The following is a 57671-nucleotide window of genomic DNA, read 5'->3' as shown; positions in this document are numbered from 1 at the left end:
CACGACGCCATGGTCGGCGGCACCTTCGGCGCGGCGGGCAGTACGGTCGTCATCGAAGAATGCATGACGGGCGAAGAGATGTCGATCCTGGCGTTCGTGGACGGCGAAACGGTCCGCGCGATGCCGGCGGCGCAGGACCACAAGCCGGTCTTCGACGGCGACCTCGGCCCCAATACCGGCGGCATGGGCACGTATTCGCCGCTGCCGCATATCGACCCCGCGATCGTCGAACGCGCGATCGAAGAGATCGTCAAGCCGACCGCCCGCGCGATGGTCAGCGAAGGACGCCCTTTTACCGGCGTTCTGTTCGCCGGATTGATGATCGAAGCCGACGGCACGCCGCGCACGATCGAGTTCAACGCGCGCTTCGGCGACCCGGAGACCCAGGTCGTCCTGCCGCGCCTGGAGAGCGATCTGCTGGAGATCTTCCTCGCCGCCGTAAACGGCACGCTTGCGGACGCAGAGATCCGCTGGAGCGATGAAGCGGCGGTCTGCGTCGTGCTGGCTTCCGAAGGTTATCCGGCTTCGTATCCGAAAGGCCGGGTCATCACCGGCATCACGGAAGCCGAAGCCGGCGGCGATGCTTTCGTATTCCACGCCGGAACGGCGCGCAGCGATGCCGGCGAGCTCGTGACCGCCGGCGGCCGCGTACTCGGCGTCGTCGGCCGCGGAGCCGGTATCGCCGAAGCGCGCGGCGCGGCTTATGCGGCAGCGGAGCGGATCGCGTTCGACGGCGCGCATATGCGCCGCGATATCGCGGCGAAGGCGCTGACGCCGCGGGGGTAGGGCAGGCGAAGGCTTCGCTGCCTTTGCGCGGCAGCTTGCCCGCCTTGAACGGCAGCCTGCCCGCTTCGTCCGGCAGCGTAACGAATCGTAGACACCTTATTCGGCGGTTTTTTCGGACTGGCCCGATCTAACGAATCGTAGGAATGCTATCTCGCGATTTTGCACCTGTTTAAGCCGGAAATCGGCAAATAGCGTTTTAACGATTCGTTAGAGTCGCCAAACGAGCGAAATCGGCCGAATAGCGATACGAGGATTCGTTAGAACGCCGGGCCGGACAGCGGGCCGGTTCAGCCGTCCGGCTGCCGAAGTACAGCATGCGCTTCTCCTTTGCCTAGCTGCCGAAGCGCCGCAGACGCTCCGGCTTCAGCAGGCGGTCGGAACGGCCTTGGGCGAGGGGGCGCACGATGAACCGTGAACCGCCCTGAAACTCTACCCTTGCGGTACGCGTCGCAGCAGTCGGATTGCCTACAGCAAAGCCCGGACCTCTATAGGTCCGGGCTTCTGCTTTTATGCGCTCTGCTTGGGTTGCTCCGTGCCACTCCGTTTTGCTTAGGTTCGCTTAAGCGTATCTTCTCGGATTCCGCTCGCCGCCGAACGCCTACTCCGTCTGTTTTTCCACCGGCACGTACAGATCCATCTGCAAGTCCTTATCCCCGTTGCTGCGTTCGTCGTACAACTCGAAGTCGACGCCGCCTTTGGCGTAGATGTAGCCCGAGCTCGGGAACCATTCGTTGTAGACGTAAGTGGTCATGCCCTGAATGGCATCGCTGAAGGCGCCGTTCGCGCGGTCGGCGGCCGGCGAGGTGAACACGGCATAGGTGGAGGCGGGGATAACGGCTTTATGCAAATGTTCCGGAACGCCTTCAAAGTCGGCAACTTCGACGCCGATCACGTACAGGAAATGCTCCGGCTTGTCCGGCAGCATGATGCAGGCGCCGTATTCGGCTTCTTTGATAGGCTTCACCTGCTCATACAGCCGGCGGCCGCGGTCTTCTTCGATGTATGTGTTCCAGAAAGCGGGAATCTCGATAAAGTTTTCGCCGTTCATCTTGGTTTCCAGGGCATAACCTACCAGCTTGATTTCGGGTTTGGTTAAGATCGTCGGTCGCATCATCATTCCTCCGGTCATGTTATAGTCGGCCAGCTTCGCGAGGTCCACCCGCTCGGGAACGCGGCCGGTGGCATGGAGGCGATACTGTTCCGGGGTCAATCCGTACGTTTTGCGAAAAGCTTTGGTGAAGCCCGCATGCGTCTCGAATCCGTAATCGAGGGCAATCTCAAGCAGGGTGCGGCCGCTGGTCAGATCCGCCGCCGCGTAGGCAAGCCGGCGCCGGCGGACATAGTCCATGACCGGGAGGCCCATCCTTGACTGAAACACTTTATAAAAGTGATACAGCGAGAATCCGGCCAGCGCAGCCAGTTCTTCGGCCGTCAGCCGTTCTGTAAGATGATCTTCGATATGGTCCAGCGTACGCTGGAGACAGGCGGTATAGTCCATGTATGCGTTCCCTCCCGATCGGTAAGATTATCTTAGCAGAAGAAGAAAGCGAACGCTTGTCCGTTTTTGCGATTTTGGAAAAAGGACAAGAAGGGAAGGAAGCTTGAATTTTTTGCCCAATCGCGTTACCTTTAAATTTAATGGCTGGCAACGTCGGAATCTTAGACAGAGAAACAAAATCAGGAACGGGGACAAAAAGATGAAAAACGAACCTACTGTGGAAGTGGACGATCTGAAAAGCGCCGATCCGGTCACGATGGAAGATATCGTCCGTGCGCATCACCGGCTGCGCGAAGCGATCGTGCGTACGCCGCTGCATCGCGATGCGACCCTGTCGGCAAAATACGACTGCGATGTGTATCTCAAGCGGGAAGACCAGCAGGTGGTGCGGTCGTTCAAGATTCGCGGCTCCTACAACAAAATCCGCAGCCTCACGGAGGAAGAACGGGAACGCGGCATTGTCTGCGCAAGCGCGGGCAACCATGCTCAGGGCGTCGCTTTTTCCTGCCATGCGCTGGGGATTCACGGAAAGATCTATATGCCGAGTACGACTCCCAATCAGAAAGTCAAAATGGTGCGCAAGTTCGGCGGACAAAGCGTCGAGGTCATACTGACCGGAGATACGTTCGACGATGCTTATGAAGAAGCGATGAAAGTCTGCACCGCGCAGGGTTTGACGTTTATTCATCCGTTTGACGACCCGATGATTATCGCGGGCAACGGCACGGTCGGCATGGAGATCATGGAAAGTCTGGATCGGCCCGCGGACTACGTATTCGTTACGATCGGCGGCGGAGGCCTTGCGGCCGGCGTGGCGCAGTATATCAAAACCATGAGCCCGTCCACGCGCATGATCGGCGTGGAGCCGCTCGGCGCCGCTTCGATGAGCGAAGCGATGGCGCGCGGCCATGTCGTGACGCTCGATACGATCGACAAATTTATCGACGGCGCGGCTGTAAAACGGGTCGGACAGCAGACGTACGAAATCTGCAAAAAGATGCTCGACGAAGTGGTCAAAGTGCCGGAAGGCAAAGTCTGCACCACCATCCTCGATCTGTATAACGAAAATGCGATCGTCGCCGAACCGGCCGGAGCCATTCCGGTTGCGGCGCTCGATCTGTACCGGGATGAGATCAAAGGCAAAACGATCGTCTGCATCATCAGCGGAGGCAACAACGATATCGACCGGATGCAGGAGATCAAGGAACGTTCGCTTATTTTCGAAGGGCTGAAGCATTACTTCCTGATCAACTTCCCGCAGCGGGCCGGCGCACTGCGCGAGTTTCTGGAGAAAGCGCTCGGTCCGGACGACGATATCGCGCGCTTCGAATACACGAAGAAAAGCGACAAGGAAAACGGCCCGGCGCTCGTCGGGATCGAATTGACGTCCAAAGAAGACTACGAACCGCTGATCGCCCGGATGGACGAGCAGGGTATCAATTATACCGAACTTAACCGCGATCCGAGCCTGTTCAGTTTGCTGATCTGATCCGCTCCGGTCAAAGCCCCACGGATCGATTCGCCAACCGCAGAAGCAATCGCCAAAAGAAGAGCCTGTCCGAAGCCGGGGGTATGCCGGTTTGCGGATAGGTTTTTTTGGGCGGTTGGGGAACTTTTTGGAAGATCCGGGCGTTCATATAAGGAAGATTAAGGATCCGTTTTATGAAGGGAGAGAAAAGGTTTTGCATTTTTCCGTAAGAAAAAACGAAGAGATAACGCCTCGCGACCGCGTCTGGCTGATCTCGATCATGGCCTTCGTGCTCGCGATGTCCGTTTTCGTCGTGCTGGCGCACAACAATTATTTTTTGCTGGGGGATCTGAACAATCCGAATAACGACGATGTGAAATATGTCAAAAGCGCGGAGCTGCTTCTCGAAGGCGGACCGCTTGCCTATAACAGCGGCACGGAGCCGAGCGCGTTCATTATGCCGGGTATGCCGCTGCTGCTGGCCGCGTTTATCGGTCCGTTCGGCGAGCAGGGAGGCATCGTCGCGTTCCGATTGTTCCAGTGTCTGGAGCAGGCGGCGAGTATCTACATTTTGTTCCTGATCGCGCGCCGGGTGTTCGGCCGACGGGTGGCGCTCGTTTCCTGCGTCATCGCGGCGCTGTATCCGCCGGATTATTTTTCTTCGGGCGTCATTCTGACCGAATCCACATTCCGCCTGCTCTGCCTGCTGCTTGTGCTGGTCATGATGATCGCTGCCGAGAATCGCAAGCTGTCTGCGTACATAGGGGTTGGCGTGCTGACGGCCGCCGCCGCTTATTTCAAACCCCAGGCGTCTCTTTTTCCTGCCGTTCTGCTGTTTTTGTGGCTGAGAGAGCGGTATAGTCTAAAAGAGATCTTTAAATACACGGCGGTTGTACTGGGTACTTATCTGATTCTGCTGTGTCCGTGGTGGATTCGCAACTTCCTCACTTTCGGCCACTTTGTTCTGTTTACCGATTCGGCCGGAAGTCCGTTCCTGCTTGGAACCCGGATCAAGTACGGACTGCCGCCGGCCGGATTCTTCGACGCCTACCCGCAGTACGATCCCAAGACGATCTTCGCAGGATCGGACAGCGATGCGGTCGCTCGGGGACTCGACATTCTCCGCTACGGCTTCTCGCATCATTTCTGGACCTATCTGCATTGGTACACGCTCGGCAAGCTGGAAGGCTTGTATATCGAGTCCTACTACTGGCGTCCGATCTGGCCGATCGGGCGTCCGCTGATGGATATGCTGCAAAAAGTGCTCGTCTGCGTGACCCTGGTCGGATTGGTGTCGGCGCTGGTGCGGGAACGGTTCGGACGCCTGCTGCCGCTGCTGCTGACGTTCGCTTATTTTACCGCCATCTATATTCCGTTCGTGGCTTTTGGCCGCTACGGGTATCCGACGATCGTGTTCATGCTGCCGTTCACGGCGTATGCGCTGTGCAAAGTCTGGGATCTGATTCGTCATCGGCATACCGTCTCCGGCAGTGCGGACGAAGGCTATACGTTTAAATAAAGGGTAGGAACAAGAAACGCCAAAACAGGCCGGTCTCTCCAAAGAAAGCGAGAGCGGCTGTTTGAGAGGAGCCCGAATATGATCCGTTATCCATTTTTGCAAGAAGGCACGACGATTGGGGTAACCGCGCCTTCTTCCGGCGTCGAACCGGATATGCACCGTCTGTTGAAGCAGGCGATCCGCCGCATGGAAGAAGACGGATTCGCCGTATCGACCGGAGATACCGTCTGGACCCAGCACAAAGCCAAATCGGCGCCGGCCGGGCTGCGCGGGGAAGAGCTGAACCGGATGCTTCAGGACGACCGGATCGGGCTGGTGCTGCCGCCGTGGGGCGGGGAGCTGCTGGTCGAGGTGCTGGAGCATCTCGATTTCGAGCGGATCGGCGAGAAATGGATACTCGGTTACTCGGATATCAGCGTGCTGCTGCTCGCTGTTACGCTCAAAACAGGGCTCGCCACGGCGCACGGCAGCAACCTGCTCGATCTGCGGTCCGGAACTTTCGATGCGACGACCGCCAAGTGGCGGGAAGCGCTGACGACGCCGGCCGGCGGAGCGGTGGAGCAGCGTTCGTCCGAATACTACCAACTGGAGTGGAAGAATCGTCTGCCGGGAGAGGAAGAAACGGAAGGCGACCCCGTGTTCAATCTGACCGAGCCGACGGTCTGGAAAAGCGTCTCCGGCGGCGATGTCGGCTTCAACGGGCGCCTGCTCGTCGGCTGCATCGACGTGATCCGTCATCTGATCGGGACGCCGTACGGCGATGTGCGGGCTTTCCGCGACACCCATCTGCCGGGCGAACCGGTACTGTGGGTGCTTGAGAACTGCGAGCTGAATACGGCGGATCTCCGCCGTTCCCTGGTGCAGATGAAGCTGGCGGGATGGTTCGACAACTGTTCGGGCTTCCTGTTCGGACGCAGTCCGGCCAATACGCCTGTCGGCGGATATACCGCCGTGGACGTCTACCGGGATCTGGCCGACGAACTGGGCGTTCCGGTGCTGTACGATATCGACTGCGGCCATATGCCGCCGCAGCTGACGCTGATCAACGGCGCGCTGGCGCAGGTGGAGTTCTCCGAAGAGAAAGGAACGGCCCATCTGCTTCAGATGTTCAAATAAACCGGGATACGCAGCGTTTTGCCGTTCAATTTCTTATTCTCGGTCTACAGGTTCAAATCGAAAAAGCGCCTGTACCTGCGAACTTCGCAGGGTACAGGCGCTTTTTTTGAATCGGCCTTTCACGGTCTGTAGGGCGCTTACTGCGCAACCGTGCTGTTGTACTCCTGAATCTTCTGCGTGATCTCGGCCGAAGCGCGGTCGAGCGCGTCCTGCGGTTTCGCGGCGCCGGTGAGCGCTTCTTCGATCGCCGTTTCCGTCAGCTGGCGGGCTTCCGGGAAGACGCCCATGACGGCGCCCTGCGTAGCCGGAGTCAGTTCCGTGCCGTGCAGCTGATCGATCGCGGTCTGGAACTGCGGATATTTCTTCAGGTTTTCTTTGACCAGATCTTCGTTGTAGGCTTCCTTCGTGATCGGGAAGTAGCCGGTATTCACATGCCAGTAAGCCTGTGTCTTCGGCTCGGCCAGGAATTTGATGAACTTCCATGCCGCCTGCTGTTCTTCTTCCGGGCGGTCGTTCAGAATCCAGAGGCTTGCGCCGCCCACGACGACGCCGCCTTTGTCGGCGTCAGCTGCAGTTGGCTTCGGCAGCGGAGCCGTTCCGACTTCGAACTTGCCTTCGGCGGCCTGCACGATTCCGCGCAGGGAAGCGGTGCTGTCGAGCGTCATGGCGACCTGTCCGGCAGCGAATGCCTTCTTGGTGTCGTCCGTTTTGCGGCCGAGGTTGAGCATGGTGCCTTCGTCGACCATCTTTTTCCACCATTCGAGCGTGCTTACGGCAGCCGGAGCTCCGAGCTGAGCCTGGTCGGCCATTCCTGCACGGCCGTTGCTGTTGTTAAGCAGTTCCGCGCCCTGATTGGCGAGCAGCTGCTCCATGAACCAGCCGTAGATGGCGAACGATCCGCCGGTCATGCTGCCTTCGGTCAGCGTTTTGGCCGCTTTCTCGACTTCTTCGTACGTCGTCGGCGGGTTCTCGGGATCGAGTCCGGCTTTTTTGAAAGCGTCTTTGTTATAGTACAGAATCGGGTTGGAGGTGTTGAAAGGCATCGAGTACAGACGATCATCGAACGTGTAGTAGCCGAGAATGTTCTCTTCCAGATGCGACACGTCATAGCTTTCGCCATCGATAAACTGCTGCATCGGCGTGATTGCGCCGGAATCGATCATAAAACGGCTGCCGATCTCGTAGGTCTGGATCATGGTCGGTCCCGTGCCGGAACCCATAGCCGTTTTGAGCTTGTTCAGACTCTCGTCGTATGTACCCTGGAACACGGCTTCGACTTCCACTTCGTCCTGCGAGTCGTTGAACTGTTTGACCAGTTCGTCCACGACTCCGCCCAGTTCGCCGCTCATGGCATGCCACCAGACGACTTTGACCGGGCCCGCGCTTTCCGCCGGCTTGGCCGCACTTTCGGTCGGGGCCGCCGCTTCCGCCGCTCCGTTACCGGCAGCCGTCTGCCCTCCGCCTCCGCAGGCCGTCAGTACCACCATCAGCATGCACAGGCAGGCGAACATCCATTTTCGACTCGATTGCATCAAACTTCCCACTCCCTCTTCTGAATAGTCATGTGTATGGGTTGAAGCTCTGAAGCCGTAAAAAAGGACCCGGAGGAAGGCGGAACCGCAGAGCTTTCCGCGTGTCCTTCCGGGTTATGCCGGAGATCCGGTGCGTCTCGCACAAGGTAGGGGGATGCCGCTACGCGTGCCGGATTCCACGAGAACCGCGCTTCGCATGGGGCGGAGCGCAGACCGTTTCGATACAACTGCGGCGTCAAGCCGCGTGCCGCAGACAAACCTGAAGATGGAAGCCATGCCCCGCAGGAGATGACCCGGCGGGGGACGGGCCGGAAGCCGGACGGATTCTCGCCGTCTCCGCCGGCGCTGCGAACGTACGGTTCACAGCGTCGGCGGAGACGGCGAAGCTTAGGCGCCGACCGGACTGTTCAGCCTTTGAGCGCACCGGCGGTCAGACCGCCGACCAGCCGGCCAAGGCCCAGCGCCAGCATCACGAGCGAAGGCAGGAGGACCAGCACCAGTCCGGCCATAACCAGATTCCAGGCCGTCATTTCCGAGAACTGCAGCATGCTCACGCCGATCTGGACGGTACGCATATTCTCGCTGCTGGTCACAAGCAGCGGCCACAGATACATGTTCCAATGGTTCAGGAACGAGTAGACGCCGAGCGTCGCGAGTCCCGGCATGGACAGCGGGATCGCCAGCCGCAGGAAGATCCGGATGTGACCGCAGCCGTCGATCCGCGCGGCTTCCATCAATTCCTTCGGCAGTTGAAGGAAGAACTGGCGCATGAGGAACACGCCGAACGCCGTCGCCAGGAACGGGATGGTCAATCCGGCGTAGCTGTCGAGCCAGCCCCAGCTGCGGATCGTCAGGTAGTTCGGAATGATCGCCACTTCCCAGGGAATCATCATCGTGGACAGGAACAGCGCGAAGATGATTCTTTTGCCGGGAAAACGCAGGAACGCGAACGCGTAAGCCGCCATGCACGACGTGATCAGGCAGCCGATCGTGATCGCGCTGCTGACGACGAAGCTGTTCATAATGAAGCGGAGGATCGGAATGGTATTCAGCACCTGCGCGAAATTGTCCAGATGAAGTCCGCTCGGCCACAGCTTCGGCGGATAGGCGGCCGATTCCGCTTCGGTCATCAGCGCGTTCGAGACGGTAATCCAGAACGGAAACAGAATGGACAGCGCTGCGACCGTCGACAAGACATAAGCCAGAATGCGCGGCAGGGAGATCGGTTTCACTGATAATGCACCTTCCTTTCGGCGAACACGAACTGGAGCACCGTAATGAGCAGCACGATTGCGAATAGGACGAGCGCCTGCGCGCTGCCGACGCCGAACCGGAAGTTCACGAAAGCGTCCTCGTACAGTTTGAATACCAGCACGTTCGTGCTGTTCACCGGGCCGCCTTTGGTCAGGATATTGATCTGTCCGAAGGCCTGGAACGCGCCGATCACCGAAGTGACGGAAGCGAAGAACAGCGTCGGCGATACGAGCGGAAGCGTCAGACGCCAGAAGGTTCGCACCGGACCGGAACCGTCGATCTTGGCGCTCTCATAGATTTCTTCCGGAACCCCCTGCATACCGCCGAGCAGCAGAATGAACAGGAAACCGACGTTCATCCATACCGTCATCAGCGAGATCGACAGCAGCGCCATATTCGGATCGGTCAGCCACTGCACGGGAGTCAGGCCGATTTTGCCAAGGAAATAATTCAGCGTGCCGAGCGTCGGATGGAACAGGACCATCCACATGATCGAGCCCGTGCCGACGGACACGGCGATCGGAAGCGCGAAGACGAAACGGAATATTTTCATGCCCCGGATCTTGGCCCGGCATACCGCGGCGAATACAAGCGCGAAAGCCAGACTGGCCGGAACCGTGAACAAGATGAATTTGAGCGTTACGATCAGGCTGTTCGGGAATCCCGGCGAGTTGAACAGGTTGCGGAAATTCGCGAGGCCCACGAAGTTGGCCACCTGTCCGCGCGGATTCGTCGAATGCAGACTCAGATACACCGATTGAATCAATGGGTAAAAAAGGAAAAGGCCGAACAGCAGCAGTGCCGGAGCGATAAAAGCGGCTGCCAGCGCGCCTTCGCGGAACCTGGCAAGAGCGGACGTTCTCGACGCACCTCCGGCGGCAGAACGCGGAAGCGGCGTATCCGGATTGTGCGATTCTTTCTTTTTGAGCGGTACGGGGGCGGATTTCTCCAACTTTTCCATGCGTGAGCCGTGCCTCCTCTTCTGTACGTCCTGCCTGCAGATCCTGCCTGATTGCGGCGGCCTATCCGACAGGCCTTATGCAACAAGCGTAACAGGGCATTGTTAAATAAAATCCCCCTGCTTTGTAAAACCTCCATTTTACGGTAAACTTTCAGGTTTAACATGGCATTTACGCAAAGAAGGTATACTGGATCAGACCGATCGGGACCAATCAGGAACGGCCGAGGAGCCGGACCGGAGAAGAGGCGATAACGATGAACGAGACCAACAAGGCAGGGCATTCCACGATCCGCACGCAGGAACGCAGGGCGGGGGGCAGACCGGGAGCTCCGGTCATTTTTGCGCACCGGGGCGCTTCGGGTACGCGTCCGGAAAATACGATGGCGGCGTTCCGCCGGGCCGTGGAGCTCGGAGCGACGGGAATCGAGACCGATGTGCAGCTCAGCGCGGACAGGCAGCCGGTGCTGATCCATGACGAGACGCTGTCCCGCACGGCCGGAGCTTCCGGTTGGGTCGGCGACAAGACTTACGGGGAACTGCGCAGCCTGGATGCCGGAAGCTGGTACCATCCCGAGTTTATGGGCGAGCGCATTCCGCATCTGGACGAACTGCTGGAGCTGGCGCGGAGCACGGGGATCATCGTCAATATCGAATTCAAGAATACCGTGTGCGCCTATGAAGGCCTGGAACAAATCGCGATCGAAGCCGTGCGCCGGCACGGGTTGGAGGGACAGACGATCTTCTCGAGCTTCAACCATTATTCGCTGGCCCTCTGCAAAAAGCTGGCGCCGGAGATCCGGACGGGCGTGCTCTATATGGAAGGACTTTACCGGCCCTGGGAATATGCGAAGTCGCTCGGCGCGGATGCGCTGCATGCTTACGAACCGGCCGTAAGGGCGGATTGGGTACGCGAAGCGCTGGAGGCGGGAGCGGATTATCATCCGTTTACCGTCAACGACGAATCCCGGCTGCGCGAGCTGATCGCGATGGGAGCGGCCGGCTTGATCACCGACCATCCGGACCGGGCGGCGAGGCTGTTGGCCGAATATCGGGCGAATCCCGAAACCTTTCGCTGAAAAAACTTTTTTTCGAAGCGAAAAGTAAAATCCGTGTAAAAAAACAGGACGGCGCGCATTGCGCCGTTCTGTTTGGTTTGCTAAGGTTAAGGCTAATGAAAACATAAAGAAACCGGTTTGCAATCACGGCCCGACCGGATACCGGGCGCCGGGGATAAGGAGCTGTCCAATCATGACTACCGTACCCGAAATCAACCGCCCCGAGGCAGGGCAGGTCAGCCTGCGCGCGGGCATTATCGATATCGGCTCTAACTCGATCCGGCTTGTCGTTTACGAAAGCGAAAGCGGCGGTTCGTACCGTGTGCTGACCGAGTCGCGCGAAGCGGCCCGTCTCAGCGCGCTGGTGACGCCGGAAGGCATCATGCCTTCTCCGGCGATCCACTCGGTGGTGCCGGTACTCAGGCAGTTCACCGAAATATGCGAAGCTTACGGAGCGACCCGTATTCGGGCCGTGGCGACCGCCGCGATCCGGAACGCCTCGAACTCGGATCAGATCATCGAAATTTTGAACCGGGAAACGGGGCTCGATATCGAGCTGCTGCCCGGCGAGATGGAAGGGCATTACGGCTTTATCGGCGTCGTCAACAAAATCGATATCGCGACCGGATTTATCGTCGATATCGGCGGCGGCAGTACGGAAGTGACCCTGTTTCGGGAACGCCAGCGCGTCTCGAGCTTCTCGTTCCCGTTCGGCGCGGTCAATATGAATGTGCGTTTCGGCGGAAGCGGTCCTTGGACAGAAGAGCGTATGGGCGAACTGGAGCATTTTATTCTGGAGGAAGCCCAAAAGCATCCCTGGATGTCCGAACATCCCGGACTTGATCTGGTGGGTCTGGGCGGAACGATCCGGGGCCTCGGCAAAATGGATCAACGGCGCCGCAACTATTCGCTGCCGCATACGCACAATTATGTCATGCAGGACGAAGACGTCGACTACTTCTACCATTCGCTGCCCGGGATGGACAACAACCATCGCAAGCGGGTACCGGGCTTGTCCAAGAACCGGATCGACATTATTGTGCCGGGGATGATTATCCTCCGCACCCTGTTCCGGCATATGAAAGCTTCGCGTTACGTGGTCAGTGCGACGGGACTGCGCGAAGGGCTGTTCTTCGAGCTGCTGCATCCCGAGCAGGCCGTACACGAGAACGTGCTGGAGTTCGAGCTTCGCGCGCTGCTGTCCAACATGCCGCGGCCGCGCCAGCTTCATCTGCGCCAGACGGAACGCTTCGCGCGCATTTTGTACGAAGCGCTGGGCGAAGGCGGGGAGAACGAATGGAACCGCAAACTGCTGCGCGTAGCGGCCTGGACGTACCAGACCGGAACGGAAATCGGCTATATCGATTACGAGGAACATACGCAGTATCTGCTGACCAAGCGCCCGCTGGCGGGATTGACGCACCGGGAGATTATTCTGACCGCCTTGATCGCGGCTCTTGCCGCCAAAGTGAAATGGCGCAAAAGCGTAACCGCGCAGACGTACAAAGATATTCTGCTTCCCAAAGACGACGAACGTACGCGGCGTCTTGGCGCCGTCCTGCAGCTCGCGACCGCGCTCGATGCGAGCGAAACGCAGGCCGTGACCGAGCTGACCGCCAAGCGCAGCGGCGACCGCTTCGAGCTGACCCTGACCTGCCGCAACGAAGCGTTTATGGAAATTCGCGACCTTAAAGCGGCGGCCCGCGATTTTGAGAAAGAATGGAACGTGAAGATCGGGCTGAAGATCAAGTCGGCCGGCTGACAGGTCCGCTCCCGCTTTGACGGAAACGAAACGGGCATGAATAGACATAAACCGTCATACAGGTTCGTTCCCGAGTGTCCGCAGCGAAGCGGACGTTCAGACAAGAAGCCCGTTCCCCGGTTACCGGGGAACGGGCTTCTTGTTGATTCGTTTGCCGCAAAATCGGGGGTCAGACGAGCGTCGATTTCCAGGACCGGAGATCTTCCGCACGGAATTGGCTGCGGAACGGTTCTTCGCCGTTGTCAAACGACTCGTAGCCGCCGCTTGAAGTCAGGATGCGGGCTTTGACGTTGTCTTTGAGGTACAGCTTCACGATATTCAGCAGCGTGTCTTTGCAGCCCGGATCGAGAATCGGGCACATCAATTCCACGCGGCGGGTCAGGTTGCGCGTCATCCAGTCGGCGCTGGAGAGGAAGATCTCGGAATCGCCGCCGTTCTCGAAGTAATAGATCCGGGAGTGTTCCAGATACCGGTCCACGATGCTGCGCACCGTAATATTTTCGCTCAGCCCCGGAACGGCCGGACGCAGACAGCAGACGCCGCGCACGATCAAGTCGACTTTGACGCCGGCTTTGGACGCTTCGTACAGTTCGTCGATGATCTGCTGGTTGGACAGCGAGTTGAACTTGGCGATGATGCGAGCCGGGCGGCCGTCTTTGGCATGATCGGCTTCGCGGCGGATATTGGTGACGAAGGTGCCCATCATGGTATCCGGCGCGACCGAAATCTCTTTCCAGTCGGGATGACTCGAATAGCCGGTAATATGATTGAACAGCTCCGAAGCATCTTCTCCGATCGAAGGATTGGAAGTCATCAAGCCGACGTCCGTATAGAGCTTGGCCGTCGCATCGTTGTAGTTGCCGGTGCCTACGTGCACGTAACGGCGCAGGCCGTCTTCTTCGCGCCGGACGACGAGGATCGCTTTGGCGTGCGTCTTGAGTCCGACCAGCCCGTAGACGACATGGCAGCCGGCCTGTTCCAGCGTGCGCGCCCAGCTGATATTGCGTTCTTCGTCGAACCGGGCTTTCAATTCGACGACGACCGTAACCTGCTTGCCGGCTTCCGCAGCTGCGGCCAGGGAACGGATAATGGCCGATTTGCTGCTGACCCGGTACAGCGTCATCTTGATCGCCATCACGTTCGGATCTTCCGCGGCCTGTTCGACGAAATCGCTGACGGCATCGAACGTTTCGAACGGATGGTGCAGCAGGACATCGCGTTCTTTCAGCACGCTAAAGTAGTCGGTGTCGCCGCCGTCCCCGAATTCGGGCGGGTAGGTGGACAGCCGGGACGGATAACGGAGAGCATCGCGATTCTTGACCGAACCGGCGAACGACGACATGAAGCCGAGGTCGATCGGTCCGTCGATCTCGTACACGGCGTCTTCGATCTCGAATTCTTCCTGGAGCAGCTGCAGTGCGTAGGGATGGAAGCCTTTTTGCACTTCGAGCCGGACAGGCGCGCCGCGGCGGCGCTTGCGCAGCTTCTTCTCGATTTCTTCGAGCAGGTCGTCCGCTTCTTCTTCGTTGATCTCCAGATCGGCGTCGCGGGTAAGGCGGAACGCATGCACGGTAACCGCTTTGTGGCCGCTGAACAGCGTCTGGATATGGTGGCAGATCAGTTCGTCGATCAGTACGTAACTCTGTTTCTTGCTGTGGCTGCGCTGACTTACCGATACGAGTCGTGGCAGAATGGAAGGGACCTGCACGATCGCAAAATAGTACCGTTCTTCGTCGGGCAGATCTTCCGGCGTATTGTCGCGTTCAAGCAGCGCCGCCAGATAGACGTTCTGGCTGTGCACCAGCGGGAAAGGCCGGCTGAGGTCGACCGCCATGGGAGTCAGAACGGGGAAGATTACATCGTGGAAGTAATCGTCCGCCGCTTTTTGCTGGGTGGTGCTCAGATCTTCATAACGGTTCAGCATCAGGCTTTCTTTGGCCATCAGGCGCACCAGTTCTCGGTATGTACGGTACTCCGCCGCTATCATCTTCTCGATCCTTTTGGTCAGGCGCTTGTACAGGACGGGAGGCGTGTAACCGGAAAAATCTTTTTTGGTGATTCCGGCTTTGAGCTGGTTGCGGATGCCGGCTACCCGGACGCTCATGAATTCGTCCAGATTGCGCGAGACGATTCCGAGAAACTTGGCGCGTTCCAGAAGCGGTGTCTCCGGTTCCTGGGCTTCTTCGAGAACCCGGTAATTGAATTCGATCCAGCTGAGGTCGCGGTTGATGTAGTATGGGGATGTTCCCCGGTGAGCCGTATGATTATCCATAAGTTCCTCCAAGTACAGCATGCAGGCGCAGGCGCCCGGCACGCAGATTGTTCGTACAAATCCGGTCATTTGTCGGCTTGATCGCCGGAGCCGTTCCGGCAGGCACAAAATCGTTTACGCAGCGAAACGGCCGCGGGTTGCAAGGCTTTCACCTTTTTCCACGCTGCTCTTTATCAGTATAACGCCCTTTTGTTAAGCGAATGTAAAAAAAGCCTTTTTCCATCTTAATTCCAGTTGAACGCTTACAAAAGAAAATGCAGGCCGAAAAGAGCGGGAATCAGCGTTTTTTGAGCAGGTTTTCTTTTTAAACGCGAATTCGGAACATGTGGAACCGGGAAACGTCAAGGGGGAGTAAAACCCAAACCCGCACAGCGGTCTGCTGCGACAGGTAATTTAGACCCCTTCGACAAAAATAGAGCGTTTGCAGGACATGGGGACGGCGACCGCGAAAAGGTTACGGACAGGAGCAGGACCCGGATCGTATCCAGGCAGGTCCAAGTGCGGACAACCGGGACGCGGCATCCGCTATCTGCCTCTGCAGTCCGGCAAGCGGAAAGGGTGGGATTCCCATGGAACGTCTGCATTACGGAGTCGCTTATTACGATGAATATATGCCTGACGACCGGCTGGCCAAAGATATCGAGATGATGCAGGAGGCGGGCATTACCGTCGTACGGATCGCGGAATCGACCTGGAGCACGCATGAACCGCAAAACGGAGTATTCAATTTCTCTTCGGTGGATCGCGTATTGGATGCCATGCATGCGGCGGGCATCTCCGTGATCGTCGGTACGCCGACCTATGCCGTCCCGGCCTGGATGGTGCGCGAACATCCCGAGGTGCTGGCCGAGACCCGCGGCGGTCCGGGGAAATACGGGGCGCGCCAGATTATGGACATCGCAAGCCCCGCCTATTTGTTCTATGCCGAGCGGATCATTCGCAAATTGATCGGCCGCGTCTGCGGTCATCCGGCGGTGATCGGCTATCAGATCGACAACGAGACGAAGCATTACGGAACCGCCGGTCCCAACGTGCAGCTGCGCTTCGTCAAAGCGATGCGGGAGAAATTCGGCGGCGATCTCGGCGAGCTGAACCGCCGCTTCGGGTTGGACTATTGGAGCAACCGTATCGACGCGTGGGAAGATTTCCCTTCGGTGCTCGGTACGATCAACGGCAGCCTGGGGGCGGAGTTCGCCCGCTTCCAGCGGCAGCTCGTGACCGAGTTTCTCGCATGGCAGGTCGACATCGTCAACGCCTACAAGAAGCCCGGCCAATTCGCCACGCACAACTTCGATTTCGACTGGCGCGGCCACTCGTACGGCGTGCAGCGGGACGTGGATCATTTCAAAGCTTCAAAGCCGTTCGACATTGCGGGCGTGGATATCTACCATCCTTCGCAGAGCGAGCTGACCGGCATCGAAATTTCGTTCGGCGGCGATCTGGCGAGGTCGCTCAAACAGTCGGCTTATCTGGTGTTGGAGACGCAGGCGCAGGCTTTCCCGCACTGGACGCCGTATCCGGGGCAGCTGCGGCTGCTCGCGTTCAGCCATCTGGCTTCGGGAGCAGGCATGGTCGCCTATTGGCACTGGCATTCGATCCACAATTCGTTCGAGACTTATTGGAAAGGACTGCTCAGCCACGATCTGCAGCCGAATCCCGTGTACGAGGAAGCCCGGACGATCGGAGCGGACTTCGCGCGTCTGAGCGGATCGCTAAGCGGTCTGCGCAAAATCAACCGGGTCGCGATGCTGGTCAGCAACGAATCGCTCAGCGCCATCGACTGGTTCCCGCTGCCGGGCGGCGTGCTCTACAATGACGTCGTGCGCCGCTGCTACGATGCGCTCTACAAGCTGAATGCCGGCTGCGACTTCGTCCACCCGGACACGGAATCGAAAGTGCTGGCGGAATACGATCTGATCGTCGTACCGGCCCTGTACAGCGCACCGGACCTGCTGCTGGAGAAGCTGAACGGGTTCACGGAAAAAGGCGGGCATGTGGTCTATACGTTCAAAAGCGGCTTCGCGAACGCCGACGTTCAGGTGCGCACAAGCGCCCAGCCGGGGGTAATCGAGCGTGCCTGCGGCGTGAATTACCAGCTGTTTGCCGAACCGAAAAACGTGCGTGTCCGGCTGACACGCAATCTGCTTGATACCGTTGAAGAGAGTTATCCCGCAGAGACCTGGATGGAACTGCTGACGCCGACGACGGCGGAAGTATGGGCGCGTTACGATCATCCCGAGTGGAAAGAGTACGCGGCAATCACGCACAATGTCTTCGGCGAAGGCACGGCGACTTATATCGGTTTCATGCCGGGCGAAGACCTGCTGTTCAAAGTGTTCGAACGGGTGCTGCGAGACGCCGGATTATGGGGCGAAGAGCAGAAGCTCAAGTTCCCGCTCGTCGTCAAATCCGGCGTGAACGGAGCCGGCTGCCGCGTACGCTATTTCCTGAATTATTCCGGCGAACCGGCGGCATTCGAATACGGATACCGCGACGGCCGGGAACTGCTGTCGGGCAGGGACATCCGGCACGGCCAACTGCTGCGTCTGCCGGCCTGGGGTTTCGCGATCGTCGAAGACCGCGAAAGCGCGGCCTGCTCGGCGGCGATGGAAGACGGCGTGGCCCTGGATTGAACCGTGCCTTCGGGGGTGCCGGAACCGATAAACGATCCAACCGTCCGACAACAAGGATAGGCCCGCGCCTGTCCTTTTTGCGTTAGACCGGAGGCGGAGCAGTACCCTTTTTGGCCGGGCCGCGCTATGATGGGACAACGGGCGGACGGCGGCTTCGGGAAACCGGCCGCGAATATCGAGGAGGAACTCAAGATGAACGAAACACGCGAATATACGCTGACCGGGGAAGAGCTCACGGTCACGATCAAAGCTCCGGAGACCTGCACCGGAACACGGTTCGACCGGACCGGATGGATTACGCAGGTGAGACTCCAAAGCGCAGGTTTGAACTTTTGCGTACCGGAGAGTCTGGTCGCGGGTCAGGGAACGGGCGGCGAAGGACTGTCCGGGGAGTTCGGCATCGAAAAAGCGATCGGCTATGAAGAAGCGGAACCCGGCGATTCCTTTGTCAAACTCGGCATCGGCGCGCTGACGCGAATCGACGACGAAAGTTACAATTTTGCCCGAACGTATCCTGTCGAAGCCTACGAAGTCCAAACGGAAATCGGGCCCGCATGGGTCCGCTTCACTTCCACGGCGCCGGAACATAACGGCTATGCGGCCGTGCTCGCCAAAACGGTCGAAATTGACGGCCGCAGCCTGCATATCCGTTACAAGCTGGACAATACGGGGACGAAGAGTTTCTCGACCAGCGAATACGTACATAATTTCATGGGGATCGGCGGGCATCCGGTAGGACCGGATTATATACTGAATTTGCCGTACGAACCGGAACTGCACCTGCTCGGCGACGGCGGCGTGGAAGACAAACTGGAACTTTCGGCCGGCCGGATGACCTGGAACGCTTTGGCAGGCGGAGAATATTACAGTTTGTTCGGCGGATTCACTGTCGGCGAAGCGCCCTACTGGGAGCTGCTGCACCAACCCAGCGGAGCGGGCGTGCGCGAACGCGGAGACTTCGACGCTTCCAAGCTTGGAGTATGGGGAGCGGGACATGTGGTTGCGCCCGAAGTCTTTATCGCGATCGAGCTTGCGCCGGGCGGGAAGCGCGAATGGACGCGGACCTACGACTTTTTCGGATAAACGCCGGCCGTGATTTGCCCGGTCTGTCTGTGGTAAGCTGGAACAAGAGAGCGGGATCGACCTATCGGAATCGGATTCCCGGAATCAGATTATTCATAGAGGAGGATGTACGATGATTGTCATTCATGCCGATATGCAGGTCAAGCCGGAAAAGCGGGACGCTTTTCTGCAGACCGTTCAGCCGCTCGTTGCCGGTTCCCAGGCCGAAGACGGCTGTCTGCGCTATACGCTGACCCAGGACGTTGCCCAGCTCGACCGGTTTACCATGATTGAAGTCTGGGCCGACGAAGCCGCGATCGAGCGCCACAACGCTTCGCCGCATTTTACGGGATTTTTCAAAGTCGCCAATGAATTTTTCGCGGCTCCGCTGAAAGCCGAAAAGTTCAGCGCGGCGGACATCTGAGCCGACCGGCACAGGTCTGCGGAATAAAGTCAAATAAAGATTCGATACTGGAGGATGGTCCATGAGCCCGAAAATCAGTTTGTACCTCGTCAGGCACGGGGAAACGTATCTGAACCGCTACGGAAAAATGCAGGGTTGGTCCGACAGTCCGCTGACCGATGAAGGCAGGGTTGTCGCCACGGCTACCGGACAGCGGTTGGCCGATACGGAATTCGCTTATGTCTACACAAGCGATTCGGGTCGGACGCTTGAGACCGCCGAACTCATACTGAACGAAAGCCGGCATCCCGTTCCGGTCATCAACCGGATCAAGGCTTTTCGCGAAACGTTCTTCGGCGGGTTCGAAGGCGAATACTCCAAGGTTGCTTTGGGCAAAATCGCCGAGAACAATGCGGGGGTAAGCTTTGCGGAATTGATGCAGACGGTCACGGTCGCCGAATTCGCGGACATGACCAAGAAAGCCGATCCGTACCATCACGCGGAGAACTTCGAAGAGCTCTGGACGCGGATCCGCGGCGGGCTGCAGACGGTGATCGATCTCGATTATACCGGCGACGCCAAGGTTCTGATCGTCACCCACGGCAACACGATCCGCAATATCGTCAATCAACTGTGCGAAGGCGTCGACGTCACGATCGAGATCAAGAACGCGAGCGTAACGATTCTGGAGCACGAAGACGGGCAGTTCAAGTGGATCGGGTTCGATCAGTGAAACGGGTACGCAGGGTGAGCGAGTGGAAGCGTCAGGAAGTGAACGAGCAGGCGGAAGAAGCAGCACGCGAACGAGTGAGTCACAGCAGAACGGACATGTAAAAGAAAAAGAACAGACGAAAAAGCCGGATTCTCCCTCGATATGCCGAGGCGGGAAATCCGGCTTTTTGCCGATGAAGCGGAGTCGCAGAAGACGGGCGTGTCCGCTGCCTGCACAGGCTTGATTGCAGGAACCAGACCGGGGTCCGCTGCAAAAGGTTCGAATTGCAGCGAACTAGATCACGCCTTTTTTCAAAAGAATATTCCCGTACAGGGCTTCTTCGCCGGTTACGACGATCGCATAGGCGCCGCGGGCGCGTTCGTAGAAAGCGAAACGCTCTTCGAAAGCGATCTGAGCGGAGGCGTCGTGGCGGGCGATCACTTCGCGGTACGTATCCCAGACCGTCGGCACGATAGGATCGCCGGACACGACGCTCATCAGCGCCGCCTGATGTTCGGCGTACGGATCGAGCGGCAGCAGTTCCAGCATCGCGTCGAGCAGCGAAGGGATGCCGAGGCCGTCGCAGCGAATGACGCGTTCATGCAGCGAGTGGCCGGGGAAATTGGCATCGGCCAGCACGATTTCGTCGCCGTGGCCCATTTTCATCAGCGCATGGACGAGGTCGGGAGACAGGATCTTCGGGATCTTTTTCAGCATAAGGCGTCTCCTTCCCGGCTAGAAGCCGTAGAACGAACGCAGCCCGACCAGTTCGTCGATCCGGTGCTGCGGCAGCTCGCGTTCGCCGTCGATCATGCGCGTAAGGAAAGTCAGCTTGGCCGTGTATTCCAGGCGCTCCATGTTCATATAGGCATCCATCACGCTTTTGCCCCAGGTCAGCGCGCCGTGGCTTTCGAGCAGGACGGCCGTCTTCTTGCCGAGAAAAGGCATGATCGAATCCGGAATCTCTTCGGTCGACGGCGTGCCGTAGGCCGCGAGCGGGATGTCGCCCATCGCGATCACGGATTCCGGCATCATCATCTTGTCGAGCGCTTCGCCCTTGATCGCGAACGCGGTCGCATAAGGCGGATGGGCATGGACGACGCCGTGCATGTCCGGGCATTCGCGGTAGACGCGCAGATGCATTTTGACTTCCGTGGACGGCCGATAGCCTTCGGCAGCTTCGACGATCTCGCCGCCGAGATTGACTTTGACCAGCATATAAGGCTCCAGGTAGCCTTTGCTGACGCCGGTCGGGGAAGCGAGAATCTCCGTCTCCGAGAGGCGGGCGGAAATATTGCCGTCGTTGGCGGCGATAAAGTCTTTGTTGAACAGATTGCGGCCGATATCGCAGATTTGCAGGCGCAGCAGGCGCTCGCGTTCGACCGGATCGGCGATGGAATGGGGCTGGGTCATGGGCATGGGTCTCCTTTTTGGGTCATAGATATGGATCGGATTGAAAGCAAACAGGGATTCGTCCGTTTGGTGCCGGCCTTGACACGCTAACGAAACCTCATAACGCTATTCGAACGAATATTGGGGTTTTGACCCTGTAACGAATCCCTGTATCGCCATTTGGCGTTTTTTCGGCGAAATTAGTCGATTGAGCGGATACAGCGTTCTCGGGATTCGTTAGAAAAAGAAATCGGCCGTCTCGGCTTGTTTAGCGTCCTCAAGATTCGTTAGAACTTACGGATCTGCCGGTTCGCAGGTTCGTCGGGCAGGTAGCGTTCGAGCGCAAACGAGCGCCCGAGAATCTCCGCCCGACGGTCGAAGTCCAGTTCGCCCAATGCGGCGAGCTGGACAAGCGCGCTGCCCGCGGCACTCGCTTCGACCGGGCCCGCGATGACTTCGCGGCCGGTGCGCTCCGCCGTCAGGCGGCAGAGCAGCCGGTTGCGGCTGCCGCCTCCGACGAGATGGACCGCGGCGATCGCGCGGCCCGTGATCGACTCGAGCTCGTCGATCGCGCGGGCGTACGCGTCGGCCAGACTCTCGAGCACGACGCGCGCCAGCTCGCCGTGGCTGCCGGGGACCGGCTGCCCGGTCTCCCGGCAGTACTGCCGGACCCGCTCCGGCATGTCGCCCGGAGCGGCAAAGCGCGGATCGTCGGGATCGATCCGCGAAGCCGCAGGTCCCGCGGCTTCGGCCAGCGCCGCCAAATCACCGTGGCTGAGCGCTTCGCCGCCGGCGTTCCAATGCCGCCGGCATTCCTGAAGCAGCCACAAGCCCGTGATGTTCTTCAGCAGGCGATTGCCGCCGCCGTAACAAACTTCGTTTGTCAGGCCGCGTTCGTAAGCGGCACCGGACAAGATCGGCCTCGGGGTCTCGATTCCCGCGATCGACCAGGTGCCGCAGCTGATAAAAGCGGCGAAGGCGGCTTCGTTGGCGGCGGAGCCGGCCGCTTGATCAGCCGGCCGGCCGTCTGGTGTACGGACGGCTTCGTCCGGCGCGCCGCTCGCTTTTTCGGCCATGTCGGCTGACTCTGCCGCGCCATCCATCCCGCCGTTCTCCGCCCTGCCGGCTATATCCGCCGTTCCGCTCCACCCGGCGGCTCCATTCACCGCGCCGCTTGCCGCTGCCCCGGACAACCCTGCCGCCGCTATCCCGCCGTAAGGCACCGCCGCCACGGCCGAAGCCGTGTCGTGCGAAGCGCCGGCCACGACGCGCAGCGGGCCGCAGCGCAGCTGCGCCTGCAGTTCCGGCCGCAGTTCGCCGAGCACCGTGCCGGCCGGTACGACCGGCGCCAGCAGAGCGGCCGGAATACCCAGCCGTTCCAATACGGCGGCGGACGGTTCGCTGCCGCCGGCCGCAAGCAGGCCGCCGGTGCTCAGGATGCTTCGCTCCGCGGCCGCAGCGCCGCACAGCCGGTAATGGAACAAATCCGGCATCATCAGCAGACGGGAAGCCTGTTCGCGCAGTTCGGGCTGTTCTTCCAGATCGGCGAAGATCTGGTATACCGTATTGATGGGATTCGGCTGATTGCCGGTCAGCTCGAACTGTTCGCGCGGCGGCAGGCGGCGCTCCAGTTCCGCCGCGTGCCGCGCCATACGCGCGTCGCGGTAATGGTGCGGCGGCCGCAGCAGTTCGCCGTCTTGGCCGATCCAGCCGTAATCGACCCCCCAGGTGTCGACGCCGATGCCGAGGATCGGCTGCCCTTCGGCGGCAGCCAGGCGGATACCCGCCTGAATCTCGGCGAACAGCCCGCCCTCGTCCCAGTACAAGCCGCCGCCGTCTTCGACCGGCACATTGTCGAAGCGGTGAATCTCGCGCAGCTCAAGCTTCGAACCGTCGTAGCTGCCGAGCATGACCCGGCCGGAGCTGGCGCCGAGATCGACGGCCAGCACTCTTTTGACAGAGGAGCTTTCAACAGTTCCGGCAATCCCGGCATGTTCGGCAGATTCGCCGGAGTCCGCACCCTGCGGGCTCTGGCCCATCCCGTTCAAAATTTCCGAATCGAATTTCCGAGGCTTCATGGGCATGCCCTGCTTTCCGATAAAATGGCGTCAACGCCTCAGTACAGCGGTCCGAAGTTCCGGCAGGCTGCGTAATCGGCCGCTTCCGGATTTTCGGTGCCGAACAGCGACCAGACGCGTGGACGGAAGATGTCTTTCTCGTCCACGTTGTGCATGCTGACCGGAATGCGCAGGATGGAAGCGAGGGTGATCAGGTCGGCGCCGATATGCCCGTAGCTGATCGCGCCGTGGTTGGCGCCCCAGTTGTTCATCACGTCGTAGACGTTCGAGAACGAGCCCTTGCCCGTCAGCTTCGGCGCGAACCAGGTCGTCGGCCAGGTCGGGTCGGTGCGTTCGTCGAGCGTGCGGTGCACCTCTTCCGGAAGATCGACCGTGTAGCCTTCCGCCAACTGAAGCACGGGGCCCAGTCCTTTGACCAGGTTGAGGCGCACCATCGTGACCGGCATACCGCCGCGCGTCAAGTAATCCGTCGAAAAGCCGCCGCCGCGGAAATATTCCTGCGAAGCCGGCCGGAACAGCGTCTTGTCCAGACATTTGGCCGCTTCTTCGTCCGTGACGTCCCAGAAAGGCTTGATCGCGGGCAGTCCGTCGATCTCCTGCTCGCCGGTCCCGTCGAGCGCCGCCGAACCGGAATTGATCAGATGCAGCAGCCCGCCCTGCGCCGCGCCTTCAAGCTTGTGTCCCGTCACGCGTTCCACCGCCGCCGGACTCCAGAATGTACGTACGTCCGCGAAGATCTGCGCCGTGCCTGTCAGCAGGTGGTTGAACAGCATGACGACGCCGTTGAGGCTGTCGTTCTCGGTGGCGACGATGTACGGCGCGCGCCGTCCGTTCCAGTCGAACGAGGAATTAAGAATCGTCTCCATAAAGTCGGCGTTCGGGAAATGGTCCGTCCAATGCCGCTGCCCCTGGAAGCCGCCCGCAATCGCGTGATGGCCGCCCGCTTCTTCTTCGAAGCCGAGTTCCGCCAGCCGCGGATTGCCGACCATGAGGTCGCGCGCGATCAGCGTCATTTTGATGACGAATTCCCACTGCCGATTCTGTTCGTCTTCGCTGATGATCAGATGTTCGGGATTGTTGTTGGCACCCAGTTTGCAGTTCTGCTTGGTCCAGGCCAGTGCTTTGGCGTATTCGTCCTTGTCGTAGATCTCTTCTTCGACGCGGCGGACGAATTCGGACATGTCCACGTATTCGTTGCGCATGCCCAGATAATGCTGGAACAGATTCTCGTCGATGATCGAACCGGCGATACCCATCGACACGGAACCCATGGAGAGGTACGCTTTGCCCCGGATGATGGCGGCGGCCAGCGCGGACCTTGCGAACTGAAGCAGCTTGGTCTGCACGTCGGCCGGAATCTCTTCGCTGCCCGACTCCTGTACGTCTTCGCCGTAAATGCCGAACGCCGGAATGCCTTTTTGCGCATAGGCCGACAGCACGGCTGCCAGGTAAACCGCACCGGGCCGTTCCGTTCCGTTAAATCCCCATACCGCGTGCGGAATCGAAGCGTCCATGTCCATCGTCTCGGAGCCGTAGCACCAGCACGGGGTCACGGTGATCGAGACGCCGACGTTTTCCCGCTTGAACTTGGACGCCGCCGCGGACGCTTCCGCCACGCCGCCGATCGTCGTGTCCGCAATCACGCACTGCACGGGCGAACCGTCCGGATAGCGCAGATGCTCCTGCAGGAAAGCGGCTGTGCGCCGCGCCATGCCCATGGTCTGTTCTTCCAGCGATTCGCGTACCCCGCGTCTTCTGCCGTCGATGGTAGGGCGAATCCCGATTTTCGGATACTCTTGGGTAACGGTGGCTGACATAACGTACCTCCTCAAAATAGGTGAATGGGAAGGGGCTTCGGGCATGCGGTCGCATCCTGAACAATCCCCGGCAAAACGTAATGATCCGACGAAAACATAGGTTGGAAAGCGTTATCAATTCTTCTTTATCTTAAAAGCCAAGCCGCAACAAGTCAACAATAATTCGAGGTTTTGTTGTTGTTTTGTTGTTTTTATTCATTAATATTTGTGGTTTTATGGTTTTTTGTGAAAAAGAATTTTAGAATTATGAAAAAAGAGAAATAAAAATAATAAAAACGTGACTTTTTGAAATTTAAATTTAAAAGTTAGGTCTTTTGAAGCGCGTAATTGCCAATGGTTGTCATTTATATTCGGTCTAAGCCTTATTGGAATGCGTTCCCTTGTGCGTCGTGCAGCCGGTCAATCGGGAACGGGAGCAAGTCGGCGGTTCCAGCAAAAGCCCTCAATCCGCGCAGTTCAAATTCGAACGTTGGAGGCACCCAAAGATGAGAAAAAGCTTCGAAAAGAAAGCAGGATCCAGGATCGGCATCGTTTTGCTTGCTGTATTGATACTGGCGCAGGTTTGTATTCCTTATTCCTATGCCGCAGGCCCGGCTCCCGACCCGTTTACGACCCGCAGTTTCGAGGATCTGCCTTATGATTCCATGTCGGACGCGGATTACGGAAACAACGTCTACATTGCGGTCGGGGCCAAAGGAGCGATCGTCAAGTCCGGCGACGCCGAGGTTTGGCAGAAGGTCAAAGACCAGAAGGACATCGATTATACCGGAGTGTCCGATCCTTCCTCGTTTGGCTTCGGCGGCGTGGCTTACGGCAACGGCTTGTTTGTAGCAGGAGGATCGAACGGCGTGATTTTGACTTCGCCGGACGGGGACACCTGGACGCAGCGCAGTTCGACGATTACTTCCAGCATTACCAACGTGGACTATTTGACCCTGAACGGCAATTCGGCTTTTTACGCAACTACGCTCGGAAAATATGTCACTTCACCCGACGGAATGAACTGGACCAGCGTCGTGCCGACCGGCTTGGGAAGCAGCGAGTTCATTACGCAGGTGACTGTAGGCAATAACGGCACCCGCCTTGCCTTCTCGGGCAGCAGCGGCAAAGTTTATCACACCTTGGACGGATCTTCGTGGACCGGCATAACTCCGCAAAATCCGGACAATACCGGTGCAAACGGCGCCAACTTCCTCAAGTGGATGAACGACCGCTACTTTTTCATCGATATCCACGGTTACATCTGGACTTCTACAAATCTGACCAATTTCACCCTGCTCGGCACCCGGCCTTCCAAAATAAATTTCTCCGATAATTCGATACAAATGAGAAAAGGATTCTACGACGGTACACGTTATTATTTGTTCGGCAGCGAAGACAGTTATTACGGGCACGTCTATACGTCGACTGATGCCGTCAACTGGACGCGTCAGCCTTACGAAAGAGAACTGGTTGACCAAAATGCGGTGTTACTGAACGGAAAGTATTTCCTTTTCGGCAATGAAGGGATGAGTGTCTCGAATACGGGCTCGAATTGGGCCTACAAATGGGGAGGAACGTTTAGGGACGTCCTGCACGACGGCTCCAAGTATGTGGCAGTCGGCCGATTGGGCGCGGAAGGCACAATCTGGTCCTCTATCGATCTGACGGCCTGGACAAACCTTCCGATATCCGGTTCTGCGGCCGGAACTTATACAGCCGTCCAATATGGAAACGGACAGTATGTGGCAGTGAGCGAACCGAGCCACGGAGTCACGCGAATCGCAACTTCGGCGGACGGTATAACCTGGAATACGAGCCCAAGCCTGAAGGGGAACGAATCCTTCAGCGATCTGGCTTACGGCAACGGGAAGTTCGTAGCTTCCGGCAGCGAAAACAGCAAAGCCATCCTCCAGACTTCAACAAACGGGATCACCTGGCTCGAGGCGACGCTCCCCGGAACCGCCGCCGAATATATGCTCTCCGTTACGTATGTGAACAATCAATTTATCGCTTTGGGCCAAGGAGCGACAAGCGGACTTGTCCTCCTCACGTCGGCGGACGGAGATACCTGGGTGAACCGTTCCGCAAATTATCCCGAACCGACCGATACGCTCGAAAGTATCGTGTACGACGGAAGCCGATACATCGTAAGCGGCTACGACACCACGAATTATTTGCAGTTCTCCCGGACATCCGCCGATTTGCAGACTTGGTCGCAGCCTTCCTTGATCGGAGGATACAGCGCCCAGGTGGCCAAGAACCTGGCAGCCAGCGGCCCCAACTTGTATGCGCTTGTCACGGATGCGGACTTTAATACTTTTGTAAACTTCTCTTCCGACCAGGGGGCAACCTGGTCTCCGACATCGATTGTACCTGAAGGAGCCCAAGCCTATAGCCTTGTAAGCCGAAATAATCAAATGCTGGTCGCCGGAGTCAACAAGCTTCTGCTGTCGGCGGTTCTGGGCGCGAACGACAGCGAGATCAGCCCGGCCACCGCTTCTTTTGACAAGGAAGCGTCGGCCCAAGCCGATATTCCGGTAGCGCTGACGCTCAAAGGCAATACCTTGAGCGGTATCACAAACGGCGGTACGCCGCTGGTTGAAGGCGCGGATTACACGGTCAGCGGAAGTACCGTGACGATCGGCAAATCGTATCTGGCGCAGCAGCCGGTCGGTACGGCGAACCTGGTGTTCGGCTTCAGCGCCGGAGCCGCGCAGACCCTGGCGGTTACCGTCAGCGACAGCACTCCGCCTGCACCGAACGACAGCGAGATCAGCCCGGCCACCGCTTCTTTTGACAAGGAAGCGTCGGCCCAAGCCGATATTCCGGTAGCGCTGACGCTCAAAGGCAATACCTTGAGCGGTATCACAAACGGCGGTACGCCGCTGGTTGAAGGCACGGATTACACGGTCAGCGGAAGCACCGTGACGATCGGCAAATCGTATCTGGCGCAGCAGCCGGTCGGTACGGCGAACCTGGTGTTCAGCTTCAGCGCCGGGGCCGCGCAGACCCTGGCGGTTACCGTCAGCGACAGCACTCCGCCTGCACCGAACGACAGCGAGATCAGCCCGGCCACCGCTTCTTTTGACAAGGAAGCGTCGGCCCAAGCCGATATTCCGGTAGCGCTGACGCTCAAAGGCAATACCTTGAGCGGCATCACAAACGGCGGTATGCCGCTGGTTGAAGGCACGGATTACACGGTCAGCGGAAGTACCGTGACGATCGGCAAATCGTATCTGGCGCAGCAGCCGGTCGGTACGGCGAACCTGGTGTTCGGCTTCAGCGCCGGAGCCGCGCAGACCCTGGCGGTTACCGTCAGCGACAGCACCGTGATCCCGCCGCTTGAAGTTCCTGCCTTGCAGACCGTGACCGCAGGCAATGCCCAAGCTGCCCTGCAGTGGACTACAGTCGGCGGAGCGGACGGTTATCGCGTATATGTGTCGCAGCAGCCGGGCGTATACGGCGCCGAAGCGGCTTCCGTCAGCAGCTCTGTATACAGTTATGAAGCATCGGGTCTGACGAACGGTACCCCGTATTACTTCGTCGTCAAAGCCGTATTCGGAGGCGAACTGAGCGCCGCTTCCAATGAACGCAGCGCGACGCCGTTTACGACAGCGGGTGCGCCGACAAACGTATCGGCAGCAGCCGGCAGCGGCCAGGCTTTCGTATCCTTCACGCCTCCCGTCTCCGACGGAGGCCGTCCGATCACCGGCTACGAAGTGCTGGACGCGGAAGGCAAAGTTGTCGCTTCCGGAACATCCAGTCCGATTACCGTAACCGGCTTGACGAACGGTACGGCTTATACCTTTACGGTAAGAGCGTTGAACGAAGCGGGCAAAAGTGACGGATCCGCCCCTTCCAGTCCGGTATCTCCGGCCGCACCTTCCGACGGAGGCGGCAGTACGCCCGTCATCCCGACACCCGTCAATCCGACGCCTGTCACCCCAACACCTGTCAATCCGACGCCTGTCACTCCCGTAACTCCGGTCACTCCGAAGCCTGTGGGCGTCGATATCTGGATCAACGGACGCCAGGAAAAGATCGGGACGGCCAAGACCGAAACGGTTGACGGCAGCTCCGTAACGACGATTTCGGTGGATCCTACCCTGCTGGGACAAAAACTGGCTGCCGAAGGCGCCGGTGCCGTCATCACCATTCCTCTGCTCGGCAGCACGTCGGACGCCGTCGTAGGCGAACTGAACGGCGAAATGATCAAAGATATGGAGCAGAAACGGGCGGTGATCGAGCTTCGAACCGACGAAGCGACGTATACGCTCCCGGCGAGCCGGCTTCGTATCGATTCCTTGTTGAATCAGCTCGGACCGTCGAACCAGCTTGGCGAAGTCACGGTGCAGATCCGTGTGGGCAAGCTTACCGACAGCATGATCGATGTGGTGAATGCAGCCGCGGCGCGCGGCGGATTCACCCTGGCTTCCACGCCGCTCGACTTCTCGGTTAATGTCGTACTCAAAGACCGCACCATTCCCGTTACGTCGTTCGATGCCTATGTGGAACGCAGGATCGTTCTGCCGGCAGGAGTCGATCCGAACCGGATTACGACCGGAATCGTTGTCGGGCCGGATGGTACGATCCGCCATGTGCCGACCCGGGTAACCCGTGAGAACGAAACTTATTATGCGGTCGTGAACAGCCTGACGAACAGCGCCTACTCCATTATCTGGCATCCGGTCGAATTCGGGGATGTGGCCAACCACTGGTCCAAAGAAGCGGTTAACGACATGGGTTCGCGTCTGATCATCAACGGAACGGAAGAAGGCGTATTTAGTCCGAACCGCGAGATCACGCGTGCGGAGTTTGCCGCGATTGCGGTTCGCGCGCTGGGACTCAAAGAGCAGGAAGGCGGTATTTCCTTCTCCGATGTGGGTCCGTCGGATTGGCAGGATTCGGCTGTTCGTACAGCTGCCGCTTACGGATTGATCCAGGGCTTCGAAGACGGAACATTCCGTCCGAACGATCGGATTACCCGCGAACAAGCGATGGCTATCGTGGCCAAAGCAATGAGCATTACCGGACTCCAAGGCAAATTTGCCCCTGCGGATCCGTCGGATCTGCTCGGCGGTTACCGCGATGCCGATCAAGTCTCGAACTGGGCACGGGAAAGCCTGGCCGCCGTGCTGCAGTCCGAGATCGTATCGGGCAGAACGGCCACCAGGCTGGCTCCAAAAACCGATATGACACGGGCGGAAGCGGCGGCGATCATCGAACGTCTGCTGAAAGTGTCCGGCTTGATCTAAAAGCAAAAACAGCCGAAACTTCTTCGGCCGCTGTATCCCTATCCGCCTTCACAAGGCGGATAGGGATTTTTTGCGCGGGCCGACGCACTCTTTTCCTTGCCTATTCCGAAGAAAGGTCGATATATTTGTAGAAAGAAACCGCAAGCCTGCGCATGCGGGAAGGGCGAACGGTGCGAAGCGGAAACGCAAGACGAGGATACGGGGGCGGATACAAGATGAAAGCCGAACAGCGGCGCGAATGGATTATCAACGAGTTATACCGCAACAAAAAGGTACAGGTTTCGGCATTGGCGCAAACATTCGGGGTCTCGGAAGAGACGGTGCGCCGCGATCTGGATAAGCTGGAGAAAGAAGGCATCGCGCAGAAAAATTACGGCGGAGCCGTATTGAGCGCCCCGACCAATCTCGATCAATCCTATGCCAGCCGGCATGACCTCAATCTGGAAGCCAAACGCCGGATTGCCGGGTACGCGCTGGATCTGATTCACGACGGGGACAGCATCATGGCGGATACCAGCTCGACCGCTTTCGAAACGCTGCGGATGCTGGCGGAGCGGCGTTCGCAGCTGACGCTGATTACGAACTCGCTCGTCGCGCTGTCCGCGCTCCAGCAGTCGGGTCATCGGCTGATCGGCACCGGCGGGACGCTGGGCGCTTCGACCAGCTCATTCGTCGGCCCGGATGCGGCGCGGACGATCGAACGCTATAACGCGGACGTGACGCTGCTCGGCTGCAAAGCGCTGTCGATGCACGGCGGCATCTGCGATTCCAACGAAGCCGAGAGCGAGTTGAAGCTGCTGATGCGGCGCCAGGCGAACAAGACCGTTTTGCTGGCGGATCATTCCAAATTCGACCGCCTGGCTTTTATCCGGCTGTTCGACTTCGGCGATATCGACTTCGTCGTGACGGACCGCCCGCCGGCGGAAGAATGGAGCGACTTTCTGCGCGGACACGGAGTGACGCTGGTATGCGGGGTAGAAGCGGAAGATGAAGCGCTGCAGCCCGAGGATGAAGGGGAGAAGCGGCAGCGACGAGATGAAGGACAAGAGAAGGAATAAGTAGGAATGAAGGAAGTAGCGGCAAAAGAAACGATCCAGACGCAGACCTTGTCCCTTGTGGGACGGGGGCTGCGTCTTTTTAATGCGGGTAAGCGTACGAGTGGGAGGATTATGCCGGAAACTTCCACCCGTACGCGACCCGTTGTCCTTCCGTTTTGCTTCCGGGCGGCGGAAACTTGCATCCAATGCGCCGCCGTCGCGCGCTAACGGATCGAGGTGACGCTTAGAAGCACCTATCGGCGGTTCGATATTTTTAACGGAACGAGACGACGCTTAGACGCGAAAAAGAACGGATTCCGCCCCTTGTGAGCCATATTTGGGCGGCTAAGCGTCCGTACGATCCGTTAGAATTCCAAACCATCGGAAAATCGCCCGCTAACGGATATGCAATCCGTTAGCGGGCTGAGGGTTTGGACCTGGATAGTGGAAGGGCGCGCGGGGCGCGAACCTGCCGGGGATTTCATGCGAGCTTGGGGTTCGCATGGATAAGCAGGATTCTTGTCTATTTACGCTTCCTCTTTCATCCGCCTACACTGACGGGGCAGGACGGGACGAAAGAGGAGCGGGTTTCTTCGGAGACCGCTGCACGGGCATCGGCAGGATCGGCCGGCGGCTTCGGACGTTTCTTTTTCCGAACGAATCCAGGCAGCTCAAAGGAGTGACAAAATGGCTACGCTTACAAAAGTGAAACTTGAACAAACGATCGCCAAAGTTGTCGGGCAGATGAAAAATATGCGGGGATCGATCGAAGAAACGGCTCCGATCGGCATCATTTCGATGGAGAACTGGGAATGGCCGCAGGGAGTCGGGCTGTTCGCGCTGCACGGTTATTACCGGGAGACCGGCGATCGGGAAACGCTGCGTTTCCTTACAAATTGGTTTGACGCGCGTATTCAGGAAGGGCTGCCCGACAAAAACGTCAACACGATGTGCCCGATGCTGACGCTGACGTATCTGGCGGAAGAAACGGGACGTCCGGATTATCTGGATCTGTGCCGGGAATGGCTGGATTATGTGATGCACGATATGCCGAGAACGGAAGAAGGCGGCATCCAGCACGAGGTGACGGGCAGCGCGAACGAAGGACAGCTCTGGGACGATACGCTGTATATGACGGTGCTGTTCGTAGCCCGAATGGGCGTGCTGCTGAAGAACGATGCCTGCATCCAGGAAAGCGTGCGGCAGTTTCTTGTCCATCTGAAGTATTTGACGGACCCTTCGACGGGGCTTTTCTTCCACGGGTGGACGTTCCTCGAAGGCGGGCACCATTTCGCACGGGCGCTGTGGGCGCGGGGGAATTCCTGGTACACGGCGGGGCTGGTCGATTATCTGGACATGGCCGAGCAGCCGGAAGGCGTGCGGCTGTTCCTCCTGTCTTCGCTGCGGAGGCAGGCGGACAAGCTGATCGAGCTGCAGTCGCCCGAAGGCGCTTGGCATACGCTGCTCGACGATCCCGATTCGTATCCGGAGACGTCGGCCGCGGCTGCTTTTGCCTATGGCATGCTCAAAGCGTACCGACGGGGCGACCTGGACGCCAAACACCGCGACTGCGCGCTGCGTGCGCTGAATTACGTTCTGAGTTCGATCGACGAAGACGGGGTTGTACGCGGCGTGTCCTACGGAACCGGTATGGGCCGGACACTTCAGGAATACCGCGATATTCCGATTTGTCCCATGCCGTACGGCCAGTCGATGGCGCTGCTGCTGCTGGTTGAAGCGATGAAGCATGGGGACGGAAGCGCGGAAAAAGAAGCCTCGGAGACAAAAGCGGCAGCCGAAGCGCCAATCAGCCGTGCGAAAGGAGGGCGCCGGAATGAATGAACCGCGGAGAACAGGCGCTGCGCATGGAGATCCGCACGTCGCGGAATCCCGGCCGTCCGGTGCGCAGCCGGCGGCGGTCGCAGCGACCGGAGGGCCGGAATCCGCAGACGATTCCGGAAGCCCGGCCGATGCCGTCTTGGTCCGAGGCGGCATCGCTTTCCACGGGGCGGCCGAGCTCGAGGCCGCTCCTATGGGCGGCGTATTCCTCCGCCGCATCCCGCGCTCCGTACGCGAGCGTCTCGGCGCTCGCGGGCGCTTTATCGCAGCCGAGTCCACCGGCTGCGAGCTGCGCTTCGTCACGTCCTCGCAGACCGTGGACGTGACCTTGGCCCTGCCGGTGCAAGAGGGCACCGTCGCCGTGTACTGCGGCGGAATGTTCCATTCCGAGCACCGGCTGCAGGCCGGTTCGGTCCGCACGCTGCGGCTGCATGCGCCGCCGCGGCTGAAGACGGCCGACGCCCGCAGGCTGTCGGCTTCGGGCTTTGCGCCGGAAGTCTGGCGCATTCGCTTCGGGCGGGCCGAGGCCGTCTTCTGCGGCCTCGACGCCTTCGGCGAACAGGTCCGGCCGCCGAGGCCGGGCGAGACGCCGGAGCTGCGCCTGCTCGCCTACGGCTCTTCGATTACGCACGGCGGCGAAGGAAGCCGCTCGGCGTATATCGATCAGACGGCCCGGCGCCTGGGCGTCGATCTGTACAATATCGGCATGAGCGGCTCCTGCCTGTGCGAGCCCGAATTGATCGACTGGATCGCGGATCGGCGCGATTGGGACATCCTTTTCCTGGAGCTGGGCGTCAATATGAGAGACGGCATGGACGACGAGACTTTCCGGACCCGGGTCCGCTATACCCTGGAGCGGATCTCGGCCGCGCATCCGCTCCGTCCGATCGCCCTGACCACGATCTATCCGAATTTCGCCACACTGGGCGAAGGTTTCCCGGAAGCGGCAGCGAAAGAGTTCCGATTCAACGAAATCCTGCGCGAAGAAGCGCGGCGGGTAGGACATGCGAAGCTGCTGCCGATCGAAGGCGATACGGTGCTGGGCGATCCCGGCGGTCTGTCCTGCGATCTGATCCATCCCGCCGACGAAGGACATATCCGTATGGGAGAGAACCTGGCCCGCCGGTTGGCGCCTATGCTCGGAGCGCAGGTGCGCGGCGATTCCCGGTCCCGCTAGAGGACCGAAGGCTTTTTATCCGGATTAACCTCGCGCAAATCCCTCAACCGTGCGGTTTCCGGCAGATAAACACGAAAATGGAATATTGCGAATGCCGCTTTTTGAGGCTAACGTGACAAGCAGAAAGAGCTTGATCCAAGCTGTCGACAGACAAAATGAGAACGCTTACCAAGGAAAAGCCCGAATGAAAGCAAAGGAGGTTGCCCGTATGAAAGCCAACTCGGCCAAGCCTATCCGGCTGCAGGCGAAGTCGCCCGGACAGTCCCGACGGTTCTGGCACACGCAGCGGTTCAAGACGAACACGCCGCTGTGGATCATGTTTATTCCCGTCATCGTTTTTTATCTGGTGTTCAAATACGCCCCGATGGCCGGTCTTGTGATCGCCTTCAAAAATTACACGTTCTATGAAGGAATCTGGGGCAGCCAATGGGTCGGTTTTGCCAACTTCGAGATGCTGTTCACCCAGGCGCAGTCGCTCCAGATTATCCGCAACACCCTGCTGCTCAGCGTACTGAGCGTCGTGGTCGGGTTTCCTTTCCCGATCATTCTCGCCATTATGCTGAACGAGGTTCGCAAAAAGTGGTTCCAGAAATCGGTGCAGACGCTCGTCTATCTGCCGCACTTCTTCTCCTGGGTGATCGTGGGCGGCCTCGTCGTGACGATCTTCGCCCAATCGGGTATCGTCAATGCGGCGCTTGAGAAGCTGACCGGACAATCGTTCGCGTTCCTGTTCAGCGAAAGCTCGTGGGTCGCCATTTTCCTCGGATCGGGCATCTGGAAAGACGCCGGATTCAGCGCGATCATCTATCTGGCGGCGCTCACCTCCATCGACCCGAGTCTGTACGAAGCGGCGTCAATGGACGGAGCGGGCAAATGGAAGCAGATCCGCAATATCACGCTGCCCGGCATCAGCCCGACGATCGTCATTATGCTGATTCTGGCAATGGGGCGGGTGATGGAAGTCGGTTTCGACCAGGTCTATGTGCTGCAAAATTCCATCGTGTCGGGCATATCCGAAGTCATCAGCACCTACATTTACGCGATCGGTCTGCAGGGCGGACAATTCAGCCTGACGGCGGCGCTCGGATTGTTCGAATCGCTGGTGGCGTTCATTCTCGTACTGCTGACCAATGCGGTCGCGCGCCGATTCGGTCGGGGCCTATGGTGAAAAAGGAGGAACGATCATGAAATCGACCCGGGGAGAGCGTACGTTTTACGTGTTCAATTATGTGCTGCTGACGCTGGCCGGCATCTTGTGCCTGCTGCCTCTGCTGCATCTGGCCTCGCTGTCGCTCAGCGGCAAAAACGCGGTCATGTCGGGCTTCGTCACGCTTTGGCCGCAGGAGATCACGTTTGAATCCTACAAGCTGCTGTTCGAAGGCACGCCGGTGCTGCGCTCTTTCGCGAACAGCGTGCTCATTACGGTCGTCGGCGTGGCGCTCAGCATGGTCGTGACGATCTGCGCCGCTTATCCGCTGTCGCGCCGGGAATTCTACGGCCGCCGCTGGCTGACGCTCGCGATCGTGTTTACGATGCTGTTCACCGGCGGACTGATTCCGACCTATCTGGTAGTCAGTTCGCTGGGACTGGTCAACACGTACGGGGCGCTTTGGCTGCCGGCGCTCGTCAGTACGTACAATATGATGATTATGCGGTCCTTTTTCGAAAATGTGCCCGAAGAACTCATCGAAGCGTCGCGGATCGACGGATCCGGGGAGTGGAGGCTGCTGCTGCGGATTGTACTGCCGCTGTCGCTGCCCATGCTCGCCACGATCGGATTGTTCTACGGCGTGTATTACTGGAACTCGTTCTTCAATGTCATGATCTACGTCAACAGTCCCGAAAAACTCAATCTGACCGTGCTGATCCAGCAGATGGTGCGAAGCCAGGCCGTGCTGCAGGAGATCAACACGATGGATACGCAGCAGGCCAGCAACATTACGCCGGAAGGCATCAAAGCCGCCGGCATCATGATCATGATCATTCCGATGCTGATCGTGTACCCGCTGCTGCAACGTTATTTTGTAAAAGGGGTGACGATCGGGGCCATCAAAGGCTGAAGCAGGAGGCATACCGGAGATTTCCGGCGAACCCAGGACGTTTTTGTACAAAGTCGACAGCTTTCTAATCAGAGGAGGGTTATCCGTATGACCAGAAAAAAACTTGCCGCAGGCCCAATTGTTCGCAATGCCCGAAAATCCGCGTATGCGGCACTGGCTTTGGCCTTCGCCCTGAGCGCCGCGGGCTGCAGCGGGGGAGAAACGCCGGGAACAGGCAGCGCCGACGGGGAGACCGGAGCGGCGGGAGACAAACGCGGTTCGATCACCGTCTCGCTGTACGACCGCGGTACGGTTCCGGCGTCCGAAGGGACGATGGACAGCAACCGATGGACCAAGTGGGTCAACGAGAACGGGCCGGCGGATGTGAAATACGTGACGGTGCCGCGCTTCGAATCGCTGCAAAAGTTCAACGTGCTGTTCGCTTCGCGCCAGGCCCCGGATCTTATTTTCGAATTCGATACGGCTTACCAAGGCCAGCTCTACAATCAGAAACAGCTGATGCCGCTGGACGATCTGATTGCCAAGAACAGTACGGAATACAAAGCGATGCTGGAGAAATATCCGGCCATTCAAAAAGCGGCCACGATGGAAGACGGCAAGATGTATCTGCTCGGCCGTCCGATGGAGCTGACGCCGCAGCATTATCTGTTGATCCGCAAAGACTGGTTGGACAAGCTGGGGCTGGACGTGCCGAAGACGCCGGACGAATTCCTGGCGGTCGCCGAAGCGTTTACGCAGAAGGATCCGGACGGAGACGGACAAGCCAATACGGAAGGCACGGGACTTAGCTTCGTGGCAGGCATCATTTTGAACCATATGTACGGCACGGGCTTTACGCTGTTCGGCGAAGACCAGATCCCGTGGGTACTCGAAAACGACAAAGTTGTGCATGACTGGGAACGGATTCGCTCGGCAATCTCGTTCCAGCAGAAGCTGTACGACGCCGGCGTGGTGGACAAAGACTTCGTGACGGACAAAAACGGCGAGAAGCAAAAGCAGATGTGGATCTCCGGCAAGCTCGGCATTTACGGCAGCAACGGCGCGGATGTCGGTTCGTACGAAGCGCTCAAGCAGAATGTGCCGGATGCCGAAGTGATCGCCATGCCGCTTCCGGAAACGGAGTTCGGCAGCTACAGTCCGCTCCTCAGCAGTCCGGTGCAGATGACGGGGATGGTGAACGCATCGGCCAAAGACCCTGTCTCCGTCATGAAAATGATCGATTTTATGGTCAGCGACAAGTACACGAACACGATCCAGAACGGTATCGAGGGCGAACATTACACGAAAACGGACGACGGACGCGCCAAGCCGATCGATCCGGAGAAAAATAAAACGGAGCTGGAATATAACCGCGATATGGGCATGCTGACTCCACTGATCGGCAAAAATTACGGTCTCAAAAACAAAGTCAGCCCGACGGACGCCGAAAAAGACTTCATCAAAATTTACGAGCAGGCGGAAGCCGCTTATATGGACCCGGCCCGTCCGATGGTCGGCATCACCCAGCGCGCGTACCTGCCGCTGCTGCCGCAAAACCTCGCCACAATCAACACCAACGCCAACAAAACGATGCTCGATATGGCGATGCAGACGATCGTGGGCGGCGGCGGACAGGCGGCGGTCGACAAGTTCATCAGCGATTCCCAGGCCGTATGGGACAAAGCCGGCGGCGCGCAAATCGACGAATTCTACGCGACCTGGTATGCGGAGAACAAAGACGACGCTATTCTGATGAGCGATATTTACGAGATGGGCAAGCAGATGAAAGAGCAGCAGTAAAACGAAGCGGAACCGACCGAACGGAAAGGAGGCTCCACATTGAACGATTGGACACTGCGCACGATGCGGCAGATTTACGAAGAAGAATCGGCCGGCATCGTGATCGAAGACGGGCTGGTCCGGTATGACCGGCCCGGCCATACCCGGCAGATCGCGCATCTGCCTGTCTGCCACGAAGGGCGGTATTCGGCCGGCTATTATGCGCTTGAGACACTGTTGGAATCGAAAAACGCGCTTGGAGCGTCCGCCGGTTCTTCGGGGCGTTCCGCCGCGCAGCGGCTGGAGACGCTGCGTGCGCTGGAGCGGCTGCAAATTACGGATCCGGAAGACTCGTATTACGGAGCTTTCCGCTGGTATGCGGAAGAATCCGCCGTGCAGGATTCGAACGCGGCGTTCTTCATTTTGATGCCTCTGGTATCGCTGAGGCTGCGTGCGCCCGCAGCTGTGCCGCCCGAACATACGGACGCGATCGACGGCATGCTCCGGCATGCGGCGGCCTGGTTCGAACGGGAATGCCGCGAACCCGAATTGTATTATCCGAACAAGACGATGAGCGACGGAGCGATGCTGCTTGCGATCGCTTCGCTGCTCGGCGACGAGGCCCGTCTGGAACTCTCGATGCAGTATTTCGAGCGTTGGGCGGATTATACCGCTCGCAGAGGCTGGGGCTGGGGCGAGAATATGAGCCTGGTCTATCAAAGCGTGATGCTGAACGCTCTGGAAATCGCGCTGCCGCTGCTGCAGGAACGCCGGCCCGAACTGGCGGAACGGCTGGACGGCCATCGGAGAACGCTGCTCGATATTTTGCTGTTCCATGACGGGTACGAATTCGTTCCGACGATTCGCAGTTACAACTTCGGCGGCGAAGTTCGCCGTTCGAGTCTGGCCTGGCTGATCGCCGGCGTAACGGGCACGGACGAGCCGGAGAACAAGGAGGCTTCAAGCGGAGCGGACGGCCCGGCGCAGCTTCCGTTTCAGGCCAACGATTTTCCCGCACTGCTGCTGTTCGAAGGAGCTTTTCAAGCCCAAGGAACAGGGAGTGCGGCAGGGGCTGGGGCCGGAACGGCAGCGGCGGGCGGCATCGCAGCCGGAGACCTCGGCGGCGCACCGGAAGAGCTCACAGGTACGCCGGAAGGCGAACGGCTTCCCGTACCGCGGATCCGCCGCGAAAAAGTCTTCGACGATACGTACGCGTACAGCTGGATCGGCCGCCGGACACGGCTCGGCAGCCTGAATGCGTTCCCGGCCATCCCGGGCAGCTATCAGCACGAGTCGTGGGGCCTCGGCTGGCAGAGCTTTCCGCTGTCGGCAGCGGCCGAAGACGGACAGGTCTCGTATGCCCGCTGGTCTGTCGACGACGGGCATACGATCCGGACCCATCCGGCCGAAAGCTACAAGACGGCTTACCTGATGCCGGCGCTGTTCCGGCAGCGGCCGTATCCGCAAGTCCGTACGTATGCGGCGCAGAGCGAATACGCGCTGCTTGCGGTCCGGACGCTGGAGAACGTGCGGCAGCCTGCGGCGGAGATCGCCGACGAGTGGATCGTGCACCGTTTTGAAGGCCGTCCGGTCGAGGTTGCCGGCGGCGACGGCCGGCTCTGGCAGGTTCTGCGTTATCCGGGCGCGGCGATCGCGATCGCGCCGCTGCTCGGAATCCGATCCGGCCGTACAGACAGTCCTGAGGAAAGCGGGAATGCTGCGGAGCACCGTCCCGGCGTGCTGCATGCGGAACGCGCGGACGGGTGCCTGAAGCTGCGCCAGGTTCTATACGACGGCGCCGGCGGCCCCGTGCAGACGATCGTCGCGCCGCGCCTGGAAGCCGGCTGGGCCGTATTGTGCCTGGATGAAGCGGCGGGCGAAGACGCCGTGCGTGCCCGGCTCGGGAATATCGCGATCGAAGACGAGGTGCTGGACGATCGCGAAGTGCCGCGCGGTCCGCATGAACGCATCCGTCGGATCCGACTGCTGGAAAGCGGCAGGGAACAGGTTCTGCTGCGGGTTGACCCGCATGAACAAGACTGATCCAAGAACCCGGTTCACGATAAGCAAAGCCGGCCGCGATTATATACTGCGGCCGGGAGAGCCGAGCCAAGACTCGGCCGAAGATCCGTTTCCGATCGGTTTCTGAAACGCAGTCGACGACTTCAAGACAGCGGTTTTCGCTTTGGACTGTGCTATTCAATCCCGCGAATACGCGGAAGGAGATGAAACATGAACAAGAAATTAGGGAAACGGATCCAAGCGTGTATGATGGCAGCCGTCTTAACGGCGGGTATGCTGCCGGCGGCAGGGATGACCAGGCAGGCCGACGCGGCGGAAAATCCGGCACTGTCCGTGCGGGAAGAAGCGGATTCGGCACAACCGGTATCCGGCGGGAACCGGGCGGTCGAAGTTCCCGAACCGGAGAATTCCGATTCCGAAGCTTCCGGCTCCCAAGCTCCCGATTCCGAAATTCCGAATGCCGAACTTCCCGCCGCCGAAGCTCCGGATACGGAACTTCCCGGGTCGGGCACTCCGGACTTCCAAGTTCCCGCAGAGCCCGGGCCTGCTGCCGGCCCCGGAACCGCAGCCCAAACTTCGCTCTCTTCCGCTTCGGTTGTGGCGGATACTTTCGAGTCCGGCACGGCAGGCGCTCCGCCGGCCGGCTGGTCGATCGGAAATCCTCCGTCCGGCGTAACGGCGCTCATCGCGGAATCGGCGGAACGGGGCGGCAAAGTGCTGAAGATCAATCAGGCCGCGCCTGTCGCAGCCGGGCATAATTTCCGGCGCAATGCCGCCGTCACGACCGGTCGGAGCACGCTGGCGTACAGCTTCAGCGTCGATTCGACGAACGCGGTCATCTATCTGCCCACGCCAAGCGTAGCGGAAGGGTCCATGGTTCAATTCGCGCTTTACGGAGGCGAAATCAGCTACAAGAAAAAGGAAGTCAACGGCTGGACGAAGCTGATGCCGGTCGCGGCGGGAACCTGGTACGACGTAAGGGTCACCATGAACAGCTCCGGGAGCACTTTCGATCTCGACGTTGACGGCCGCCGTCTGCTGACGAAGGAACCGCTGACCCGCGGAGGTCCCATGCAGTCCTTTTACTTGTCGGTGTATAGGGAAAATGCCGGGTCCGCCAGCTTCGACGACATTATTGTAAACGGATACATCGCGGCGTCCGGCGCTTCTTTCGCTCAAGCACAGTATGAGGTCGCGACCGGCCGCGATATCGATACGTCTCTGAATTTCCAGCCTGCCGATGCGACCGACCGCAGCGCCGTTTACTCGTCGGCCGACGAGAGTATCGCGACGGTTGACGCCGCAGGGCGCGTACACGGAGTCTCGCCGGGTACGACGGTAATCACGGCGCAGCCCGACGAACCGATTCCCGCAGCCGAAACGACGGTCGTCGTCGCGGATGTTCCGGCGACCGGCATCACGATCCAGCCGCTGCCCGGACCGATTCCGACCGGATCGCGCATTCTGCTGCAGGCGACGATCGAGCCCGAAGACACGACGGAAGCGGAGCTGCAGTGGAGCTCCGCCGACGAGTCGATTGCGACGGTCGACCGGTACGGCGAAGTGACCGGCGTCTCTCCGGGGCAGACGACCCTTTCGGTCGCTTCGGTGAACGGGACGGCGGAAGCTTCGGTGCCGGTGACGGTAGCGGCGCGCACCGTCATGGCCGAATTGTTCGTGTCGCCGCAGGGCAGCGATACGAATACGGGCACGCAGTCGGCACCGTTCGCCACCATCGAACGCGCGCAGCAGGAGGCCCGTGCGCTGAACGACAATATGACCGGCGATATCGTGGTGAATCTGGGCGCAGGTACTTTTGCACTCGACGAGACGCTGAACTTCGCGCCGGAGGATTCCGGCACGAACGGGCACTTTGTCATTTACCGCGGAGCGGGCGGCGAAGAGACCGTCATCAGCGGAGGAAGCCGGATCACGGGCTGGGCCGAAACCGTACCGGGCAGCGGCATTTACCGTGCACCCGCCGGAAACGGTCTGCAGACCAGGCAGCTGTTCGTCGATGGCGTACGCGCGGTGCGGGCACGCAGCGAGGGCGGTCTGAATCGCCCGAACCAGATCGCGACCGGCTATACGTCGCGGGATACGGAAATCGCTTCATGGAGCGATGCGGACGAGCTGGAGCTGGTATTCGAAGACGTCTGGACCAATTCCCGCGTCCGGGTCCAATCGGTGACGCAGGCGAACGGCCTGGCGCAGATTACGCTGCGGGAGCCGGGATGGACCAATGTCAAAAATCGTACCCAGACGTCCGCTACGCTGCCCGTCTATTACGAGAACGCGATTGAGCTGCTCGACGAACCGGGCGAATGGTATCACGACCGGGATGCGGGTTATCTCTATTACATGCCGCGCGAATGGGAGAACCTTGCCGACGCCGAAGTCATCGCGCCCGGACTCGAAAAGCTGGCTGCGATCACGGGCGGCTCCGCCGACAATCCCGTACGCAATTTGAATTTCGAGAACGTGGCCTTTATGTATTCGACCTGGATGCGTCCGAGTACGGACGCCGGCCATTCCGACGCGCAGAACAATCATCTGCGGTACAGCGGAACGCCGGACCAACTGGCGCCGGCTGCGGTCGAAGTGGAGCTGGCAAACACGGTCAACTTTACCGGAACGACATTCGCCAAGCTCGGCATTACCGGGCTCCGGATGCAAAACGGCGTGCAGAACAGCCGGGTCGAAGGCAGCCGGTTCTACGATTTGTCGGGCGGAGCCGTGAACGTGGGGCAGCCGAACTCGTCGGACCGGAACGTATATAATCCGGAAGATACGCGGCTGAGCATGAAGAACAACGATATTCTCAACAATGTCATTCACGATATCGGGGTCGATTACAAATCGGCGGCCGCCGTATCCGCGGGATATCCGCTGGATATGGAAATCAGCCACAACGAGATGTACAATCTGCCTTACAGCGGTGTGCATATCGGATACGGCTGGAACAAAGATTTCGATCCGGTTACCCAAAATGTGAAAATCGAGAACAATCTGATCTATGATTTAATGGGAATGGGTCTGCACGACGGAGGCGCCATTTACACGCTGGGTACAACCGGCGGCACCGCGGCGGAGAAGAATCTGGTTCGCGGCAATTATATCCGCAATCAGCTTGAAGCGAACGCGGCGCTGTATACCGACGAAGGATCGGCTTACTGGAAGTTCGAGCGCAACGTGATCGATCTCAAGGACGCGCCGCCCTGGACGTCTCCCGTCCGTTGGGCGATGGCTTACGTGCCTTCGATCCATGACGTGGAGTACGTGGACAATTACACGACGACGAGCACGTATACCAACAACGGCACCGGTGTCCTGTTCGAGAACAACACGGTTGTACCGGATGCGAACTGGCCGCAGGAAGCGCAGGCCATCGCCGACAAAGCCGGACTTGAATCCGCTTACGGCGCTTTGAACGACGGGGAAATCGGACGCTGGAGCGTAGAAGCGGCCGAACTGGCATCGGGAACAAGCGAAGTTCTTGCTCCGGTCAAGCGCGGCAGCAGGGACGAGATCCTGAGCGCCGCCGGAGCCGGGCTGTTCTACCGCAGTACCGATCCGGCCGTCGCGACGGTCGATGCCCAGGGAGAAGTTACCGGCATAGCGCAGGGAACCGCGGAGATCGAAGTATTGATTATCGAAGGCAGCGTGCTGCGGATTCTGAAGGCGCCGGTGCAGGTGGACGATGTACTCGAAGGCATTGCTCTGGAAGGCCATCCGGGCGGAGTCGCCCATATTCGCCAAGGACAGGTGCAGCAGGCCGAGCCTTACGGTACAACCCGGTTCGGAGACCGCGAGGAGATCGGCACCGTGTCTTATGCAAGCGCAAATCCGGCGATCTTCACGGTGAGCGCATCCGGCGAAATCACCGGGCAGGCCGTCGGTACCGCCACCCTTACGCTGACGGCAGCTCTTCCCGGAGGAGGGACTTTGTCTTCCGATTATACGATCCGGGTCTGGAACGAACAAAGTGCCGACGTTCATTCCCTGCAGGCGGAAATCGGCGATCCGGAAGGCTGGTATGTGAAAACGCAGGCGAACGGTCTGAGCGAACTGGAAAACGGTACGCTTGCACTTCGGGCTCCGGCCGGATATATGGCGTATGCCGACCGCAAATTCCAGAATGAAATGCTGAAGTTCGATCTGCGAATCGACGATGCGGCCAATTCGGCCAACTGGTACGCGATGATGCTGGGCAGCCAGGATATTACCCAGAACTACAATACCGGCACGATGTATCTCGCGATTACGAACAAGGACAAGATCGAGCTGCACCGGTTCAACGCCGGCAAGCGTACGATTCTGTACGGATCGCTCGATAAAAACAATACGACTCCGGGCCCTGCCGGCTTCGGCGTACCGAACACCATGCTGGCGCTGGGGCAAAAACATACGCTCGAAACCGGTCTGTTCCGGGAAGCGGGCGGCGTCCGGATCATCTTGAAGTCCGACGGACAGGAAGTGTTCAATTACCTGGACACGTCGGAAGACGCGATCGGGGAAGCGGGGCATCTGGGCTTCATCTCCCGGCAGCGCGTAACCGAACTGTCGGACTGAGGCGAAGCGGCGAATCTGCCGGGCACTGCGGCCGCCAGACGAAGAGGGGGAGTGAAGCATGCACAAAAAGTGGCTGTACCGGCTGATCCTGTCGTATCTGCCGATCTTGTTCGCGGTCGTATCGTGCCTGATGATCGTCTTCTTCATGACGCTGAGCGAGACGGTGCGCAAGCAGACGCTTCAGGCAAACGGGATCTACGCGCAAAATGTCGTGCAGGTCGTCGACACGGCGCTGAGAGGGATCGAAACGCCGGCCGTCAAAGGCGTGCTGCTGAACGATCGGGTGAGCGCCTTTTTCGCGGAATCGGTCTCGACTCCCTACCGCGATTACGGCGTCACGGAAGCGCTGCTCGATTTCATGTCCCCGCAGCCGATGATCGATTCCGTTTATTTGTACCGCAGGGCCGACGACAAAGTGCTGATGCAGTCTTTCTCCTCCACCCTGCCGGCGTTCGGAGACCGCGGATTTATCGAGCGGTCGCTGAGCCTTCCGCCGAATGCGCCGATCTGGAGCGGACTGCGGCAGATGAAGCTGTTCCCGGGTGACCGGGAACAGCGTTCTGTTGTCTCGCTGAGCAAACAGATGCCTTATTTTTCGGGGGAACAGGGATTGATCGTCATCAATGTGCGCAAAGAGTCGATCCAGTCGCTGATCCAGGAGACGGGCCGCAGCAGTGCCGACGTCTGTATCAAAGACCCGGCGGGCGGCATGATCGGCGGTTCGGAAGCCAGCTGCTCGGACGAAGGCGAACGGGAGAAAATATCGCTGCAGTCGCCTTATACCGGCTGGACCGTGGAAGTGCGGCTGGCCAGCGCAGGCGCGTTCTCGGTCCTGTCCGTGTTCGCCAATGTGTGGGCGCTGCTCGGGTTTGCCGCCGTGATCGGCGGGATTGCCGCGATGACGTATATCAGCCACCGGCATTACCGGCCGCTCGGACAGGTCATGAACCGGATCGCGGCGCTTGCGGATCAGCACCGGGAACGCGGCTTGTTGGCTCCGAAGCAGAATGACGACGAGTTTGCTTTTATCGAACGGTCGCTGGAGAAATTGATCCGTCAGGCCAACGATTACGAACGCCAGCAGGCGGAAGGACTTCCTTACCGGAGAGCCTACGTGTTCAAAGAACTGCTGGAAGGAAGCCGCGACCTGCTGCCGGAAGAGTGGAGCCGGGAAACGGAAAGCGTGGGCGCTGGCGGCGAATATGAAGACTGTGTGGTCGGGGTGGCCGAGATCGACGCCTACGCTTCGCTGTCGGCGGAGCATTCCGCCCGGGATCTGGCGCTGTTCAAGTTCATGCTGCGCAGCGTCATCCAGGAGATTGCGGACGAAGGCGGCGAGCCGCTCTGGATGGAGTGGATCGGGCCGGACCGGCTGGGCATGCTGTATCGCCGCCGTCCGGGTGCGGACCGTCCGGCCGATCCGGCGAGACTGGCCGCGATGGCGCAGCAGGCGGGCGGCTGGCTGAAACAGAACGTGAAATTCACGGCGACGTTCGGGTTCGGCGGAGCGGCGGAGAACCTGCCCGGCATTCCGGTCTCGTACCGCAAAGCGCTGGCTGCGCTGGACCGCAAATTGGCGGAAGGCCCGGCCAGGGTCTATGTCTTCGGCCGCGCCGGCGAAGAAGCGGTCCGGGGCGAAAGCATGGACGCGCTGGTCCAGACGGTGCGGGAAGCGGCGCTGGCTTTCCGGCTGGGCAGCGGAGAATGGGAAGAGCTGACCGAGCGGTTCTTCGCGCAGATCGCGGCAGGCGGCTATTCCAAAGAAGATATCGTCCGCCTGCTGCGTCTGCTGCGGGCCCAGTTCGGGCGGGAGATGCAGGAGCTTCCGCCGCCGATGCAGGAGATCTGGAACGGCTGCGAGCTGCGGGGGATTCCGTCTGCGCCGGAAGGTTTCGAATGGATCGGCGAGCTGCGCGGTCCGCTGTTCGACTCGCTGCGAGAAGCGGAAGAACGGCTGCGCGAAGGCCGGATGAACCGGGAGCATTACGATCTGGCGAACCGGATGAAAGCCTATGTGGCGGAACATTACGGCGATCCGGACTTTTCGCTGACGCAGATCGGCGAAGCGTTCGGCGGCAATACCAAGACGATCAGCCGGATCTTCAAGGAAGAGATCGGAGAGAAGTTCGTCGATTACCTGACCCGTCTGCGGATGGACGAAGCGAAGCGCCTGCTCGTCGAGACCGACGAATCGGTGCAGGGGATCGCGGAGAAAGTCGGGTATCTGTATCCGATGTCGTTTATCCGGGTATTCAAGAAGCTGGAAAACCGGACGCCCGGCGAGTACCGCAAAGAACACGAGGAACAGACGCGGCAGAAACGGGGCGGATAAAACCGGGGAGGAACGTGTCATGGAAAGACGAATGTACCGGGCCTGGAGCCCGGATGTCCAGGCGGCGCAGGCTTATTTTCGGGAAAGGAACGGCCGGGCCGCAGAAACGGAAAGCGCGATGAGGCAGGCCGGAGCGCTGCGCGTCGACGTATTCGGCGCAGGAGGAAGCTGGCTGATTTACGCGGAAATTGCAGGCCGGACCGTGAAGGAGCCGGGAGCCGCGAACGGGGAGGTTCATGGTTTTGAACCGGCCTTTCTTTTTCCCGAAGCGGCTTCGGTGCTGTCCGCGTGGCCGGGAGAAGCGGCACCCCGTTTGTTTGCGCGGATGGCGGATATTTTTCATTACCAGCGTCCGGCAGGCCGCGAACATTGGAGAAGAAACGGCGGGACCGAAGGGTATGGGCGGATCGCAAGGCTTAAGCCGGATCAGGTCGCGAGCTATGTTTTTTACCATTATCAATACCAGGAAGAAAAGCCGGGCGACGGCGATAAATACGGGATCATCGGTCTGCATGAGAATCTGCTGTTTTTCTACGCGGAACGTCCTTCTACAGTTGAACCGGCGCCTTATGCGGGCAGGTTGAAGACCTCTTCTACGCCGGAAGACTGGGGAGCGGTAATGCGGCCGCATTTTATCGAATGGGAGCAGGCGGAAGAAAGCGAGCGGATCTGGCTGAATCTGGACCGGGTACTCGCAGCTCGGCTGCCGGAGGAGGAATGAGGATATGCCGAAAAAGGAAGCCGGATGGATCGGAGAAGGGAGAGCGGCCGGGCAGGCGGGCGGCCTGCGCAGCCGGATCAGCCTGAACGGAGAATGGGAGTTCATGCCGCTGTACGATCGTCCCCGCGGGCTGTCGCTGCCGGACAAGATCCGTTACGAGCGGGAAAAGGTGCGTGTTCCGTCCAGCTGGCGGGGTTCGTACGAGCCGGAGCCGGGCCGCACGTTCGGCAGGATCGCCGAATACGGCTTCGAATTGTTCGCCCCGTTCGGGTATCCGCCCGAGTGGGACCGCGCGGAAGCCGGAGTGCTGCGCCGGATGGTGGATGTGCCCCGGGAATTTGCGGGGCGCCGGATCGTCCTGCGCCTCGACGGAGTCATGCAGCAGGCCGCCGTGTATCTGGACGGACGCAAGCTTGCGGCATGGCGGGACGGTTATCTGCCGCTGCGCCTGGATATCACGCATGGGGTTCGCGCCGGAGAAACGCATGAGCTGCAGGTGGTCTGTGCCGGTTTCGATCAGGCGGTTCTGCCTTCGGGAGCGCTCAAGGTGACCGGACTGACCGGTTCCTGGTTCGGTTATCTGGCCCGGGGACTGTGGCAGGATGTCTGGCTGGAAAGCCTGCCGATCATGGCGCTGGAACGGATCGCGATCCGGACTTCGGTGCGTCAAAACCGCTTGGACATCGATGCGTTTGTCGGCCGCTTGGAAGAAGAGACGCTGCCGTCCGGGATAGAAAAAGCCCGGTTCACCGTGAAATTGACGGTGCGCCGTCGGGACCGGCCGGACGATCCGCCGGTGCTGGCGGCGGAAACGTCACTTGCCGCTTGGGACGGCGAAGAAGGGGAGGGGCGGCCCGGGGAAAGCGAACCGCCCCGCCTGTGCCAGAACGACAAGCGCCCGATGAGCGGTGCGGCATCGCTGCGGCTGGACTGGAGCGGCGCCGAGCTGTGGAGCCCGGATTCGCCGGTGCTGTATACGGCCGAACTGGAACTGTGCGCAGCGGGCGAAACGATTGATCGTTTGGAAGAGAGTTTCGGGTTTCGGGAGTTCTGGAGCGAAGGGCCGATCTTTAGGCTCAACGGGATTCCTCTGCGGCTGCGCGGGGATTCGTGGCATTTTCAGGGACCGATGCAGCAGACCGAAGAGTATGTGCGAACCTGGTATGCGATGTGCCGCGAAGTCGGCGTCAACTGTATCCGACTGCATGCGGAGCCGTATCCGGAATATTTTCTGCGGATCGCCGACGAGACCGGCATGCTGATCGTCGACGAGACCGCGATCTACGGATCGGGCAAATCGATGGCGGCGGATCATCCCGATTATATCCTGAATACTCTGGAACATGCGGAGCGTCTGGTGCTGCGGGATCGCAATCATCCGTCCGTGATCTTGTGGAGCGTGGAGAACGAGATGCGCTGGGTAGACGGGCGGGACGAATACAAACGGCATATCCCGTTCCTGATCGACCGGATGCGCCGGCTCGATCCGACCCGGCCGATCATGGCGGAAGGCGACAACCGCCTGCTGGCCCGGGAACAGACGGAAGTCGAGAGCCGGCACTACAATATCGACGGCACGATCTCGCAGTGGGACCGGAAGGTGCCGCTGACTTTCGGCGAACACGGGGGCTGGTGGTACATCTGTCCCCAGAACGCCAGTATGTATACGGGAATGAAAGCTTACCGGCATACCGACGAAGCGGCGGCAGGACTGGCCGAAAAAGAGCGGCTGTTCGTCGAATATGCGCGGCGGCAGGACGTCTCCGGACTCTCGACGTTCAACTTCGCCCATTACTTTATGCGGGCCATGCCCGAGCGGGATATTCCGCTGGAGTGGAACGAGCTGGAGTCTCCCGGTGTCAAGCCGGCTTTTGTGCCGGCGTATTCGCTGACGCTGAATAACGGTCTGCTGCCGCCGGAGTATCCGGCTTACCGGCCGAACCCGGCTTTTGCCGTCATGCGGGAAGCTTTTCGTCCGGCGGCGCTGATCGCGGCGGAATACGATCACAGCTTCTATGACGACAGCCCGATCGTACGCCGTTTCGATGTGTATAACGACACGCTGCGTGCCCGGGACGTCCGAATCGAATTCGAAGCGAAGCAGGGCGGATATACGATCCGCTGCGAGACGATCCGGTTCAGGCAGCAGCCGGCCGAACGCAAACTTGCGGTATTTCAATGGGTGCCGGAACGCGTGGTGGCCCGGCCCGGGGATACGGCCTGCGCTGCGGGGCTCACGGAATCGGAGTCCCGGGAAAGTTCGACGGGAGAACGGCCCTTGGCAGGGTCGGCGGGAGAAGCGTCGGAACTGATCGCGACCTTGTATCACGACGGCGAGCGGGTACACGAAGTGCGCAAAATCTACAAGATCTTCTCCGCCGGAATCAAAAGCGAGCCGTTAACGCTCGCCGCGGAATGCCGGTATCTCGGCGGGGAAGCCGATTATGCCGCCTTGCGAACGCTGCTGCCCGGCTGCCGGGTCGCGCACGCCGATGATCTGGAGCATCTTCCGGAAGGCGGTCTGCTGGTGATCGGCAGCCGGATCCGCGACGAAGACGGCCGGATCGAACGCGGCGTCCGCGCATTCGCTGCCCGAGGAGGCCGCCTGCTCATCCTCGAGCAGGATCGCTTCTCGATCGGCCGCCTGACGCTGAGCCGCCGGGACTTTATCCGTGCCCATTCGGGCAGCTATGATCATCCGGTTCTGGCCGGATTCGGCGACGAAGACCTGATGTTCTGGGACCCGGAGCTGCGCGAAGACGGGCCTGTGCCGATCATTACGGCCGCATTCGAGAAGCCGGCGGCGGGCGATTACCGGCTGCTGCTGGAATGCAGCGCCGGCGATTTCGGCGACGGCGGCGACTTGTGGACGCCGCTGCTGGAATACCGCGGCGGCCGGGGTTATATGCTCGCCAGCCAGCTGGGCCTGACGAGCCGCTTCGCGCGTGTGCCGCAGGCCGCCCTGCTGCTGCGCCGCCTGCTGATCCAGGCGGCAGGCGCCCGGCCTGCCGCGGCCGCTCCCGCTTCGCCGGGAGCCGAACGGCTGCCGGTCCGCTTCCTCGGTGCGCGCGGCGGCATGAACGAGCTCTTCCTGTCGGCGCTGCGCCTGCCGTACGAACCGCTCCGCCGCGGCAGCGATCTCGCCGCTCTGGCAGCCCGATTCCCGTCCGGCGATTCTTCCGCCGCCCGGACCGCGACCGGCCGCTCCGCGCCGCCCGAACCCGCTGCGCCGTCCTCCGGCGGCAGTGGGCCGGAGGACGGCGCCCCGCCTGCCGGCGCCTTGTCCGCGCCGCCCGGCTTGCTGCTGATCGAACCCGGTCTGCTGCGGGAGACCGGAGCGCCCGAGGCGGCCCGTGCCTTCGCCGAAGCCGGCGGCACGGTTCTGGTGCTGCCGTGCGACGAAACGCACGGCGAAGCGCTGTCGCGTCTATTGGACCGCCCCGTTACGGTGACGGCCCACGAGACTTACCAGCTGGAGGCGGACTATGCCTGTCCGCCGGCCGCGGGCCTGAGTCCGGCCGATCTGTTCGGCCTGGACAAAGTGCATCTCTCGCCGCGGGATGTCGAGAACCTGCCGCTCGGCCTGCACCGGATCGAAGCCTCCGGCGTCCGCGCCGTCTGCGTCAGCGTCGAAGGCACGGCATGGAAAGATTATTTCGTACGCAAGCGCACCGCCGAATACAGCCGCCTGGCGCTGGTCGAACTGAACCGCGACCATGCGCGCAAGCCGGGGAATTTTGTGGTCGGGCTTGCCGTCGGCGCGGGTTCGATCGTCTGCTCGCAGATTCCGCTGCGCCCCGCGCTCGATAAGAGCCTGCGTCTGTATGCCCGCCTGCTGGCCAATCTGGGCGCGGCGTTCGAAGACGGTTTATGGAACAGCGTCAAGAGCGACGGGCAGCTTGCCGTCGAATCGATGATGGCGCTGCCGTGCGAACCTTATCGCGACGAAGAAGCGATGCGCGCTTATTACGCCGACCCGCAGTTTACCCTGAACAATCTGGGAGAAGGCCTGTACGGCTGGATGAAAAAAAAGGAACGCAGTCCCCGAGACGGCCTGATGCGAATCGGCGGTTCGGCTGGCGGACTATGGTTCTTGAGCGCTTTTGTCGAGGTTCCGGAAGCGGAAGATCCCGCCGATCGGGCGCCTCTTCCGCAGGCCGGCCAAACTTCGGCAGAGCACGATGCGCCGGGTCGTCCGGCGCGTCTGCGCCTTGCGGGGAATCCCGTTTCCGCCGAAGCCTGGCTGAACGGCGAAGCGCTGGCGCCGCCTTATGACATGCGGCTTCTGCCCGGTTTCAACCGCCTGATCGTCGCGGCGCGCGGCGGGGAAGAAGATATCCGGCTCGGCGTTTTCTTCGAACATCCCGACGGCCGTCCGATGGACGATCTGCGCTACCGGATGACTATCGACGAGATCGACCCCAAATAGAACGGGGTCTTCGGGCCAACCGGAATCCGAACATTATTCAATCGAAGGAGTGATTCACGAATGGAACCTAACGGATCTTCGCCCACTTCCGGCCCGGACAGCCAACGTTCGGGTACGCTCTCCGCACTCGGCCCCGCCGCGGCTTCGGCTGTCGGCCGGGCAGCGCTGTCGGCGGCACGTTCCGCTTCCGCGGAAACCGAACCGGCTGCCCGCTTGGCGGATGAATCGGAGGCTTTGACGAGACAACCCTCCCAACCTTTTTCCCGTCCCGATCCCCTGCCCGATCCGTCCGAACGCCGGGCCGACGGTACTTATGCTTTTGACGACGAAGCCCGGGAAGTCCGGTTTTACCGTCATGATCTGCCTACGCCCTGGATGAATTATTTGTCCAACGGCACCTTCCATATGATGCTGTCGCATGCGGGCGGCGGCGTCGCTTTCTACAAATCGCCGCAGATCTGGCGGATTACCCGCTACCGCTTTTTCCATCTGCCGACCGACCGTTCCGGGCCTTATCTGTATATTCAGGAAACCGGAGCGGGCGCGGATCCGAACGAGTACTGGTGTCCGACCCACGAACCGGCTGTCGCCCGCCCCGACGAATGGAGCAGCGCGCACGGCATGGGATACACCCGGTTCGAAGCGGAGAAAAAAGGCCTGAGAGCCCGCACGCTGTATCTGGTCGGACCGGAAGAAAATTCGCTGGTCTGGAATCTCACGCTGACCAACGGCTCTTCGTCCGAGAAAACGCTGAACGTGTACGCGTACGCCGAATTCGGCATGATGGAGTTTATGCGCGAACTTCAGTGGCAGTGCTACAACAAACATCAGGTCTCGGTCACGCATGCGGAAGGCGACGTTCTGCTGTACCGGTACGGCGTCGAGAACCAGCCCAAGCCGGAAGAAACGCCAATCGTCTATTTGGCCGCCGATGTTCCGGTTTCCGGCTACGACGGCGACCGCGATGCGTTCATCGGCAGCTACCGCAGCGAGTCGAATCCGCTTGCGATCGAGCGCGGGGGCTGCACGAACTCCACCCTGCTCGGCGGCGACCCGTGCGGGGCGCTGCAGATGACGCTGACGCTGGCTCCGGGCGAGACGCGCGAACTGAACGTGTTTCTTGGCACGGCGCCCGACGAAGCGGAAGCGCTGCTGGCCGTGGAGCGCTCGCGGCAGCAGGGATTCGTGGAACGTTCGCTGACCGGCCTGCACGAATATTGGAAAACGTATCTGGACGCCTGGCACTGCGAACTGCCCGACCCGGAAGCCCAGCGTATGCTCAATATCTGGAATCCGTATCAGGCGCAGCGCAATTTTTTGTTCTCCCGCAATATTTCGTTCTATGCGACGGGCACGTTCCGGGGCGTGGGCTTCCGCGATACGGCGCAGGACATTCTGGCCGTCGCGCCCCACGATACCGAAGCGGCCCAAGGCAAACTGCGGCTGCTGCTCGGGCAGCAGTACGCGGACGGGCATGTGAACCATTACTTTTTCCCGAATGAAGGCTGGGACCCGGTCACGAGTATCCATTCGGACGATCATCTGTGGACGGCCCTTGCGGTGTGGGAACTGATCGCGGAGAGCGGAGACGCTTCTTTTTTGCATGAAAAGATCCCCTACTACGATGAAGGCGAAGGCAGCGTCTACGAACATCTGCGGCAGGCGATCGAGTTTACGGCAAATCATCTGGGCCGAAACGGCTTCCCGCTTATGCTGCGTTCCGACTGGAACGATCAGCTGTTCCGCGTCTGCCGCGAAGGCAAAGGCGAGAGTATATGGACCGCCATGCAGTTCGGCACGACGCTGCTGAAGATGATCGATCTGGCGGATCTGGCAGGCAGCGGCGAAGATGCGGCACGCTACCGCGGGCTGTACGAAGACCAGAAGCGGCGGGTGAACGGAGCGGGGTGGGACGGCAGATGGTTCCGGCGCGCGGTGATGGACGACGGCCGCTTCCTCGGCACGGATGAGCACGACCAGGCCAAACTGTGGCTGAACGCGCAGAGTTGGTCGGTATTGTCGGGCATGGCGGAAAAAGAAAAAGGACGGATCGCGATGGACAGCGTGCGCAGTATGCTCGACACGGAACTGGGCCTCAAGAAGCTGCATCCGCCGATCACCGATTTCCCGGACCCGGCCGATCCGCTGACCAATTACAATCCCGGCACGGGCGAGAACGGCGCGGTATTCTGTCATGCGAATACGTGGGCGATCATCGCGGAATGCCGGCTCGGCCGGGGCGATCTGGCCTACAAATACTACCGGCAGCTGATTCCGAGCGTGGCGATGGATACGGCGGGACTCGAGCGCTACCGCGCCGAGCCGTACGTCTACGCATCGAATCTGTTCGGTCCGGATTCCGACAAATTCGGGCTGGCGAACGTATCCTGGCTGACCGGCACCGCCGCCTGGATGTACGTTGCCGCGACGCAGCATATCCTGGGCGTGCGGGCGGAGCTGGACGGTCTGCGGATCGACCCGTGCATTCCGGCGGAGTGGGAAGGCTTCCGCGTATCGCGCTGCTTCCGGGGCTGCCTGTACGAGATTGAGGTACGTAACGAGAGCGGCTCGGGCAGAGGCGTGCGGGAAATCCGCGTCAATGGCGAAGCGCTCGCAGGGAGCCTTCTGCCCGCTTATCGCGACCGCGAATCGGTGCGCGTCGAAGTGATGCTGTAGAGCCTTTGGACGGCGGCGGATCTCCTGTCGGCCCGTCGCTTCTCCGTTTCCGTCCTTCGCTGAATTGACCTCGTCGCAAAAAAGCCTCCCGGAAGGGAGGCTTTTTACGTGATAGGCCTTATCTTCTGCGCAGCAGCGCGAACTGTCCGATAAATCCGATCGCCGCAATCACGAGGCTGATCTGGAAAGGAATCTTGACGGTCGGCGCGATCTGCAGCACCATCAGGCCGGCTGCTCCGACTACGATCAGAGCGATCAAAGTGGAGCCTATTCCGCGCAGATTGAACTTGGGCGGAGCCGGCACGCCTTCTTCGGGATCGCGGCGAACCAGTCTCATCAGCACTTCAAACAGGGCAATGGCCCCGATCACGACGATCAGCAGGGTACCGGTATTGATTTCCTCCGTCTCGGGAACGAACAGGGCGGTCAGCCCGAGCAGCAGAAACGTCCAGCTGAGCGCGGTCCAGGGGACCAGAAGATAGGAGCGCAGAGCCGGTTCTTTTTTGCGTTGGGGCAGGCCGGCAAGACCCTGCTCGGCAAAGTCGATCGGATTCGGACCGAACAGCCGGGCCGCGGGAGTGCCTTTCTGCTGGGCGGCGAGGAGTTCCAGTCCCCGTTCCAGCAGCCAGTCTTCGCCGTTTTCTTCGATCACGCGGCCGGAGCGGACGTGAACGATGACTTCATCGAAATATTCGGCGTTTTTGGTGTTCAGTTGGTCGCGGATCTTGTTGATCTCGCGGATTTTTGTGCGGACGCTCAAAACGTGAACCCTCCTTGTCGGGCTGTAATGAACAACGTGGGCGGCACCCGGGCGGATGAGCGGAGCGGCGGCGAACGGGATCAGTCCACCGCGCGTCCCCGCTCGTCCGTCTTCCAGGATTGCGATTGAAAAGCGAGAAACAGTCCGGTCCAGCGGTCTCCTTCGGCAAAATGCACCAGGATCGCTCCGTCCCGGAAAGCTCCGTTGTCTTCGTGCCACGGATGCTCATTGCCCTGATTCATATGAATATTGTGCACGCCGCGTCCCGGCCGGAAGCCGAAGTAGTAGTCCGGCGTTTTCGGTTCGGGTCCCCAACTGTCGCCGAAGACGTACAGATCGGCATGGGCCAGCATGGCCGCATCGATCAAGGCAACGATCTTCTCGTTCAGATCGTTGTCCGGTCCGGGCAGGCTGGCGGGCAGCGGGACCATGTCTTCTTGGCTCGGCAGCGGACGGCGGACGAAGTCCAGCCCCTGTACGGGCCGGCCGTGTTGGATCGGGGAGAATCCGCCGGGCAGGGTCTTCAACGCCTCTGCATCGTCGGGCAGGCAGGGTCCGATATGGTACAGCAGTTCGGACGGATAGGCTTTGGATTTGATATTGACCGAGGCCCTGTAAGAGGAGCCCCGATCGTCCTGCAGGCGGATATGAAAATGCGGCCGGCTGCCGAAGCCGTGGATCGATTCGATCGCTTTGGCTTTCAGCACACCGTAACGGTAGCGGTTCAAGTGGCATTCCCTCCCGGACGTTTGTCTTTTTAAGCATAGCGCAATCGGCTGCAGGGGTCTACGCCGGGCTGTCGTCCGGGTGTGGAGGACGGTTAACCCGGTTTGCGAATTGACAATAAGGGGGATAGGGCGGTAAGATGGATATAATTCATACCTTTTGACTAGGAATTAGATTACGGGGAGGCTGCTGCCATGGAACGCCAGATTCTGATCCGCCACGACAACCATGATTTGACCGCCACGATTCATTATCCGACTTCGGGAGAATGCGAAGGACGTCTTCCGCTGACGGTCATCTGCCACGGCTTTGTGGGCAGCCGGATCGGAGTCGACCGCCTGTTCGTGACCACGGCGCGTGAACTTGCGGGCGACGGCCAGCTGGTCGTCCGCTTCGATTATGCCGGATGCGGCGAGAGCGGCGGCGTGTACGGGGAAGAAGGCATCGAGTCGATGATTCGCCAGACCCGAACCGTGCTTGATTACGCGATGACCTGCGCGGATATCGATCCCAGCCGGGTAACGCTGATCGGGCACAGCCTCGGCGGAGCCGTGGCGCTGCTGACCGCCGTGCGGGACCGCCGGGTCAAGAGCCTCGCGCTGTGGTCCGCCGTCGGCTATCCTTTCAACGATATCGTCAAGATCACGGGCCGCTCGCGGTACGACGAATCCGTCCGCACCGGCAGCGCCGATTATCTGGGCTACTCGTTTACGCCGCTCTTCTTCGAATCGCTCGGCGCGTTCCAGCCTTTCCAGGAAGCGGGCAAGTTCTACGGCGACGTGCTGGTCGTACACGGAACGTCCGACGACGTGATTCCGGTCGATTACGCCTTCTTGTACCAGAAGCTGTTCTGGACACGGGAAGACTCGCGCTGCGACAAAGAAATCATCTTCCAGGCGGATCATACGTATTCGTCCGGCCCGCACCGCCGCCAGCTGCTCGATATTACCCGACGCTGGCTGCAGGACCGGCACAAGAGCGAGATCGACTGGCAACATTGGACAA

The 57671-nt window shown here is 59.9% G+C and carries 34 protein-coding genes and 1 pseudogene (1 of these 35 only partly in view); 24 read left to right on the top strand and 11 right to left on the bottom strand.

Translation table 11 applies throughout. The features are described from left to right. Positions 1-786 carry the 3' portion of a phosphoribosylamine--glycine ligase gene (purD, locus tag HOP44_RS13530; RefSeq protein WP_172254156.1) on the top strand. Its footprint begins 498 nt before the window's first position, so only the last 786 of its 1284 coding nucleotides appear in the window; its start codon lies beyond the left edge, outside the window; it ends in the stop codon at positions 784-786. 598 nt (positions 787-1384) lie between these two features. Here the strand turns inward: purD and HOP44_RS13525 are convergent. Then, complete coding sequence (locus HOP44_RS13525) at positions 1385-2284, bottom strand: AraC family transcriptional regulator (RefSeq protein WP_172254154.1); 900 nt, start codon at positions 2282-2284, stop codon at positions 1385-1387. 199 nt (positions 2285-2483) lie between these two features. Here HOP44_RS13525 and ilvA point away from each other — a divergent pair, with 199 nt between their 5' ends. From ilvA to HOP44_RS13510, 3 genes are all read left to right on the top strand, one after another. After that, positions 2484-3773, top strand: coding sequence for a threonine ammonia-lyase IlvA (gene ilvA / locus HOP44_RS13520; RefSeq protein WP_172254152.1), 1290 nt, complete (start codon positions 2484-2486; stop codon positions 3771-3773). Between the two features lie 193 nt (positions 3774-3966). Then, positions 3967-5271 (top strand): glycosyltransferase family 39 protein, encoded by a 1305-nt coding sequence (locus HOP44_RS13515; protein ID WP_172254150.1) that lies wholly within the window; start codon positions 3967-3969, stop codon positions 5269-5271. 78 nt (positions 5272-5349) lie between these two features. Beyond that, positions 5350-6387, top strand: a complete 1038-nt coding sequence (locus HOP44_RS13510; protein ID WP_172254148.1) for a S66 family peptidase — start codon at positions 5350-5352, stop codon at positions 6385-6387. 137 nt (positions 6388-6524) lie between these two features. Here the strand turns inward: HOP44_RS13510 and HOP44_RS13505 are convergent, their stop codons facing one another. The 3 genes from HOP44_RS13505 to HOP44_RS13495 all read right to left on the bottom strand — a co-directional run bounded on the left by HOP44_RS13505 (position 6525) and on the right by HOP44_RS13495 (position 10134). Beyond that, positions 6525-7919 (bottom strand): ABC transporter substrate-binding protein, encoded by a 1395-nt coding sequence (locus HOP44_RS13505; protein ID WP_172254146.1) that lies wholly within the window; start codon positions 7917-7919, stop codon positions 6525-6527. Between the two features lie 407 nt (positions 7920-8326). Continuing rightward, positions 8327-9151 carry a carbohydrate ABC transporter permease gene (locus HOP44_RS13500; RefSeq protein WP_425501870.1) on the bottom strand — a complete coding sequence of 275 codons (825 nt, stop codon included), beginning with the start codon at positions 9149-9151 and terminating at the stop codon, positions 8327-8329. Continuing rightward, positions 9148-10134, bottom strand: a complete 987-nt coding sequence (locus HOP44_RS13495; protein WP_172254144.1) for a carbohydrate ABC transporter permease — start codon at positions 10132-10134, stop codon at positions 9148-9150. The genes HOP44_RS13500 and HOP44_RS13495 overlap by 4 nt, the downstream gene beginning before the upstream one ends. Before the next feature lie 254 nt (positions 10135-10388). Between HOP44_RS13495 and HOP44_RS13490 the strand changes: the two genes are divergently transcribed. Together HOP44_RS13490 and HOP44_RS13485 are read left to right on the top strand one after the other, a co-directional pair. Continuing rightward, positions 10389-11210, top strand: coding sequence for a glycerophosphodiester phosphodiesterase (locus HOP44_RS13490; protein ID WP_172254142.1), 822 nt, complete (start codon positions 10389-10391; stop codon positions 11208-11210). 172 nt (positions 11211-11382) lie between these two features. Continuing rightward, a complete protein-coding gene (locus HOP44_RS13485) occupies positions 11383-12951 on the top strand; it encodes a Ppx/GppA family phosphatase (RefSeq protein WP_172254140.1) in 1569 nt (522 codons plus the stop codon). Positions 12952-13120: 169 nt separating this feature from the next. Here HOP44_RS13485 and ppk1 read toward each other — a convergent pair whose 3' ends face one another. After that, on the bottom strand, positions 13121-15223 hold the full coding sequence (ppk1, locus tag HOP44_RS13480; RefSeq protein WP_172254138.1) for a polyphosphate kinase 1: 2103 nt from the start codon (positions 15221-15223) through the stop codon (positions 13121-13123). 569 nt (positions 15224-15792) lie between these two features. Here ppk1 and HOP44_RS13475 point away from each other — a divergent pair. The 4 genes from HOP44_RS13475 to HOP44_RS13460 all read left to right on the top strand — a co-directional run bounded on the left by HOP44_RS13475 (position 15793) and on the right by HOP44_RS13460 (position 20054). After that, positions 15793-17856, top strand: a complete 2064-nt coding sequence (locus HOP44_RS13475; protein ID WP_172254136.1) for a beta-galactosidase — start codon at positions 15793-15795, stop codon at positions 17854-17856. 192 nt (positions 17857-18048) lie between these two features. Then, on the top strand, positions 18049-18939 hold the full coding sequence (locus HOP44_RS13470; protein ID WP_172254134.1) for a hypothetical protein: 891 nt from the start codon (positions 18049-18051) through the stop codon (positions 18937-18939). A gap of 112 nt (positions 18940-19051) precedes the next feature. Beyond that, positions 19052-19342 (top strand): putative quinol monooxygenase, encoded by a 291-nt coding sequence (locus HOP44_RS13465; RefSeq protein WP_172254132.1) that lies wholly within the window; start codon positions 19052-19054, stop codon positions 19340-19342. Positions 19343-19403: 61 nt separating this feature from the next. Further along, on the top strand, positions 19404-20054 hold the full coding sequence (locus HOP44_RS13460) for a histidine phosphatase family protein (protein ID WP_172254130.1): 651 nt from the start codon (positions 19404-19406) through the stop codon (positions 20052-20054). A 273-nt stretch (positions 20055-20327) separates the two neighbouring features. On the opposite strand, the gene fucU is transcribed toward HOP44_RS13460, so the two are convergent. From fucU to HOP44_RS13440, 4 genes are all read right to left on the bottom strand, one after another. After that, positions 20328-20750: an L-fucose mutarotase gene (gene fucU, locus HOP44_RS13455; RefSeq protein ID WP_172254128.1), complete on the bottom strand. Its 423-nt coding sequence runs from the start codon at positions 20748-20750 to the stop codon at positions 20328-20330. 18 nt (positions 20751-20768) lie between these two features. Beyond that, positions 20769-21446 (bottom strand): class II aldolase/adducin family protein, encoded by a 678-nt coding sequence (locus tag HOP44_RS13450; protein ID WP_172254126.1) that lies wholly within the window; start codon positions 21444-21446, stop codon positions 20769-20771. 266 nt (positions 21447-21712) lie between these two features. Continuing rightward, positions 21713-23503 carry a rhamnulokinase gene (locus tag HOP44_RS13445; protein ID WP_246369783.1) on the bottom strand — a complete coding sequence of 597 codons (1791 nt, stop codon included), beginning with the start codon at positions 23501-23503 and terminating at the stop codon, positions 21713-21715. 38 nt (positions 23504-23541) lie between these two features. Beyond that, positions 23542-25320 (bottom strand): L-fucose isomerase, encoded by a 1779-nt coding sequence (locus HOP44_RS13440; protein ID WP_172254124.1) that lies wholly within the window; start codon positions 25318-25320, stop codon positions 23542-23544. 485 nt (positions 25321-25805) lie between these two features. On the opposite strand from HOP44_RS13440, the gene HOP44_RS13435 reads away from it, so the two are divergent. The 13 genes from HOP44_RS13435 (at position 25806) to HOP44_RS13375 (ending at position 55180) form a co-directional block, all read left to right on the top strand. Then, entirely contained in the window at positions 25806-30557 is a 4752-nt protein-coding gene (locus HOP44_RS13435) for a X2-like carbohydrate binding domain-containing protein (protein WP_172254122.1), read from the top strand. A 215-nt stretch (positions 30558-30772) separates the two neighbouring features. Then, positions 30773-31615 carry a DeoR/GlpR family DNA-binding transcription regulator gene (locus HOP44_RS13430; RefSeq protein WP_172254120.1) on the top strand — a complete coding sequence of 281 codons (843 nt, stop codon included), beginning with the start codon at positions 30773-30775 and terminating at the stop codon, positions 31613-31615. Positions 31616-32281: 666 nt separating this feature from the next. Further along, positions 32282-33436: a beta-galactosidase BglB gene (gene bglB, locus HOP44_RS13425; protein WP_172254118.1), complete on the top strand. Its 1155-nt coding sequence runs from the start codon at positions 32282-32284 to the stop codon at positions 33434-33436. Further along, positions 33429-34610, top strand: coding sequence for an SGNH/GDSL hydrolase family protein (locus tag HOP44_RS13420; RefSeq protein WP_172254116.1), 1182 nt, complete (start codon positions 33429-33431; stop codon positions 34608-34610). The genes bglB and HOP44_RS13420 overlap by 8 nt, the downstream gene beginning before the upstream one ends. A gap of 208 nt (positions 34611-34818) precedes the next feature. After that, a complete protein-coding gene (locus tag HOP44_RS13415) occupies positions 34819-35778 on the top strand; it encodes an ABC transporter permease (RefSeq protein WP_425501868.1) in 960 nt (319 codons plus the stop codon). A gap of 16 nt (positions 35779-35794) precedes the next feature. Beyond that, positions 35795-36670, top strand: a complete 876-nt coding sequence (locus HOP44_RS13410) for a carbohydrate ABC transporter permease (protein ID WP_172197253.1) — start codon at positions 35795-35797, stop codon at positions 36668-36670. Between the two features lie 87 nt (positions 36671-36757). Further along, entirely contained in the window at positions 36758-38449 is a 1692-nt protein-coding gene (locus HOP44_RS13405; RefSeq protein ID WP_172254112.1) for an extracellular solute-binding protein, read from the top strand. Between the two features lie 39 nt (positions 38450-38488). Beyond that, positions 38489-40471 (top strand): hypothetical protein, encoded by a 1983-nt coding sequence (locus tag HOP44_RS13400; protein ID WP_172254110.1) that lies wholly within the window; start codon positions 38489-38491, stop codon positions 40469-40471. 189 nt (positions 40472-40660) lie between these two features. Next, positions 40661-45022 (top strand): Ig-like domain-containing protein, encoded by a 4362-nt coding sequence (locus HOP44_RS13395; RefSeq protein WP_172254109.1) that lies wholly within the window; start codon positions 40661-40663, stop codon positions 45020-45022. Positions 45023-45080: 58 nt separating this feature from the next. Next, the gene (locus tag HOP44_RS13390; protein WP_172254108.1) at positions 45081-47354 is read left to right on the top strand and encodes a helix-turn-helix domain-containing protein; all 2274 of its coding nucleotides are present in this window, start codon (positions 45081-45083) and stop codon (positions 47352-47354) included. Positions 47355-47373: 19 nt separating this feature from the next. Continuing rightward, on the top strand, positions 47374-48075 hold the full coding sequence (locus HOP44_RS13385; RefSeq protein ID WP_172254107.1) for a hypothetical protein: 702 nt from the start codon (positions 47374-47376) through the stop codon (positions 48073-48075). A 4-nt stretch (positions 48076-48079) separates the two neighbouring features. After that, the gene (locus HOP44_RS13380; protein ID WP_246369782.1) at positions 48080-52504 is read left to right on the top strand and encodes a glycoside hydrolase family 2 TIM barrel-domain containing protein; all 4425 of its coding nucleotides are present in this window, start codon (positions 48080-48082) and stop codon (positions 52502-52504) included. 60 nt (positions 52505-52564) lie between these two features. Beyond that, on the top strand, positions 52565-55180 hold the full coding sequence (locus tag HOP44_RS13375; RefSeq protein ID WP_172254106.1) for a GH36-type glycosyl hydrolase domain-containing protein: 2616 nt from the start codon (positions 52565-52567) through the stop codon (positions 55178-55180). 118 nt (positions 55181-55298) lie between these two features. Here the strand turns inward: HOP44_RS13375 and HOP44_RS13370 are convergent, their stop codons facing one another. Both HOP44_RS13370 and HOP44_RS13365 read right to left on the bottom strand, forming a co-directional pair. Further along, entirely contained in the window at positions 55299-55940 is a 642-nt protein-coding gene (locus HOP44_RS13370) for a DUF1129 family protein (protein ID WP_172254105.1), read from the bottom strand. Positions 55941-56020: 80 nt separating this feature from the next. Then, positions 56021-56668: a YukJ family protein gene (locus HOP44_RS13365; RefSeq protein ID WP_172254104.1), complete on the bottom strand. Its 648-nt coding sequence runs from the start codon at positions 56666-56668 to the stop codon at positions 56021-56023. 192 nt (positions 56669-56860) lie between these two features. On the opposite strand from HOP44_RS13365, the pseudogene HOP44_RS13360 reads away from it, so the two are divergent. Beyond that, a pseudogene (locus HOP44_RS13360) lies at positions 56861-57667 on the top strand (alpha/beta hydrolase); the annotation flags it as partial. Between the last annotated feature and the right edge of the window lie 4 nt (positions 57668-57671).

Origin of the sequence: Saccharibacillus deserti (assembly GCF_013618475.1) — a bacterium.
Classification (GTDB): Bacteria; Bacillota; Bacilli; order Paenibacillales; family Paenibacillaceae; genus Saccharibacillus; species Saccharibacillus deserti.
Note: the sequence above shows the minus strand (reverse complement) of the source record. Positions and strands in the feature narration are given on the sequence as shown.

What these genes read in the sequence shown, in the direction of transcription:
- HOP44_RS13525 (WP_172254154.1), bottom strand. Translation starts at nt 2,284, where the DNA reads ATGGACTATACCGCCTGTCTCCAGCGTACGCTGGACCATATCGAAGAT.
- ilvA (WP_172254152.1), top strand. Translation starts at nt 2,484, where the DNA reads ATGAAAAACGAACCTACTGTGGAAGTGGACGATCTGAAAAGCGCCGAT.
- HOP44_RS13510 (WP_172254148.1), top strand. Translation starts at nt 5,350, where the DNA reads ATGATCCGTTATCCATTTTTGCAAGAAGGCACGACGATTGGGGTAACC.
- HOP44_RS13505 (WP_172254146.1), bottom strand. Translation starts at nt 7,919, where the DNA reads ATGCAATCGAGTCGAAAATGGATGTTCGCCTGCCTGTGCATGCTGATG.
- HOP44_RS13495 (WP_172254144.1), bottom strand. Translation starts at nt 10,134, where the DNA reads ATGGAAAAGTTGGAGAAATCCGCCCCCGTACCGCTCAAAAAGAAAGAA.
- HOP44_RS13490 (WP_172254142.1), top strand. Translation starts at nt 10,389, where the DNA reads ATGAACGAGACCAACAAGGCAGGGCATTCCACGATCCGCACGCAGGAA.
- HOP44_RS13485 (WP_172254140.1), top strand. Translation starts at nt 11,383, where the DNA reads ATGACTACCGTACCCGAAATCAACCGCCCCGAGGCAGGGCAGGTCAGC.
- ppk1 (WP_172254138.1), bottom strand. Translation starts at nt 15,223, where the DNA reads ATGGATAATCATACGGCTCACCGGGGAACATCCCCATACTACATCAAC.
- HOP44_RS13475 (WP_172254136.1), top strand. Translation starts at nt 15,793, where the DNA reads ATGGAACGTCTGCATTACGGAGTCGCTTATTACGATGAATATATGCCT.
- HOP44_RS13470 (WP_172254134.1), top strand. Translation starts at nt 18,049, where the DNA reads ATGAACGAAACACGCGAATATACGCTGACCGGGGAAGAGCTCACGGTC.
- HOP44_RS13465 (WP_172254132.1), top strand. Translation starts at nt 19,052, where the DNA reads ATGATTGTCATTCATGCCGATATGCAGGTCAAGCCGGAAAAGCGGGAC.
- HOP44_RS13460 (WP_172254130.1), top strand. Translation starts at nt 19,404, where the DNA reads ATGAGCCCGAAAATCAGTTTGTACCTCGTCAGGCACGGGGAAACGTAT.
- fucU (WP_172254128.1), bottom strand. Translation starts at nt 20,750, where the DNA reads ATGCTGAAAAAGATCCCGAAGATCCTGTCTCCCGACCTCGTCCATGCG.
- HOP44_RS13450 (WP_172254126.1), bottom strand. Translation starts at nt 21,446, where the DNA reads ATGACCCAGCCCCATTCCATCGCCGATCCGGTCGAACGCGAGCGCCTG.
- HOP44_RS13445 (WP_246369783.1), bottom strand. Translation starts at nt 23,503, where the DNA reads ATGAAGCCTCGGAAATTCGATTCGGAAATTTTGAACGGGATGGGCCAG.
- HOP44_RS13440 (WP_172254124.1), bottom strand. Translation starts at nt 25,320, where the DNA reads ATGTCAGCCACCGTTACCCAAGAGTATCCGAAAATCGGGATTCGCCCT.
- HOP44_RS13435 (WP_172254122.1), top strand. Translation starts at nt 25,806, where the DNA reads ATGAGAAAAAGCTTCGAAAAGAAAGCAGGATCCAGGATCGGCATCGTT.
- HOP44_RS13430 (WP_172254120.1), top strand. Translation starts at nt 30,773, where the DNA reads ATGAAAGCCGAACAGCGGCGCGAATGGATTATCAACGAGTTATACCGC.
- bglB (WP_172254118.1), top strand. Translation starts at nt 32,282, where the DNA reads ATGGCTACGCTTACAAAAGTGAAACTTGAACAAACGATCGCCAAAGTT.
- HOP44_RS13420 (WP_172254116.1), top strand. Translation starts at nt 33,429, where the DNA reads ATGAATGAACCGCGGAGAACAGGCGCTGCGCATGGAGATCCGCACGTC.
- HOP44_RS13415 (WP_425501868.1), top strand. Translation starts at nt 34,819, where the DNA reads ATGAAAGCCAACTCGGCCAAGCCTATCCGGCTGCAGGCGAAGTCGCCC.
- HOP44_RS13410 (WP_172197253.1), top strand. Translation starts at nt 35,795, where the DNA reads ATGAAATCGACCCGGGGAGAGCGTACGTTTTACGTGTTCAATTATGTG.
- HOP44_RS13405 (WP_172254112.1), top strand. Translation starts at nt 36,758, where the DNA reads ATGACCAGAAAAAAACTTGCCGCAGGCCCAATTGTTCGCAATGCCCGA.
- HOP44_RS13395 (WP_172254109.1), top strand. Translation starts at nt 40,661, where the DNA reads ATGAACAAGAAATTAGGGAAACGGATCCAAGCGTGTATGATGGCAGCC.
- HOP44_RS13390 (WP_172254108.1), top strand. Translation starts at nt 45,081, where the DNA reads ATGCACAAAAAGTGGCTGTACCGGCTGATCCTGTCGTATCTGCCGATC.
- HOP44_RS13385 (WP_172254107.1), top strand. Translation starts at nt 47,374, where the DNA reads ATGGAAAGACGAATGTACCGGGCCTGGAGCCCGGATGTCCAGGCGGCG.
- HOP44_RS13380 (WP_246369782.1), top strand. Translation starts at nt 48,080, where the DNA reads ATGCCGAAAAAGGAAGCCGGATGGATCGGAGAAGGGAGAGCGGCCGGG.
- HOP44_RS13375 (WP_172254106.1), top strand. Translation starts at nt 52,565, where the DNA reads ATGGAACCTAACGGATCTTCGCCCACTTCCGGCCCGGACAGCCAACGT.